The sequence below is a fragment of the Streptomyces pseudoechinosporeus genome, from assembly GCF_054783935.1.
This window is the reverse complement of record NZ_BAAGPS010000009.1, coordinates 167877-211293: the sequence shown is the minus strand read 5'-3', so window position 1 is coordinate 211293 and position 43417 is coordinate 167877. Positions and strand designations below refer to the sequence as shown.

At 69.0% G+C, this 43417-nt stretch carries 36 protein-coding genes (1 of these 36 running past the window's edge); 22 read left to right on the top strand and 14 right to left on the bottom strand.

The window, feature by feature from the left end:
- Positions 1-20 precede the first annotated feature (20 nt).
- Positions 21-896, bottom strand: coding sequence for a glycerophosphodiester phosphodiesterase (locus tag ACYVO6_RS12525; RefSeq protein WP_461060401.1), 876 nt, complete (start codon positions 894-896; stop codon positions 21-23).
- A gap of 278 nt (positions 897-1174) precedes the next feature.
- Here ACYVO6_RS12525 and ACYVO6_RS12520 point away from each other — a divergent pair, with 278 nt between their 5' ends.
- The 5 genes from ACYVO6_RS12520 to ACYVO6_RS12500 all read left to right on the top strand — a co-directional run bounded on the left by ACYVO6_RS12520 (position 1175) and on the right by ACYVO6_RS12500 (position 8486).
- Positions 1175-2035, top strand: a complete 861-nt coding sequence (locus ACYVO6_RS12520; RefSeq protein WP_461060399.1) for an MHYT domain-containing protein — start codon at positions 1175-1177, stop codon at positions 2033-2035.
- A gap of 265 nt (positions 2036-2300) precedes the next feature.
- Complete coding sequence (gene uvrB, locus ACYVO6_RS12515; protein WP_461060397.1) at positions 2301-4439, top strand: excinuclease ABC subunit UvrB; 2139 nt, start codon at positions 2301-2303, stop codon at positions 4437-4439.
- A gap of 140 nt (positions 4440-4579) precedes the next feature.
- Positions 4580-5158, top strand: coding sequence for a TerD family protein (locus tag ACYVO6_RS12510; RefSeq protein WP_055615261.1), 579 nt, complete (start codon positions 4580-4582; stop codon positions 5156-5158).
- Between the two features lie 37 nt (positions 5159-5195).
- Positions 5196-7175: a TerD family protein gene (locus tag ACYVO6_RS12505; RefSeq protein ID WP_461060395.1), complete on the top strand. Its 1980-nt coding sequence runs from the start codon at positions 5196-5198 to the stop codon at positions 7173-7175.
- Positions 7176-7484: 309 nt separating this feature from the next.
- Positions 7485-8486, top strand: a complete 1002-nt coding sequence (locus ACYVO6_RS12500) for a TerC/Alx family metal homeostasis membrane protein (RefSeq protein ID WP_461060393.1) — start codon at positions 7485-7487, stop codon at positions 8484-8486.
- Between the two features lie 87 nt (positions 8487-8573).
- Here the strand turns inward: ACYVO6_RS12500 and ACYVO6_RS12495 are convergent, their stop codons facing one another.
- Positions 8574-9875: an MFS transporter gene (locus ACYVO6_RS12495; RefSeq protein ID WP_461060391.1), complete on the bottom strand. Its 1302-nt coding sequence runs from the start codon at positions 9873-9875 to the stop codon at positions 8574-8576.
- Positions 9876-9935: 60 nt separating this feature from the next.
- Entirely contained in the window at positions 9936-10982 is a 1047-nt protein-coding gene (locus tag ACYVO6_RS12490) for a S66 family peptidase (protein WP_461060389.1), read from the bottom strand.
- A gap of 113 nt (positions 10983-11095) precedes the next feature.
- Here ACYVO6_RS12490 and aroQ point away from each other — a divergent pair, with 113 nt between their 5' ends.
- Complete coding sequence (aroQ, locus tag ACYVO6_RS12485; RefSeq protein ID WP_461060387.1) at positions 11096-11569, top strand: type II 3-dehydroquinate dehydratase; 474 nt, start codon at positions 11096-11098, stop codon at positions 11567-11569.
- 341 nt (positions 11570-11910) lie between these two features.
- On the opposite strand, the gene ACYVO6_RS12480 is transcribed toward aroQ, so the two are convergent.
- Both ACYVO6_RS12480 and ACYVO6_RS12475 read right to left on the bottom strand, forming a co-directional pair.
- Complete coding sequence (locus ACYVO6_RS12480) at positions 11911-12567, bottom strand: MBL fold metallo-hydrolase (protein ID WP_461060385.1); 657 nt, start codon at positions 12565-12567, stop codon at positions 11911-11913.
- Positions 12568-12577: 10 nt separating this feature from the next.
- The gene (locus ACYVO6_RS12475; RefSeq protein ID WP_461060383.1) at positions 12578-13264 is read right to left on the bottom strand and encodes a maleylpyruvate isomerase family mycothiol-dependent enzyme; all 687 of its coding nucleotides are present in this window, start codon (positions 13262-13264) and stop codon (positions 12578-12580) included.
- A 222-nt stretch (positions 13265-13486) separates the two neighbouring features.
- On the opposite strand from ACYVO6_RS12475, the gene uvrA reads away from it, so the two are divergent.
- Positions 13487-16516, top strand: a complete 3030-nt coding sequence (gene uvrA / locus ACYVO6_RS12470; RefSeq protein WP_461060381.1) for an excinuclease ABC subunit UvrA — start codon at positions 13487-13489, stop codon at positions 16514-16516.
- Positions 16517-16609: 93 nt separating this feature from the next.
- On the opposite strand, the gene ACYVO6_RS12465 is transcribed toward uvrA, so the two are convergent.
- Positions 16610-17173: a YceI family protein gene (locus tag ACYVO6_RS12465; protein ID WP_461060379.1), complete on the bottom strand. Its 564-nt coding sequence runs from the start codon at positions 17171-17173 to the stop codon at positions 16610-16612.
- A gap of 100 nt (positions 17174-17273) precedes the next feature.
- On the opposite strand from ACYVO6_RS12465, the gene ACYVO6_RS12460 reads away from it, so the two are divergent.
- On the top strand, positions 17274-18128 hold the full coding sequence (locus tag ACYVO6_RS12460; protein ID WP_461060377.1) for a helix-turn-helix domain-containing protein: 855 nt from the start codon (positions 17274-17276) through the stop codon (positions 18126-18128).
- Positions 18129-18156: 28 nt separating this feature from the next.
- On the opposite strand, the gene ACYVO6_RS12455 is transcribed toward ACYVO6_RS12460, so the two are convergent.
- From ACYVO6_RS12455 to ACYVO6_RS12445, 3 genes are all read right to left on the bottom strand, one after another.
- Entirely contained in the window at positions 18157-19068 is a 912-nt protein-coding gene (locus ACYVO6_RS12455) for a carbohydrate kinase family protein (protein WP_461060375.1), read from the bottom strand.
- A complete protein-coding gene (locus ACYVO6_RS12450) occupies positions 19065-20096 on the bottom strand; it encodes a LacI family DNA-binding transcriptional regulator (protein WP_461060373.1) in 1032 nt (343 codons plus the stop codon). The genes ACYVO6_RS12455 and ACYVO6_RS12450 overlap by 4 nt, the downstream gene beginning before the upstream one ends.
- Before the next feature lie 170 nt (positions 20097-20266).
- The gene (locus ACYVO6_RS12445) at positions 20267-21214 is read right to left on the bottom strand and encodes a hypothetical protein (protein ID WP_461060371.1); all 948 of its coding nucleotides are present in this window, start codon (positions 21212-21214) and stop codon (positions 20267-20269) included.
- Between the two features lie 186 nt (positions 21215-21400).
- Between ACYVO6_RS12445 and uvrC the strand changes: the two genes are divergently transcribed.
- The 11 genes from uvrC to ACYVO6_RS12390 all read left to right on the top strand — a co-directional run bounded on the left by uvrC (position 21401) and on the right by ACYVO6_RS12390 (position 33485).
- Positions 21401-23446 (top strand): excinuclease ABC subunit UvrC, encoded by a 2046-nt coding sequence (gene uvrC, locus ACYVO6_RS12440; RefSeq protein WP_461060369.1) that lies wholly within the window; start codon positions 21401-21403, stop codon positions 23444-23446.
- Complete coding sequence (gene rapZ / locus ACYVO6_RS12435) at positions 23443-24501, top strand: RNase adapter RapZ (protein ID WP_461060367.1); 1059 nt, start codon at positions 23443-23445, stop codon at positions 24499-24501. Before uvrC ends, rapZ begins: the two co-directional genes overlap by 4 nt.
- A complete protein-coding gene (locus ACYVO6_RS12430; RefSeq protein WP_461060365.1) occupies positions 24498-25565 on the top strand; it encodes a gluconeogenesis factor YvcK family protein in 1068 nt (355 codons plus the stop codon). Before rapZ ends, ACYVO6_RS12430 begins: the two co-directional genes overlap by 4 nt.
- On the top strand, positions 25556-26545 hold the full coding sequence (gene whiA / locus ACYVO6_RS12425) for a DNA-binding protein WhiA (protein ID WP_461060363.1): 990 nt from the start codon (positions 25556-25558) through the stop codon (positions 26543-26545). Before ACYVO6_RS12430 ends, whiA begins: the two co-directional genes overlap by 10 nt.
- A gap of 200 nt (positions 26546-26745) precedes the next feature.
- Positions 26746-27756 (top strand): type I glyceraldehyde-3-phosphate dehydrogenase, encoded by a 1011-nt coding sequence (gap, locus tag ACYVO6_RS12420; RefSeq protein WP_461060361.1) that lies wholly within the window; start codon positions 26746-26748, stop codon positions 27754-27756.
- Positions 27757-27945: 189 nt separating this feature from the next.
- Positions 27946-29157, top strand: a complete 1212-nt coding sequence (locus tag ACYVO6_RS12415; protein ID WP_461060359.1) for a phosphoglycerate kinase — start codon at positions 27946-27948, stop codon at positions 29155-29157.
- 6 nt (positions 29158-29163) lie between these two features.
- A complete protein-coding gene (gene tpiA, locus ACYVO6_RS12410) occupies positions 29164-29940 on the top strand; it encodes a triose-phosphate isomerase (RefSeq protein WP_461060357.1) in 777 nt (258 codons plus the stop codon).
- Positions 29941-30161: 221 nt separating this feature from the next.
- Positions 30162-30392 (top strand): preprotein translocase subunit SecG, encoded by a 231-nt coding sequence (gene secG, locus ACYVO6_RS12405; RefSeq protein WP_033317921.1) that lies wholly within the window; start codon positions 30162-30164, stop codon positions 30390-30392.
- 214 nt (positions 30393-30606) lie between these two features.
- Positions 30607-30942, top strand: a complete 336-nt coding sequence (locus tag ACYVO6_RS12400; protein ID WP_461060355.1) for an RNA polymerase-binding protein RbpA — start codon at positions 30607-30609, stop codon at positions 30940-30942.
- 230 nt (positions 30943-31172) lie between these two features.
- Positions 31173-32825, top strand: coding sequence for a glucose-6-phosphate isomerase (gene pgi / locus ACYVO6_RS12395; protein WP_461060353.1), 1653 nt, complete (start codon positions 31173-31175; stop codon positions 32823-32825).
- Positions 32826-33059: 234 nt separating this feature from the next.
- The gene (locus tag ACYVO6_RS12390) at positions 33060-33485 is read left to right on the top strand and encodes a DUF2087 domain-containing protein (RefSeq protein ID WP_461060351.1); all 426 of its coding nucleotides are present in this window, start codon (positions 33060-33062) and stop codon (positions 33483-33485) included.
- A gap of 483 nt (positions 33486-33968) precedes the next feature.
- Here ACYVO6_RS12390 and pgl read toward each other — a convergent pair whose 3' ends face one another.
- The 5 genes from pgl to tkt are packed head-to-tail and all read right to left on the bottom strand — an operon-like array spanning position 33969 to position 40778.
- Positions 33969-34754, bottom strand: coding sequence for a 6-phosphogluconolactonase (pgl, locus tag ACYVO6_RS12385; RefSeq protein ID WP_461060349.1), 786 nt, complete (start codon positions 34752-34754; stop codon positions 33969-33971).
- Complete coding sequence (gene opcA, locus ACYVO6_RS12380) at positions 34751-35998, bottom strand: glucose-6-phosphate dehydrogenase assembly protein OpcA (RefSeq protein WP_461060347.1); 1248 nt, start codon at positions 35996-35998, stop codon at positions 34751-34753. The genes pgl and opcA overlap by 4 nt, the downstream gene beginning before the upstream one ends.
- A complete protein-coding gene (gene zwf, locus ACYVO6_RS12375; protein ID WP_461060345.1) occupies positions 35995-37533 on the bottom strand; it encodes a glucose-6-phosphate dehydrogenase in 1539 nt (512 codons plus the stop codon). Before zwf ends, opcA begins: the two co-directional genes overlap by 4 nt.
- Positions 37534-37537: 4 nt before the next feature.
- Positions 37538-38656, bottom strand: coding sequence for a transaldolase (gene tal, locus ACYVO6_RS12370; RefSeq protein WP_461060343.1), 1119 nt, complete (start codon positions 38654-38656; stop codon positions 37538-37540).
- Between the two features lie 34 nt (positions 38657-38690).
- The gene (gene tkt, locus ACYVO6_RS12365) at positions 38691-40778 is read right to left on the bottom strand and encodes a transketolase (protein ID WP_461060341.1); all 2088 of its coding nucleotides are present in this window, start codon (positions 40776-40778) and stop codon (positions 38691-38693) included.
- 366 nt (positions 40779-41144) lie between these two features.
- Between tkt and ACYVO6_RS12360 the strand changes: the two genes are divergently transcribed.
- The 3 genes from ACYVO6_RS12360 to ACYVO6_RS12350 all read left to right on the top strand — a co-directional run.
- The gene (locus ACYVO6_RS12360; RefSeq protein WP_461060339.1) at positions 41145-42098 is read left to right on the top strand and encodes a heme o synthase; all 954 of its coding nucleotides are present in this window, start codon (positions 41145-41147) and stop codon (positions 42096-42098) included.
- Positions 42099-42191: 93 nt separating this feature from the next.
- The gene (locus tag ACYVO6_RS12355) at positions 42192-42563 is read left to right on the top strand and encodes a hypothetical protein (RefSeq protein ID WP_461060337.1); all 372 of its coding nucleotides are present in this window, start codon (positions 42192-42194) and stop codon (positions 42561-42563) included.
- 109 nt (positions 42564-42672) lie between these two features.
- A protein-coding gene (locus tag ACYVO6_RS12350) for an amidohydrolase family protein (protein ID WP_461060336.1) crosses the window boundary here: on the top strand, positions 42673-43417 show its 5' portion. 362 nt of this gene lie beyond the right edge of the window; 745 of the gene's 1107 nt are visible here — the first part of the coding sequence; the start codon lies at positions 42673-42675; its stop codon lies beyond the right edge, outside the window.

Sequence of the window (43417 nt, the reverse complement as noted above, 5' to 3'; positions counted from 1 at the left end):
GAGCGCTCCGGTCGAGAACCTCAGAGCTCGTTCAGTGCCGCCCGGACCACGTCCGGCTTGTTCGTGATGATGCCGTCCACCCCGAAGTCCGCGACGCGTCGCGCGCCGTCCGCGGTGTCGACGGTCCATGTGAAGATCTCCAGCTGCCTGCCGTGCGGTCCCTCGAGCGCGTGGATCGAGGCGACGTAGTCGGCCGAGATGGACGTGTGCGTCGAGTTGATCTGATCGGCGAACTTCGCGTACGCGGGCAGCTCCGCGACCGCCGGCGTGCCCAGGAAGCCCGTCTTGATGTCGGGCCGCAGCTCGTGCACGGTCCGTACGCTGTCCGCGCTGAAACTCTGGATGACCAGCTTGCTCCGTACGGCTTGCGGACCCAGCCAGCCCTCGTTGCTGAGGACCTTGAGGGTCTCCTTCTCGATGCCCGGGTAGAGCTCGGGCTTCTTGATCTCCAGCACGAGCTTCTGATGGTTGCGGGAGACCCGGTTCATGTACTGCTTCAGCGTCGGCACGCGCGCGCCCGCGTACTCGGGGCTGAACCAGCTGCCCGCGTCCAGGCGTGCGATCTCCGCCGCGGTGAAGTCCTTGACCATCCACGGGGCCCGGTTGGGGAAGACCTCCTCGACATTGGTCGTACGCGCCAGGTTGTCGTCGTGGATCACCACGAGCTCGCCGTCCTTGGTGCGCTGGACGTCGTTCTCGACCCAGCGGAAACCCAGCTCCGCCGCCTTGTCGATGGCGGCCAGGGTGTTCTCGGGGGCGTAGGCGGAAGCACCGCGGTGGGCGACGACCAGCGGCTGATCATCTCCCACTGCGGCGTGAGCGGGGGAGAGAGGCAGAACAAGGGCGGCGGCTCCCAGGAGTGCTGTGGTCGTGCCGGCGGCAGCGCGCGCGTGCATGCGTACTCCTTGCGTCTGTGGTCACGGACCGCTCCAGGGTGACAGCGGGGTGTCAACAGGAGGGAGGTACAGGATGGCCACAGATTGAACGGAGTTGCCCGACGGCGATCACCAGTGCCGCACAACTGAGGTAAGGGCGTGTTTCTTTGCCGGAAAATCGTTCGAGCGCTCTGGTGGGAGTCATACTCTCTGCGTCAACCCTGGCCGCCATGGCGGTCCTGGGACGGGGGGCATTACAGGAAATTCCGGGATGCAACAGGGTGGAAGGGCAACCGCGCATGCAGGGCACGGTCGACGGATTCAGCTACGGACTCGTCACACCGCTGGTGGCGTACCTCATGGCCTGCCTCGGTGGCGCGCTCGGCCTGCGCTGCACCACCAGATCGATGCTGGTCGCCCACTCATGGAGGCCCGGCTGGCTCGCGCTGGGCTCCGCGGCGATCGGCTCCGGCATCTGGACCATGCACTTCATCGCGATGATGGGTTTCTCCGTCCAGGAGACTCCGATCCGCTACGACAAACCGATCACGTTCGCGAGCCTCGGCGTCGCGATCCTCATGGTCGGCATCGGGATCTTCATCGTCGGCTACAAGGGGGCTTCCGGAACGGCCCTGTTCACCGGAGGCACCATCACCGGCCTGGGCATCGCCTCGATGCACTACCTGGGCATGGCCGGAATGCAGCTCAACGGAAAGCTCGAGTACAACACCTTCACCGTTGCCGCCTCAGTCGTCATAGCCGTCGCAGCCGCGACGGCGGCGCTCTGGGCGGCGGGCCAGGTCCGCGGCTTCCTGTGGAGCGTGGGCGCGAGCCTCGTCATGGGCCTCGCCGTCAGCGGCATGCACTACACGGGCATGGCCGCGCTCAGCGTCCATCTGCACGGCACCACCGATGTCACCTCCGGTGACTCGCCCGCGGCCCTGCTGGCCCCCATGCTGATCGGTCCCCTCGCGTTCCTGTTCCTGGCCGGCGTCGTCGTGATGTTCGACCCGCTGATGGTCATGGGCAAAGCCGACTGGAGCCCGGCCCAGCAGAAGCCCGGCATCCCGGCCCACATGGTCCGCCACACCAGCCGTCGGCCCACGTCCCGCCCGCGCCGCCGCCCCGACCGCCCTGGCTCCCGGACCCCGCAGAGGTAGTGATCTAGGGTCTGTCCGGCGGATCATGCCGGAGACGCGGGCCCTGGCACGCACATCTGCCGCGTTGTCGTCGGTCGCCGACTCCCCCACGCTCGAATCGAGCTCGCGCGGGGGACCCCCATCGCGTCGACTCCCTCCTCCGCCTTGCAGCTGCACGCACCAGACCCCGCTCACCTCTGCTCGCCAGGCACCCTGGCTCTCCTCCGACCTGATCCGCCGGACAGACCCTAGCCCCGTTGTCAGTGGGGAGTCGTACGGTTGATTCATGCGGCCCGTATCCAAGATCGAACGCACGGTGGCGCCCTTCGAGGTCGTCAGTCCCTATTCGCCCAGTGGCGACCAGCCCGCTGCCATCGCCGAGCTCGAACGGCGCGTCCGCGCAGGTGAGAAGGACGTCGTCCTCCTCGGCGCGACCGGCACCGGCAAGTCCGCGACCACCGCGTGGATGATCGAGAAGCTCCAGCGCCCCACCCTCGTGATGGCGCCGAACAAGACCCTGGCCGCCCAGCTGGCCAACGAGTTCCGTGAGCTGCTGCCGAACAACGCGGTCGAATACTTCGTCTCGTACTACGACTACTACCAGCCCGAGGCGTACGTCCCACAGTCGGACACCTACATCGAGAAGGATTCCTCGATCAACGAGGAGGTCGAGCGACTGCGCCACTCCGCGACCAACTCGCTGCTCACCCGCCGTGACGTCGTCGTGGTCGCCTCGGTCTCCTGCATCTACGGCCTCGGCACACCGCAGGAGTACGTGGACCGGATGGTCGCCCTCAAGGTCGGCGACGAGATCGACCGGGACGACCTGCTGCGCCGCTTCGTCGACATCCAGTACACGCGTAACGACATGGCCTTCGCACGGGGCACCTTCCGGGTCCGCGGCGACACCATCGAGATCTTCCCGGTCTACGAGGAGCTGGCCGTTCGCATCGAGATGTTCGGCGACGAGATCGAGGCCCTCTCCACGCTGCACCCGCTCACCGGCGAGGTCATCAGCGACGACGAGCAGTTGTACGTCTTCCCGGCATCGCACTACGTGGCGGGCCCGGAGCGCATGGAGAAGGCCGTCAACGGCATCGAGAAGGAGCTCGAGGAGCGCCTCGCCGAGCTGGAGAAACAGGGCAAGCTCCTGGAGGCCCAGCGGCTGCGCATGCGCACCACGTACGACCTGGAGATGCTCCGCCAGATCGGCTCCTGCTCCGGCGTCGAGAACTACTCGATGCACTTCGACGACCGCGACCCCGGCTCCCCGCCCAACACCCTCCTCGACTACTTCCCGGACGACTTCCTGCTGGTCATCGACGAGTCGCACGTCACGGTGCCGCAGATCGGGGCCATGTACGAAGGCGACGCCTCCCGAAAGCGCACGCTCGTCGACCACGGCTTCCGGCTGCCCTCCGCCCTGGACAACCGCCCCCTGAAGTGGGAGGAGTTCCAGGAGCGCATCGGCCAGGCCGTCTACCTGTCGGCGACCCCTGGCAAGTACGAGCTCTCGCGCGCGGACGGCTTCGTCGAGCAGATCATCCGCCCCACCGGCCTCGTCGACCCGGAGGTCGTGGTCAAGCCGACCGAGGGGCAGATCGACGACCTGGTGCACGAGATCCGCAAGCGCACCGAGAAGGACGAGCGCGTCCTGGTCACCACGCTCACCAAGAAGATGGCCGAGGATCTCACCGACTACTTCCTCGAACTCGGCATCCAGGTGCGCTACTTGCACAGCGACGTCGACACGCTGCGCCGCGTCGAGCTGCTGCGGGAACTCCGTGCCGGAGAGTTCGACGTCCTGGTCGGCATCAACCTCCTGAGGGAGGGGCTCGACCTGCCCGAGGTCTCCCTGGTGTCGATCCTCGACGCCGACAAGGAGGGCTTCCTGCGCTCCGGCACCTCACTGATCCAGACCATCGGCCGCGCGGCGCGCAACGTCTCCGGCCAGGTCCACATGTACGCCGACAAGATCACCCCGGCGATGGAGAAGGCCATCGAGGAGACCAACCGCCGCCGGGAGAAGCAGGTCGCGTACAACAAGGAGAAGGGCCTCGACCCGCAGCCCCTCCGGAAGAAGATCAACGACATCGTGGCGCAGATCGCCCGCGAGGACGTCGACACGGAGCAACTGCTCGGAACGGGCTATCGCAACCTGAAGGACGGCAAGGGCGCCAAGGCCCCGGTGCCCGCGCTCGGCTCGCAGGCCGCCAAGGGAGCCAAGCCGGCCAAGGGCAAGGCCAAGGAGATCGTGCCCACCGACCGCCCTGCGGCCGAACTCGCCGGACAGATCGAGGAGATGACGGAGCGGATGCGCGCGGCGGCCGCCGACCTGCAGTTCGAGATCGCCGCCCGGCTGCGCGACGAGGTCTCGGAGATGAAGAAGGAACTACGCCAGATGAAGGAGGCGGGCATCGCCTGACCACCGCGAATGGCGCGCTGTGTTGCAAGACCGACACAAAGTGTGGGCCAGGCTTCGGCACTGTCAGTGCCCCTGCGTAGGGTTGCTGGTCAACCGCAGGCTTCTGCGGCAACAGGGGACGTTCGAGAGGGGAACAGCGCGTGACGGTCAACATGACCAAGGGTCAGGCCATCAGTCTGCAGAAGAACGACGGAGGCACCCTGACCGCGGTGCGCATGGGGCTCGGCTGGCAGGCGGCCCCGCGCCGCGGCCTGTTCGGCTCGCGCACCCGGGAGATCGACCTCGACGCCTCGGCCGTGCTCTTCGCGGACAAGCAGCCGGTCGACGTGGTGTTCTTCCGTCACCTCGTCAGCGACGACGGCTCCGTGCGGCACACCGGAGACAACCTCGTCGGCGGTGTCGGCCAGGGCGGCGACGACGAGGCGATCCTCGTCGACCTCGCGCGCATCCCGGTCCACATCGACCAGATCGTCTTCACCGTGAACTCCTTCACGGGCCAGACGTTCCAGGAGGTGCAGGACGCGTTCTGCCGCCTGGTCGACGAGACCAACGGCCAGGAACTCGCCCGCTACACACTTGCGGGCGGCGGCCAGTACACGGCGCAGATCATGGCGAAGGTGCACCGTGCGGGCGCGGGTTGGCAGATGACCGCTCTCGGTACGCCGGCCAACGGCCGTACGTTCCAGGACCTGATGCCCGCGATCCTGCCGCACCTGTAGGCAGCTCGGCGCAGACGACAACGAGGGGGAGAAGGCGATGACGGCCGAGCTGGTGCGGGGACAGAACCATCCGCTGCCCCAAGCCCGACTCGAGATCCGGGTGTCGGCCGGCAAGCCGATCGTGGCGGGAGCCACGCTCAGCGACGAGAACGGCAAGGTGCAGGGCGTCGAGTGGGTGGCCCACCCGGGATCGCCCACTCTGCCCGGCCTCGAGGTCTCCAAGCAGGCGGCGGCCGACCACCGTCTCGCCTTCGACCTGGACGCCCTGACAGAGGCCGTGCACAGGGTCAGTGTGCTGCTCGCACTGCCGTCCGGAGTCGGGGGCCCGGTTCAGTTCGGCTCCGTCGCCGCTCCTTTCGTGGCGGTCACCGGACTCGACGGTTCCGAGATCGCCAGCTACACGATCACGGGTCTCGACGCCGAGGCGGCCGTCGTCGCTCTCGAGCTGTACCGCAGGCAGGGTGCCTGGAAGGTACGCGCGGTCGGTCAGGGGTACGCGGGCGGCCTCGCCGAACTCCTCGCCGACCAGGGCTTGGTCCAGGCACCCCAGCTCGCGCACGACATCAACGAGGCGGTGGTTCAGGGCCTGGCACGTTCGGTGGCCGCGCCTCCGCCGCGCACGGCCGACGGCGACCGCTCCCGGCACGCTGCGGCATCGGCACTGGGTTCCGACCAGGGTGGGCCCACCCCTCAGGGCGCCACCGGTCACGTACCGCCGCAGGCCGGCTATCCCGAAGGCCCCGCTCAGGCAGATCCGTCCGCCACCACGCAGCCTTCCATGCCGGGAGCCGGTGGTCCGGTCAACTACAGTCACCCCGGCCGGCAGGCCGCCGCGCCCCCGTCGCCCCCGCCGACGGCGCCACCGGCCCAGCCCGGACAGCCCGCGCAGCCCGTCGCGGGCGACGCGACTGGTTGGTCCATGGAGGAGCGGCTCTACAACCAGGTGTGGGGCATGTTCGAGGATCTGGCCCGCACCATGGCCGCCTATCGCAGCGCCGTCGACTTCGCCGACTCGCGTATGGAACAGGAGCTCGACAAGGTCTTGTCCGACCCGCGCAGCCGCATAGGCGGACAGGCGGATGCCGCGCGTGAGGCGGCCCGGGCCAAGCACTCCCAGCTCGTCGACCAGGCCAGGGCCGCGCTCGACCGCGACCTTGCCCAGCTCACTGCCGAGGCCGAGGTCGTCGAGCCCGCGCTGCCCACGGCGTTCGCGCGCTGGGACAGCCCTGTCTGGCAGGGCTACCGCGTGCCGATGGAGATCCCCATGGCCCTGCGCCTCGGCGATCTCCAGCTGCCCGAGAGCTCCGGCCTGAGCATCCCGATGCTGGTACGGCTGCCGCTGGAGCGTGGCCTGTGGATCGACAGCGGCCGCGCCGGATCCCTCGACGGCTCGCTCGCCGACTCCGACGAGCTGCACCGCCTCGCCATGGACACAGCAGTTGCGCATGCCGCCCGACTGCTCGCCGTCTACCCGGCGGGTGAGTACACGGTGCACGTCATCGACCCGGCGGGTTCCGGCGCTTCGGCGCTCGCGCCGCTCGTGCAGACCGGTGTGCTCCACACTCCGCCCGCCGTCGGCGCCGCGGGCGTGAACGACGTCCTGGCCAGGCTCACCCAGCGCGTCGACCTGGTGCAGATGGCGATCCGCGGAGGCGCGGCCGACTCGCTCCCGCCCGACCTCGACACGGCCGAGCAGCTGCTGATCGTCAATGACTTCCCGCACGGTTTCGACGACCGCGCGGTGACCCAGCTGCGCTACCTCGCGGACGAAGGCCCGGCTGTCGGCGTCCACCTCATGATGGTCGCCGACCGGGAGGACGCCGCCGCCTACGGACCGCTGCTCGACCCGCTCTGGCGCTCCCTCCTGCGCCTCACCCCCGTGCCCGACGACCACCTCGCCGACCCCTGGGTCGGGCACGCGTGGACGTACGAGCCCTCGCTCGTACCGCCCGGCAGCCAGGTGCTCCAACACGTCCTCACTCAGGTCGCGGCAGCCCGCCGCGCCTGGAAGCGCTGACGCTCCGCGGAGTCCGCCGCTTGCCCGTCGCGCGCGTCGTCCCAAGACTTCGTCAACCCATCTGACCAGGGTATTTGGCCTTTCCTTTGCCAATCTCTTTACCAATCCTTGGTGATTGGGGTACCGTAGTTCGTGCGGAGGGGAGTACTCCCTACCTACTGCGGCGTACCCGTCAATACGGATCTGGCCAGATCCCGGGGCGTCGGCCCGAAGGCACCAGGCGTCTCATGCGCCCCAGGGGTCTCGGGTGGAAGAGACCTCCGGCAGCGACGACGCTGACATTTGCCGTTACGTACTGCCGGAGGCGCAGTGGATGTTTCGACGACCCTTTGGGTCCTGACCATCGTGGGTCTTGCCGCCCTCATCGCGGTCGACTTCTTCATCGGCCGCAAACCCCACGACGTATCGATCAAGGAAGCCGGAATCTGGACCATCGTCTGGATCGTCCTGGCCGCACTGTTCGGACTCGGACTGCTCGTCTTCTCCGGCGGACAGCCCGCCGGAGAGTTCTTCGCGGGCTTCATCACCGAGAAATCGCTGAGCGTCGACAACCTCTTCGTCTTCGTCCTGATCATGGCGAAGTTCTCGGTGCCCTCGCAGTACCAGCAGCGGGTCCTGCTCATCGGCGTACTGATAGCCCTCGTGCTCCGTGCGATCTTCATCGCCGCGGGCGCCGCGATCATCGCGAGCTTCTCGTGGGTGTTCTACATATTCGGCGCCTTCCTCATCTACACCGCCTGGAAGCTGATCCAGGAGGCCAGGGCCGACGAGCCCGAGGAGGAGTACGAGGAGAACAGGCTGCTCAAGGCCGTCGAGAAGCGCTTCGGTGTGGCCGACCGCTACCACGGCACCAAGCTGTGGATCCAGCAGAACGGCAAGCGGGTCATGACGCCGATGCTCGTCGTCATGCTCGCGATCGGCACCACGGACGTCCTCTTCGCGCTCGACTCGATCCCCGCGATCTTCGGTCTGACGCAGGACCCGTACATCGTCTTCACGGCCAACGCGTTCGCGCTGATGGGTCTGCGGCAGCTGTACTTCCTCATCGGCGGTCTGCTCAAGAAGCTGGTCCACCTCAGCTACGGCCTGTCGGTCATCCTCGGCTTCATCGGCGTCAAGCTGGTGCTGCACGCGCTGCACGAGTCCGGGGTCCACGTACCGGAGATCTCCATCCCGGTCTCCCTCGGTGTGATCTGCGCGGTCCTGATCGTCACCACGATCACCAGCCTGATGGCCTCCAAGAAGCAGGCGGCGGCCGAGGCGGCGCAGAAGGGGACCGAAGGCACTCCGAAGGACAGCATCGAGGCCTGACAGCCGCGGACGCAGGAACAACCAGCACCGGGAGCGGCGTTCGGCGAATTGCCGACCACCGCTCCCGGTGTTGTCATCCCGCGGCTTTCAGCCCGCGGTGGCCTCGGCCGCGACCACACGCACCGGTCGTGTCTCCGGCAGCAGTGCGAAGCACCCCAGGCTCAGCAGTGCGATCCCCGTCAGATACGCGGCCACGCCCCAGGGAACACGTTCGCCCTGGGCCACCGCCGTCGCCACGATCGGCGTGAGCGCGCCGCCGAGCACCCCGCCGAGGTTGTAGCCCACGGCGGCGCCCGTGCAGCGCACGCGGGGCTCGTACAACTCCGGGAGATACGCGGCGATCACCGCGAACATGGTGATGAATGCGAGCATCGCCACCAGGAAGCCGAGGAACATCAGCAGAGGTTCGCCGGTCGACAGGAGCGCGACCATCGGGAACATCCAGAGTGCGGCGGCCGCGCAGCCGATCAGGCACAGCGGCCGTCGGCCATAACGGTCGCCGAGGAGCGCGGCCACGGGCGTCAGCGCGCCCTTCACGACCACGGCGGCCATGATGCAGGCGAGCATGACGGTACGGCTCACCCCGAGCCGTTCGGTCGCGTAAGCGAGGGACCAGGTCGTCACCGCGTAGAAAACGGCGTACCCGATGGCGAGCGCCCCCGCCGTCAGCAGCAACAACCGCCAGTGACCGCGCAGCACTTCAGCGAGTGGCACGCGCGCGTGGTCGTCGATACCGAGGAACTGAGGGCTCTCGGCAAGCGAGGAGCGCAGCCACAGCCCCGCCACGGCCAGCATCCCCGCCGCCCAGAACGGCACTCGCCACCCCCAGGCTGCGAACTGCGCGTCCGACAGCGTCGCCGACAGCACCAGCACCACCCCGTTGGCCAGCACGAACCCCACCGCCGGGCCGATCTGCGGGAAACTCGACCACAGCCCGCGCCGCTCGGCGGGCGCGTGCTCCGCAGTCAGCAGCACCGCTCCACCCCATTCCCCACCGAGCCCGAGCCCTTGCAAAAAGCGCAGCACAAGAAGGAGCACCGGAGCGGTCACACCGATCGTGTCGTATGTCGGTACGCAGCCGACCGCGACGGTCGCGGCGCCCGTCAGCAACAAGGAGACGACGAGAACGGGCCGCCGTCCGTGCCGGTCCCCGATGTGCCCGAACAGCACCGATCCCAGGGGCCGCGCCACGAAGCCGACGCCGAAGGTCGCGAAGGCCGCGAGCGTGCCCGCCACCGGCGAGAACGTCGGGAAGAACAGAGGGCCCAGGACGAGCGCGGCCGCCGTCCCGTAGATGAAGAAGTCGTAGAACTCGATCGCCGTCCCGGCGAGCGAGGCGGCCGCGAGCCGCAGCATGGAGGGTGCCCTTACGGAGCGTACTTCGCGCATGCCGCGTCAACTACCCACCGTGACAGGTGGTTACGGGGGCGTGCGGGGGCTCATGCAGCGTCAATAGACCACAGTGATACGCCGAGCCGGGCCATCTACGCGGATCACGCCCCCATAGGGAATGACCAGTTGCGGATCGGTGTGACCGAAGTCCACATCGAGGACGACCATCATGTCCTGGGCGTACATGTCCACCGCCCGGAGCACCGCCTCGCGCTGCTCACGCGCGTAACGAGCCTTCGCCTCCGGGGCGTTGGGCTTCTCAAAGGACCACGTCTTGGGGCGGCCCATCAGGAGTGCGGGAAAGCGGCCGAGCAGTCCGCGCTCGCCCATGCTCCGCAGGATCCAGAAGACGTCGTTGGCGCTCGGCATGTCCTCGGAGGTCTCCAGAAGCAGCACACAGCCGTCGTACACGGAGGGATCGCGGGCGATCTCACGGTCCGCCATCAGCAGCCAGGACAGGATCTCGATGTTGCCGCCCCAGGAGCGGGCCTCGACCACCCGCTCCGGGCGGTGCCAGATCCAGCCGCCACCGGGCTCGGTCGGCGGTTCGGAGGCGAAGGTCTCCGGGGAGTCCCATGGCAGGTCGATGTCACGGAAACGCTCGGCGGGCTTGAGGTCGTACTCGCCGGAGGTGAAGAGCGCGGCCCGCAGCGACTCCGCGGTCAGCGGGTGCATGGCGCCAGGGCGGCCCAGTTCGCACATGACGGATCCGCCGTGGTAGCCGACGATGCCGGTGTTCCACAGGTACGCGAGCAGGTTGGTGTTGTCGCTGTAGCCGAAGAAGGGCTTCAAGTTCGCGCGGATCAACTCCCGGTCCAGCAGCGGCAGCACGGTGATCTGGTCGTCGCCGCCGATCGACGCGATGACCGCCTTGATCGTCGGATCGGCGAACGCCGCATGAATGTCGTCGGCCCGCGCCTGAGGTGTCGCGCCCATCGTGCGGGTGGCCGGGTACTCGACCGGTTCGAGGCCGTACTCCTTGCGCAGCCGCTCCAGGCCCAGCTCGTAGGGGAGTGGGAAGAGGCCCGGGAGTCCCGCGGACGGCGAGATGACGGCGATCCGGTCGCCGGGCGACGGCTTGGGCGGATACGTAGGGGACGTCATGACCGGAGCGTACGAGCCGTCCCCGCCCCGGCGCACCGTGATAAACCGAGTCTGAGCAGCAGATCTGAACGGCGCCCTCGGGCGACGGCTCAGCCCACAGGACCGGAGGAACAGTGCCCCGCACCCTCGCCAACGCCCCGATCATGATCCTCAACGGCCCCAACCTGAACCTCCTGGGTCAGCGCCAGCCGGAGATCTACGGCTCCGACACGCTCGCCGACGTCGAGGCGATGTGCGCCAAGGCGGCAGCCACGTACGGCGGCACCGTGGACTTCCGCCAGTCCAACCACGAGGGCGAGCTGGTCGACTGGATCCACGTGGCACGCCGGAACCATGTCGGCATTGTGATCAACCCCGGTGCCTACTCGCACACCTCCGTCGCGATCCTGGACGCCCTCAACACCTGTGACGGTATGCCCGTGTTGGAGGTCCACATCTCCAACATCCACCAGCGTGAGGAGTTTCGGCACCACTCGTACGTCTCGCTCCGTGCCGACGGGGTCATCGCGGGCTGCGGCGTGCAGGGATACGTGTTCGGGGTGGAGCGGGTCGCGGCGCTGGCGGGCGCGGGGCAAGCGGACGCGTGACCTCCGGACCTGCCAGGCATCGGAGTCGGCGGACCCCACGGTGGTGGCCGGCCGCCGGACGTCGGCCGGNCGGCCACCACCGTGGTGGGCCGCCGGCCCGAGGGCGGGGATCGGTTGGCCGGCGGCCCCTCCGCTCAGGAGCCGTCTTCCTGCGCGGGCTGCTTCCAGTGGACCGCGCGGCCCCGTGCGCCGGGAGCGCGTGCGTGACACCGGCGCGTGCGTTCGGTTCACACGGGGCGCGCGACGGCGCGCGCCCGCGAAACACGCGTCCCTGTCCACCAAGCCACCAACGCGCGCCCGGCGTCAGACGGTTCACCAACTCACGCCTGGCGCTGAGCAGTTCACCAGCCCCGCGCGTGCCACTCCGGCAGATGCGGCCGCTCCGCGCCCAGCGTCGTGTCGTTGCCGTGTCCCGGGTAGACCCACGTCTCGTCCGGGAGCACATCGAAGATCTTCGTCTCGACATCGTGGATCAGGCTGGCGAACGCCTTTGGATCCTTACGGGTATTGCCGACACCACCTGGGAAAAGGCAGTCACCCGTGAACACATGAGGATGCCCGTGCGGATCGTCGTAGACGAGCGCGATCGAGCCGGGCGTGTGCCCCACCAGATGGCGTGCGGTCAGCTCCACGCGCCCCACCCGGATCGTGTCGCCGTCGTCGACCAGGACGTCGGTCGGTACGGGAATGCCCTCGGCGTCGTCCCGACCCGTGTACGTACGCGCGCCCGTGGCCGCCACGACCTCCGCGAGCGCCTGCCAGTGGTCGCCGTGCTGATGAGTGGTGACCACGGACGCGATGCCGTCAGCGCCGATCAGCGTGAGCAGCGTCCCGGCGTCGTTGGCCGCGTCGATCAGCAGCTGCTCGTCCGTGGCCCGGCAGCGCAGCAGATAGGCGTTGTTGTCCATCGGACCGACCGCGACCTTGGAGATCATCAGGTCCTGCAACTCATGCACATCCGCAGGGCCGCCGACCTTCACTGCTCCGCTGTACGTCATGTTCCTCAGCCTATAGCGGGGGCAGTGGGGGGAGCGGTCCGCAGTCGGTGCTCAGTGCGGATCCGTCGCGGCGGCCGGCAAGCCAGCCGAGCAGGTCGGCCTGGCGCCCCGTGACGGTGATCTCCGGCTCGGTGGCCGCTCGTCCCGTGCTCCACGCGCGCGTGCCGTCCGTGATGCGCGTGGGTGGCACATCGGGGTGCCCGGCGAAGCGCTCGGCGAGGAAGTCGATCTCCTGCTCCGTGAACTCCTCCGGCAGGTCCTCCAGCTCGTACCCGATCCCCAGATCCACGTGATGCAGCTCCACCTCGACCCACCGCCGAAACGGCACCCGGGATGCCACGTCGGTAACCCCGTTGCGCAGCTCCACCGTGCGGGACCAGTCCGCGGGCGCGGCTCCCGTCGCCTGGAAGCGGGCCGCGCTCTCGCGTACGTCGGCGAGCTGGATATCCAGCGGTCGTGGCGCGTCCCGCTCGATCTCGGTGTCGCGGGCGTCCGCGGAGGCGTACATGGGGCGCCCTTCGAGGACGTTCACGAGAGCGTCCGCGTTGCGGGCTAGGTGGGCCAGGACATGGCCGCGGCTCCAGCCGGGCAGGCGTGACGGCTCGGCCACGGAGGCGTTGTCGAGTTTGGCCGCTGCGGTGAGCAGCCGTTCGGTCGCGTCACGTACTGACGCCAGGTCGCGCACATGATCGTTCATGGCAACGACCCTAGCCCCGCGACACGTTCGGGTGAAGGTGGCAGACCACCCCTGCAAATCGAATGCGCGTGCTATAGGCTCAGGCGCGGCGTCGGGCATGCTGGATGGCCCGGGATTGTTACCAACCAGGGAAACCAACCGGCGCTGTCAGTGGCTCCCCCTAGTCTGAAAAAGACGGGGGCCCCGCCCCTGTCACTTCTCTCAAGAAAGGTGCGGACCGGCGTGGCCGACCGTCTCATCGTCCGTGGGGCACGTGAGCACAACCTCAAGAACGTCTCGCTCGACCTCCCGCGCGACTCGCTCATCGTCTTCACGGGTCTGTCCGGGTCGGGCAAGTCCTCGCTCGCGTTCGACACGATCTTCGCCGAGGGACAGCGGAGGTACGTCGAGTCGCTGTCCTCGTACGCCCGGCAGTTCCTCGGGCAGATGGACAAGCCGGACGTCGATTTCATCGAGGGCCTGTCGCCGGCTGTCTCCATCGACCAGAAGTCGACCTCGCGCAACCCGCGCTCGACGGTCGGCACCATCACCGAGGTCTACGACTACCTGCGGCTGCTCTTCGCGCGCATCGGCAAGCCGCACTGCCCCGAGTGCGGCCGCCCCATCTCGCGTCAGTCACCCCAGGCGATCGTCGACAAGGTCCTGGAGCTGCCCGAGGGGAGCCGCTTCCAGGTCCTGTCGCCGCTGGTGCGTGAGCGCAAGGGCGAGTTCGTCGACCTCTTCGGTGATCTCCAGACCAAGGGGTACAGCCGGGCCCGGGTCGACGGGGAGACGATCCAGCTCACCGACCCGCCGAAGCTGAAGAAGCAGGAGAAGCACACCATCGAGGTGGTCGTCGACCGCCTCACGGTGAAGGAGGGCGCCAAGCGCCGCCTCACGGACTCCGTGGAGACCGCGCTCGGCCTGTCCGGCGGCATGGTCGTCCTTGACTTCGTCGACCTCCCCCAGGACGACCCCGAGCGCGAGCGCATGTACTCGGAGCACCTCTACTGCCCGTACGACGACCTGTCCTTCGAAGAGCTGGAGCCCCGCTCCTTCTCCTTCAACTCGCCCTTCGGCGCCTGCCCGGAGTGCACGGGTATCGGTACGCGCATGGAGGTCGACCCCGAGCTGATCGTCCCCGACGAGGAGAAGTCCCTCGACGAGGGCGCCATCCACCCCTGGTCGCACGGGCACACCAAGGACTACTTCGGGCGCCTCATCGGAGCCCTCGCGGACGCGTTGGGATTCCGGACCGACATCCCCTTCGCGGGCCTCCCGCAGCGCGCCAGGAAGGCCCTCCTGTACGGGCACAAGACGCAGATCGAGGTGCGGTACAGAAACCGCTACGGGCGCGAGCGCGTCTACACCACGCCCTTCGAAGGGGCCGTCCCCTTCGTGAAGCGGCGGCACAGCGAGGCCGAGAGCGACGCGAGCCGCGAGCGCTTCGAGGGTTATATGCGCGAGGTGCACTGCCCCACCTGTGAGGGCACACGCCTGAAGCCCCTCATCCTCGCGGTCACCATCCTGGGGAAGTCGATCGCCGAAGTTTCCGCGATGTCCATCAGCGACTGCGCGGAGTTCCTGGGCGAGATGAAGCTCAACGCGCGCGACAAGAAGATCGCCGAGCGCGTCCTGAAGGAGGTCAACGAACGCCTGCGGTTCCTCGTCGACGTCGGCCTCGACTATCTGTCGCTGAACCGCGCGGCGGGCACCCTCTCCGGCGGTGAGGCCCAGCGCATCCGCCTGGCCACCCAGATCGGCTCCGGCCTCGTGGGCGTCCTGTACGTCCTGGACGAGCCCTCCATCGGCCTGCACCAGCGCGACAACCACCGCCTCATCGAGACCCTGGTCCGGCTGCGCGACATGGGCAACACGCTCATCGTCGTCGAGCACGACGAGGACACCATCAAGGTCGCCGACTGGATCGTGGACATCGGCCCCGGCGCGGGCGAGCACGGCGGCAAGGTCGTGCACAGCGGCCCCCTGAAGGAGCTGCTGGCCAACCCCGAGTCGATCACCGGGCAGTATCTGGCGGGCAAGAAGGAGATCGCGCTCCCGGAGATCCGCCGCCCCGCCGACCCGATCCGCAAGCTCACCGTGCACGGCGCCCGCGAGAACAACCTCCAGGACATCGACGTGTCCTTCCCCCTGGGCGTCCTCACAGCCGTCACAGGCGTCTCGGGCTCCGGCAAGTCGACGCTCGTCAACGACATCCTCTACACCCACCTGGCCCGCGAGCTGAACGGCGCCCGGAACGTTCCCGGGCGGCACACGCGCGTGGACGGCGACGACCTCGTCGACAAGGTCGTACACGTCGACCAGTCGCCCATCGGCCGCACACCCCGGTCGAACCCGGCGACGTACACCGGAGTCTTCGACCACGTCCGCAAGCTGTTCGCCGAGACGACCGAGGCGAAGGTCCGCGGCTACATGCCGGGGCGCTTCTCCTTCAACGTCAAGGGCGGCCGCTGCGAGAACTGCTCCGGCGACGGCACCATCAAGATCGAGATGAACTTCCTGCCGGACGTGTACGTCCCCTGCGAGGTCTGCCACGGGGCGCGCTACAACCGGGAGACCCTGGAGGTCCACTACAAGGGCAAGTCCATCTCCGAGGTCCTGGACATGCCCATCGAGGAGGCCCACGGCTTCTTCGAGGCCGTGCCCGCGATCGCCCGCCACCTGAAGACCCTCAACGACGTCGGTCTCGGCTATGTGCGGCTCGGCCAGCCCGCGCCGACCCTCTCCGGCGGTGAGGCCCAGCGCGTGAAGCTGGCCTCCGAACTCCAGAAGCGGTCGACGGGACGAACGGTCTACGTACTCGACGAGCCGACCACCGGTCTGCACTTCGAGGACATCAGCAAGCTGATCTCGGTCCTCTCGGACCTGGTCGACAAGGGCAACACGGTCATCGTCATCGAGCACAACCTCGACGTCATCAAGACCGCGGACTGGGTCGTCGACATGGGCCCCGAGGGCGGCAGCGGCGGCGGCCTCGTCATCGCAGAGGGCACGCCCGAGCAGGTAGCGGGGGTGCCGGCCAGCCACACCGGCAAATTCTTGCGCGAGGTTCTGGGCGCCGAGCGCATCAGCGACGCCGAACCGGTGAAGGCCCTGCGCAGGGCGGCGGCCAGGAAGACGGTGGCCGCCAAGTCGACAACGAGGACGGCGGCGACGGCCAGGACCGCCAACAGCACTGCCACCAAGAAGGCGGACGCGGCCACCAAGAAGGCGACTCCGGCGAAGAAGCCGGCGGGGGCCCGGAAGGCCTGAGCCTGGTTCGTACGCGTGCATCCGGCTCACACGAACGCGCCGCGCCCCACGGGAACTCCCCGTGGGGCGCGGCGCGTTGCACAGTCAGTCGCCCTACCCCTGCGGCTCGACGAACTGCATGTCCAACTGAATCTTGACCACATCGCCGAGCACCCCGGGGGCGAAGTCCAGGCCGAAGTCGCTGCGCCGGATCTCGCCGGTCGCCTCGAAGCCGGCGTGCCTACGGTTGTCGATGACGGAGTCCACCACGCCCCCGAACTCCACGGCGAACGTCACCGGACGGGTCACCCCGCCGATCGTCAACTCGCCCTCCATCGACCACTCCTCGCCCTTTCCGGACACGCGAGTGGATCGGTACGTCATCGTCGGGCGGCTCGCCACGTCGAGCAGTTCGGGGGAGCGGGTGTGCGCGTCACGGTCGGCGTTGCCGGTGTCGATGGAGGCCAGCGCGATCTCGGCGCTCACCTTGATGCCGTCGGCCGACTCACCCACGTACAGCTCGGCCTTCACCTCGCTGAAGCGGCCCCGCACCTTGGCGATGCCGAGGTGGCGGATGGTGAAGTTCACGGCGGAGTGGAAGGGGTCGAGCTCCCAGTCGCCGGGGAGCAGCGGGAGAGCGGAAGCGGTCACAGCGGTCGGGGAGTTGTCGTTAGCCATGCGGCCACTCTGCGGGAGGTGCCGGACGGGAGGGAGACCGGGCTGAGGATGGTAGTGACAGGGCCACCCTCCGGTGCTCGTGCGTTGATACGTTCTTTGGGTGAGCGACAACGAGCTGGGCACCTTCTTGCGCACGCGCCGTGAGGCGGTCACACCCGCCGAGGTGGGGCTGCCCACCGGACCCCGTCGCCGCACGCCGGGACTGCGCCGCAGCGAGCTGGCCACGCTCGCCGGCATCAGCGTCGAGTACCTGACCAGGCTCGAACAGGGCCGTGACCAGAATCCGTCGTCCCAGGTGCTCGGCGCCCTGGCGGACGCGCTGCGGCTGCCTGTGCACGACCGCATCCTGCTGCGCCGCCTGGCGAAGGAGTCGAGCGACGGCGCCATGCTCTGCAGCGGCGGGATGACTCCGACCCGCACGGTGCGCCCCACCGCGCGGGCCCTGCTGGACCGGCTGGAGCCCACCCCCGCCGTCCTGCTGAACTGGCTCGGCGAAATCCTCGCATACACCACCGGTTATCAGCGGCTCGCGGCCCCCTTGGGGCTGCTCGACGGCGCGCACCCCAGCATCCTCCGCTACGTGTTCACCGACGAGAGGGCCCGCACCTCCTACCCGGACTGGGACCGCGTGGCCGACGAGCAGGTCGCCGTCTTCCGGCACGAGGCGCCGTCCAGCGATCCCCATGTGGCCGCGCTGATCGACGAGTTGACCATCACGGCCGGAGCCCCGTTCGCCGACCGCATGGCCGCCGTGCCCGTCATGCCCCGGCCGGCCGGGGCCGACCTCGTCGCCCATCCCGAAGTCGGCCCTCTGCGCCTCGCCCACGAGACGCTCGCCCTGCCGAACGACGGTCAGCGCCTGATCGTGCACCTGCCCGCCGACGACGCCACGGCCGATGCGCTCGACCGGCTCAACGGCCGCCGGCCCGGCGGGCTGCGCGCCGTCAACAACTGACGCCCGCAGACAGCCACAGAGATCGCCTCTAGAAATCGCCCACCTCATAGGCGTACGGCGGCTCCGCGCCCGCCCGTGAGCAGGTGACCGCCGCCGCGCGTGCCGCGAAGCGCAACAGGTCGCCCCAGCCGTCGGCGCCCAGGTCGGCCAGTGCCGCCGTGGACAGGGCGTCGCGGGCGGCGAGGCCGTGCAGCAGCGCCGCGTTCACCGTGTCGCCGGCGCCGATCGTGTCCACCACGTCGACCCGTTCGCCCGGCACGGCGTATTCCGCGCCGTCGCGGGTGAAGACGGTCAGGCCGTCGCCGCCGCGCGTGATCACGACGGCCGCCGGGCCCGACGCCAGCCACTCGCGCGGGGTGCCGCCGAGCCAGTCCGCATCTTCCTCGGACAGCTTGAGCAGCGACACCGACGGTAGCCAGCTCTTGAACCGGGCCCGGTACGCGTCCGCGTCGGAGATCAGCACCGAGCGGATGTTCGGGTCGAGCGCGGTGAACACGCCCCGCGCGGACGCGACCCGCATCAGCTCCTCGTACGCACTCGCGCCCGGCTCCAGCACCAGCGAACAGGTACCGAAGGACACCGCCCTTGCCTCGGACGGGAGTTGGTCGGGAGCCGAGAATAGCCGGTCCGCCGTGCCTTCGACGTAGAACGAGTAACGGGCCGAGCCGTCCGTGCCGATCGACGCGACCGCGAGGGTCGTCGGCTCCGCGCCCCGCTGCACGGACGACACATCGACATTCGCCTCGCGCAGCCCGTCGAGCAGGGCCTCGCCGAAGGCGTCGGACGACACCCGGGAGCAGAAGGCGGCCGGGGAGCCGAGGCGGCCCAGCGCCACCGCCGTGTTGTACGGGCCGCCGCCGCGGCGCGGATCGAGTCCCGCGAGCGCGCCCGCCTCCTGCGGCACCAGGTCGATCAGGGCCTCACCGGCGACGACGATCACGAGTCGGGTCCTTTCTCGGGGCAGCCGCACGAGGTGCGGTGAACGAAGGCGGAGGGCAGCCGGAGCGTACGGGCCGGACGGCCGGGGGAGGCCAGCCGTTCCAGGAGCAGCTGTACGGCCTGGGCCCCGATCTCCTTGCTGGGCTGGGAGATCGCGGTGAGCCGGGGCGAGAAGAGGTCTGCCCAGAAGAAGTCGTCGAAACAGCACAGGGCCACGTCACCGGGCACGGACAGACCCCGCTCACGCAGGGCTCGCAGCGCACCGATGGTCATGGCGTTGTTCGCGGTGACGAGCGCCGTCGGCGGCGCCGGGAGGGACAGTAGGTCGCCGGTCGCGCGCTCGGCTCCCTCCGCCTCTGAGCTGCCGGAGACCACGAGGCGTTCATCGTACGGAAGCCCCGCGTACGCGAGCCCGTGCCGGTAACCCGAGAGCCGCTCGCTCGTGGTGCTGAGGCCCGGCAGGCCGCCGACCAGGCCGATCCTCTTGTGGCCCAGCTCGGCGAGGTGGGTGACCAGTCGCCTGACGGGCTCAGCGTTCTCCGCGCAGACCTGGTCGAACGCGAAACCGGGCGCCGCGCCCTCGTCGACCAGCCGGTCCAGGAACACCGTCGGTACGTCATGCCGCCCGAGGTAGCCGATGAGCTCGCCCGGACGCACCGACGGCGCGACGATCATGCCGTCCACCCGCCGCTCGTGCAGCAGTTGGACCACCTTGCGCTCGTGCACCGGATCGTCATGGGGGTCCGCGATCAGCAGGCTGTAACCGTGCTCGAGGGCACCGGCCTCCACTCCCTGCAGGATCTCCGTGAAGTACGGATTGCTGATCGCCGACACCGCGAGCCCGATGGACCGGGTACGCGCGGTGACCAGGGATCTCGCCAGCGAGTTGGGTGTGTAGCCGAGCTCGTCTATGGCGTCGAGCACGGCCTGGCGGGTGGCCGGCCGCACCGGGCGGGTGTCGTTGAGGACGTGCGAGACCGTCGCAACGGAGACGCCCGCGCTGCGAGCCACGTCGGCCATCGTCGCCATGCGGTGCCCCTCTCCGACCCTCTCCCACCTCGCCCGGCCGACCAGCCGGGCGCTGTCTGGACGGGACCGTACCCCATGGAGTGGCTGACGTAAACGATTGCGTAAGCGTTTACGCAATCGCTTACGTCAGCGTTTACGTCATCCCCACGCCCAAGCGCCGCCTCAGCCGCTCACTCCCAGTCCCAGCCGATCCCCACGATCCCCGACCGCACCCGCGGCTCGACCATGTGCACCGACCGATGGCGCCCGCTCAGCGTCAGTTCCTGACGGCCGCTGCGCGGCGCCGCCGCCGAGTGCTGGGTGAACCGGTGGCAGCGCACGGGCAGCGCGTCCTCGGCGAACCGCACCTCGAGGGCGTACTGCCCACCCGGGGAGCCGAAGTCGCGGACGTACTCCCTGGACACGCCGGCCGTGCCGTCCTCGATGCTGTAGCGGAACAGGTAGGTGTCGCCGATCCGCAGCCGTGTGTCGAAGAGCAGCTCCGCCACGAGCACCCCGGTGTCGTGGTGCCAACGCACGCGCCCCGTACGGCAGTTCTCCAGGGCGAGCACCGTCATGCGCTCCGGTGCGCACCCCGGGTCGCCATGGTGGACGGCCACATAACGGTCGATGCCGTCCTTGTGGGCGCGCACGATGTGCTGCGAGTCGCGACCCGACAGCTCCCGGCGCGAGCCGATCCGCACCCGCTCGTGGTGGCCGAGCGTGTGCAGTCCGCTGTCGAGCGACGCTCCCAGCTCGGCGAGCAGCTTCTCCAGAACGCCGGAAGCCTCCACCAGGGAGCGGTACGAACGGGCCGCGGGGCGTGCCGGATCAGAGCGCTCCTCGGCCTGGGCGAGCAGGCGTATCAGCGATTCGTCGGGCAGCTGGAGGATCTCCTCCAGGGCGCGTACGGCCCGCAGCGACTCGGGGCGCTGTGGGCGGCGGGCGCCCTGCTGCCAGTAGCTCAGGCTCGTCACGCCGACTTTGACCCCGTACCGCGACAGGTGGTGCTGGACGCGCTGCAGTGGCAGTCCCCGGGCGGTGATCGCGGCGCGGAGGGCGACATGGAAGGGGCCGTCCCGCAGGGCAGTCTCCAGTTCGGCCGTGGCGACGTCCGCGTGCTGTATGCCGTGCCGCATGCAGGAGCCTTTCTGTGAATGCCGAGGTTTACGGCCCCAAGTCACCCCGCATTGAAGCGTGTTGATCACGGCCCGACAACACTTGGCGCCCAGCGATCAAAACTCCAGCGGTCCTGTCCACAGGGTCGTAGAGGCCCTGTCCACAGGGCAGCCGCGGTGTCACACCGCGCCAGTAGGGTGTGAGACATGGCCGATCCCTCCAGCTACCGCCCCAAGCCGGGGCAGATCCCCGACTCGCCGGGGGTCTACAGGTTCCGCGACGAGCACCGCCGGGTGATCTACGTCGGAAAGGCGAAGAGCCTGCGCCAGCGCCTGGCCAACTACTTCCAGGACCTGGCGGGCCTCCATCCGCGTACGCGCACCATGGTGACGACGGCCGCTTCGGTGGAGTGGACGGTGGTGTCCACGGAGGTCGAGGCGCTGCAGCTGGAGTACTCCTGGATCAAGGAGTACGACCCCCGGTTCAACGTCAAGTACCGCGACGACAAGAGCTACCCGTACCTCGCGGTGACGATGAACGAGCAGTTCCCGCGCGTGCAGGTGATGCGCGGCCAGAAGCGCAAGGGCGTGCGCTACTTCGGCCCGTACGGGCACGCGTGGGCGATCCGCGACACCGTGGACCTCCTGCTGCGCGTCTTCCCCGTCCGCACCTGCTCCGCCGGCGTCTTCAAGAACGCCGAGCGCACCGGCCGCCCCTGCCTCCTCGGCTACATCGGCAAGTGCTCGGCCCCCTGCGTCGAGCGGATCTCCGCCGAGGACCATCGTCAACTCGCCGAGGATTTCTGCGACTTCATGGCCGGCCGCACAGGGACGTACATCCGTCGTCTGGAGCGGCAGATGACGGACGCGGCCGAGGAGATGGAGTACGAGCGGGCGGCCCGCCTCCGCGACGACATCGAGGCCCTCAAGAAGGCCATGGAGAAGAACGCGGTCGTGCTCGCCGACGCGACGGACGCCGATCTGATGGCGGTCGCCGAGGACGAGCTGGAAGCGGCCGTGCAGATCTTCCACGTACGGGGCGGACGGGTGCGCGGCCAGCGCGGCTGGGTGACGGACAAGGTGGAGGCCGTCACCACCGGGGACCTCGTCGAGCACGCCCTCCAGCAGCTGTACGGCGAGGAGACCGGCGACTCCGTGCCCAAGGAGGTGCTCGTCCCGGCGCTGCCCGAACTCGTCGAGCCCGTCCAGGAGTGGCTCACCACGCGCCGGGGCTCCAATGTCTCGTTGCGCATCCCGCAGCGCGGCGACAAGAAGGCCCTCATGGAGACCGTGGAGCGCAACGCCCAGCAGGCGCTCGTGCTGCACAAGACCAAGCGCGCCTCCGACCTGACCACGCGCTCGCGCGCCCTGGAGGAGATCGTCGAGGCCCTCGACCTGGACAGCGCGCCCCTGCGGATCGAGTGCTACGACATCTCGCACCTCCAGGGGGACGACGTCGTGGCCTCCATGGTGGTCTTCGAGGACGGCCTTCAGCGCAAGAGCGAGTACCGCCGCTTCCAGATCAAGGGCTTCGCCGGCCAGGACGACGTCCGCTCCATGCACGAGGTGATCACCCGCCGCTTCAAGCGCTACCTCGCCGAGAAGGAGAAGACCGGCGAGTGGGCGGACGGGGAGAACACGTTCACCGAGGACGACGGGCGGCCCAAGCGGTTCGCGTACCCGCCGCAGCTGGTCGTCGTCGACGGCGGACAGCCTCAGGTCGCGGCCGCGCAGAGGGCTCTGGACGAGCTCGGTATCGACGACATCGCCGTCTGCGGCCTCGCCAAGCGCCTCGAAGAGGTCTGGCTGCCCGGCGAGGACGACCCGGTGGTGCTCCCGCGCACGAGCGAAGGGCTCTATCTTCTTCAGCGTGTACGCGACGAGGCGCACCGCTTCGCGATCACCTACCAGCGCACCAAGCGGGCCAGGCGTTTCAGGTCGAGCCCGCTGGACGATGTGCCGGGCCTGGGCGAGACGCGCAAGCAGGCGCTGATCAAGCACTTCGGTTCGGTGAAGAAACTGCGGTCCGCGACCATCGAGCAGATCTGTGAGGTCCCCGGCATAGGCCGCAAGACGGCCGAGGTGATCGCTGTGGCCCTCGCCCAGGCGACCCCGGCCGCACCCGCCGTGAACACGGCGACTGGAGAGATCATGGAAGACGAGGAAGAAGCGGCGCCCGAGACGACGGCGGGTTCCACGGAGGAGCCCGTATCCGCGGGCGCCTCGAACGAGCGACGGGGGCAGGAACCATGAACGAGCAGGACGGGCAAGACACCGAGCGCACAGCCGAACAGGAAGCCGGGCGCACGGCGGAACACGAGAAACAGCCGAAGACGGCGAGCGAAGATCAGTCGCCGCCCGCAGCGGGCGAGCAAGTGCCCGAAGCGGGCCGGCAAGACGGAGCAGAAGTGAGTACGGGCATCGAAACAGCCGGGGTCTCCGAGGCGGCCATCCCCGAGCTGGTGATCATCTCCGGTATGTCCGGCGCGGGCCGGTCGACCGCCGCCAAGTGCCTGGAGGATCTCGGCTGGTTCGTCGTCGACAACCTCCCGCCCGCCCTGATCCCCACCATGGTGGAGCTCGGCGCCCGCTCCCAGGGCAACGTCGCCAGGATCGCGGTCGTCGTCGACGTACGGGGCCGCCGCTTCTTCGACAACCTCCGCGAGTCCCTCGCCGACCTGGAGGCCAGGCACGTCACCCGGCGGATCGTCTTCCTGGAGTCCTCCGACGACGCCCTGGTGCGCCGCTTCGAGTCCGTACGACGCCCGCACCCCCTCCAGGGCGACGGCCGCATCGTCGACGGCATCGCCGCCGAGCGCGAGCTGCTGCGTGAACTGCGCGGCGACGCCGACCTGGTGATAGACACCTCCAGCCTGAACGTGCACGAGCTGCGCGCCAAGATGGACGCCCAGTTCGCCGGCGAGGAGGAGCCCGAGCTGCGGGCCACCGTGATGTCCTTCGGCTTCAAGTACGGCCTGCCGGTCGACGCCGACCTGGTCGTGGACATGCGGTTCCTGCCCAATCCGCACTGGGTCCCGGAGCTGCGCCAGTACACCGGCCTCAACGAGGAGGTCGCGGCGTACGTCTTCAACCAGCCCGGCGCCAAGGAGTTCCTCGACCGGTACGCCGAGCTGCTCCGCCTCGTCCAGGCCGGCTACCGCCGCGAGGGCAAGCGCTATGTGACCATCGCCGTCGGCTGCACCGGAGGCAAGCACCGCTCCGTCGCGATGTCGGAGAAGCTCGCCGCCCGTCTGGTGTCCGAGGGAGTGGAGACGGTCGTCGTCCACCGGGACATGGGCCGCGAATGACGGGTCGTACGCTGCGACTGAGCAGGCTGCGCCGGGTCGGTACCGAAGGCCAGGGCGGCAGGCCCGCCGAGGCGCGCGGCGGCAAGCCGCGCCGCCGCGGCACGCAGCCCAAGGTCGTCGCGCTCGGCGGCGGCATGGGTCTGTCCGCCTCGCTCGCCGCTCTGCGCCGTATCACCGGTGACCTCACCGCGGTCGTCACGGTCGCCGACGACGGCGGCTCCAGTGGCCGTCTCCGGGACGAGCTGGGCGTGCTCCCGCCCGGCGACCTGCGCAAGGCCCTCGCCGCGCTGTGCGGCGACGACGACTGGGGCCAGACCTGGGCCCGCGTCATCCAGCACCGCTTCCAGTCCCAGGGCGAACTGCACGAGCACGCGGTCGGCAATCTGCTGATCGTCGCCCTCTGGGAGCAGCTCGGCGACCATGTCCAGGCCCTTGACCTGGTCGGCAAGCTCCTGGGCGCGCACGGACGCGTGCTGCCCATGTCCGCCGTACCCCTGGAGCTCCAGGCCCTCGTCAAGGGCCACGATCCGGAGCGGCCCGAGGGCATCGAAACGGTGCGTGGCCAGGCCACCGTCGCCCTCACGCGCGGCGAGGTGCAGTCGGTGCACCTCGTGCCGCACGATCCGCCCGCCGTCCCCGAGGCCGTGGCAGCGGTCCTCGACGCGGACTGGGTGGTCCTCGGTCCCGGCTCCTGGTTCTCCTCGGTGATCCCGCATCTCCTCGTACCCGAGCTGCTCGACGCCCTCACGGAGACGAAGGCGCGCCGGGTGCTCTCCCTGAACCTCGCCCCGCAGCCGGGAGAAACCGAGGGCTTCTCCCCGCAGCGTCATTTGGAGGTTTTGGGGCGACACGCCCCTAAACTCGCCCTGGACGTGGTACTGGCCGACGAGGCCGCCGTGCCCGACCGTGATTTGCTCACCGAAGCCGCCCAGCGGTTCGGGGCCGCGGTCGAGCTGGCGCCGGTGGCCCGCACCGACGGAACTCCGAGGCACGATCCGGAGCTGTTGGCTGCCGCGTACGACCGTATTTTTCGGATGCATGGAAGGATCGGCCCATGGCGATGACGGCAGCGGTGAAGGATGAGATCTCCCGGCTCCCCGTCACCCGGACCTGCTGCAGAAAGGCGGAGGTCTCCTCCCTTCTGCGGTTCGCCGGCGGCCTCCACCTGGTGAGCGGCCGCATCGTGATCGAGGCGGAGCTGGACACGGCGATGGCGGCGCGCCGCCTCAAGCGGGACATCCTGGAGATCTTCGGCCACAGCTCCGAGCTGATCGTGATGGCTCCCGGGGGCTTGCGCCGCGGCTCCCGCTATGTCGTCCGTGTGGTCGCGGGCGGCGACCAGCTGGCCCGTCAGACGGGGCTCGTCGACGGCCGGGGCCGACCGATTCGCGGGCTGCCCCCGCAAGTGGTCTCGGGCGCCACCTGTGACGCCGAGGCGGCCTGGCGCGGGGCGTTCCTGGCGCACGGCTCGCTGACCGAGCCGGGCCGCTCGTCCTCGCTGGAGGTGACCTGCCCGGGACCCGAGGCGGCGCTCGCGCTGGTCGGCGCGGCCCGGCGGCTCCAGATCGCCAGCAAGGCCCGTGAGGCGCGGGGCGTGGACAAGGTGGTCGTCCGTGACGGTGACGCGATCAGCGCCCTGTTGACCCGCCTCGGCGCCCACGAGGCCGTGCTGGCCTGGGAGGAACGCCGGATGCGGCGCGAGGTGCGCGCCACCGCCAACCGTCTCGCCAACTTCGACGATGCCAACCTGCGCCGCTCCGCCCGCGCCGCCGTCGCCGCCGGGGCCCGCGTGCAGCGCGCCCTGGAGATCCTCGGCGGCGAGGTCCCCGAGCACCTCGCCGCCGCCGGACGGCTGCGCATGGAGCACAAGCAGGCCTCCCTGGAGGAGTTGGGCGCGCTCGCCGACCCGCCGCTGACCAAGGACGCCGTCGCGGGCCGTATCCGCCGGCTGCTCGCCATGGCCGACAAGCGGGCCCAGGACCTGGGCATCCCGGGAACGGAGTCCAGCCTCTCCGAGGAACTGGCCGACAACCTCGTCGGCTGACCGCGCCGCCCACCACACCCCTCCGGACCTCGGTGCCCGGGCGGTCCGTACCCCTACCGGTGGGTACGGACCGCGGTGCCGTGTATGGGCCCTCGGATGTCACTCTGGGGGCCTCAGGGAGGTAGGGTCGTAGGCGGTCGGGGACATCCCATACAACTCGCCGGCGTCCAAAGCCGGCGTACCAACGAGGAGATCGGTTCGTGACGATCCGCGTAGGCATCAACGGCTTTGGCCGCATCGGTCGTAACTACTTCCGCGCGCTGCTGGAGCAGGGTGCAGACATCGAGATCGTGGCTGTCAACGACCTGGGTGACACCGCGACCACCGCTCACCTGCTGAAATACGACACCATCCTGGGCCGCCTCAAGGCCGAGGTGTCCCACACGGAGAACACCATCACCGTGGACGGCCGCACCATCAAGGTGCTGTCCGAGCGCAACCCCGCCGACATCCCCTGGGGCGAGCTGGGCGTCGACATCGTCATCGAGTCGACCGGCATCTTCACGAAGAAGGCCGACGCCGAGAAGCACATCGCCGGCGGCGCCAAGAAGGTCCTCATCTCGGCTCCGGCCAAGGACGAGGACATCACCATCGTGATGGGCGTCAACCAGGACAAGTACGACGCGGCCAACCACCACGTCATCTCGAACGCCTCCTGCACCACCAACTGTGTCGCCCCGATGGCCAAGGTTCTCGACGAGAACTTCGGCATCGTCAAGGGCCTGATGACGACGGTGCACGCGTACACGAACGACCAGCGCATCCTGGACTTCCCGCACAAGGACCTGCGTCGCGCCCGTGCCGCCGCCGAAAACATCATTCCGACGACCACCGGTGCCGCGAAGGCCACCGCGCTGGTCCTCCCGCAGCTCAAGGGCAAGCTCGACGGCATCGCGATGCGCGTCCCGGTCCCGACGGGCTCGGCCACCGACCTGGTCGTGGAACTCCAGCGCGAGGTCACCAAGGACGAGGTCAACGCCGCGTTCAAGAAGGCCGCCGACGACGGCGAGCTCAAGGGCTACCTGTTCTACACCGAGGACCAGATCGTGTCCTCGGACATCGTCGGCGACCCCGCCTCCTGCACCTTCGACGCCTCCCTGACCATGGTCCAGGAAGGCAAGTCGGTGAAGATCCTCGGCTGGTACGACAACGAGTGGGGCTACTCCAACCGCCTCGTGGACCTCACGGTCTTCGTCGGCGGCCAGCTCTAAGTCCCAGAGCAAGCACGTTGATGTGAGCACAGGGCCCGGGCAGCGCACCGCCGCGCTGCCCGGGCCCCCTCTTTTGCGCCTAAACCGGCGCCGCTCTCGCGGACCTGGTTGCTCGCCATCGTGGTTCCTCAATTGATGGCTGATCTATTCGCGGGGAAATACTTCAGAGTCCCACTCAGGAGTCACTCAATGAAAACGATCGACGAACTCCTCTCCGAAGGAGTGGACGGCAAGCGGGTCTTCGTGCGCGCCGACCTGAATGTGCCGCTGGCCGACGGCCGTATCACCGACGACGGTCGCATCCGCGCCGTCCTGCCCACCGTCAAGGCCCTCGCGGAGGCGGGCGCCAAGGTGGTCGTCGCCTCGCATCTGGGCCGCCCCAAGGGTGCCCCGGACCCGGCGTTCTCGCTGCTGCCCGCCGCCGAGCGGCTCGGTGAACTCCTCGGCGCGCCTGTCGCGTTCGCCCAGGACACCGTCGGCCCCGCCGCCCACGACGCCGTGAACGGCCTGCAGCCCGGCCAGGTCGCGGTCATCGAGAACCTGCGCTTCAACGCCGGTGAGACGTCGAAGGACGACACCGAGCGCGGCGAGTTCGCGGACCAGCTCGCGGCCCTGGCCGATGTCTACGTAGGCGACGGTTTCGGCGCGGTGCACCGTAAGCACGCCTCCGTGTACGACCTTCCGGCACGCCTTCCGCACTACGCGGGCCACCTCATCGCCACCGAAGTCGGTGTCCTGAAGAAGCTCACCGAGGACGTACAGCGCCCCTATGTCGTCGCGCTCGGCGGCGCCAAGGTCTCCGACAAGCTGGCTGTCATCGACCAGCTCCTGGGGAAAGCCGATCGACTGCTGATCGGCGGTGGCATGGCGTACACCTTCCTCAAGGCCAAGGGGTACGAGATCGGCAGTTCCCTCCTCCAGGAGGACCAGATCCCGGCCGTCATCGAGTACATCGAGCGCGCGGAGAAGTCCGGCGTCGAGCTGGTCCTGCCCGTCGACGCACTGGTCGGGTCCGAGTTCCCGGACCTGAAGACCAAGGCCCCGGCCAATCCCACCACCGTCGCCGCGGACGCCATCCCGGCCGACCAGATGGGCCTGGACATCGGTCCGGAGTCCCGCAAGCTGTACGCCTCGAAGCTCGCCGACGCGGCCACCGTCTTCTGGAACGGTCCCATGGGCGTCTTCGAGCACCCCGACTACGCCGAGGGCACCAAGGCGGTCGCCCAGGCCCTTCTCGACTCCCCGGCCTTCACGGTCGTCGGCGGTGGCGACTCCGCCGCGGCCGTTCGCATCCTGGGCTTCGACGAGACGGCATTCGGCCACATTTCGACCGGTGGCGGCGCCTCCCTCGAATACCTCGAGGGCAAGACGCTCCCCGGCCTCGCCGCACTGGAGGACTGACCCCTTATGAGCACGCGTACGCCGCTGATGGCGGGCAACTGGAAGATGAACCTCAACCACCTCGAGGCCATCGCCCACGTCCAGAAGCTCGCCTTCGCCCTGGCCGACAAGGACTACGAGGCCGTCGAGGTCGCCGTCCTGGCGCCCTTCACCGACCTGCGCTCCGTACAGACCCTGGTCGACGGCGACAAGCTCAAGATCAAGTACGGCGCCCAGGACGTCTCGGCGCACGACTCCGGTGCCTACACCGGCGAGATCTCCGCCCCGATGCTGGCCAAGCTGAAGTGCACCTACGTGGCGGTGGGCCACTCCGAGCGCCGGCAGTACCACAAGGAGAGCGACGAGCTCTGCAACGCCAAGGTCAAGGCCGCCTTCAAGCACGGCCTCACGCCGATCCTGTGCGTCGGTGAGGAACTGGAGGTCCGCGAGGCGGGCAACCACGTCACGCACACGCTCGCCCAGGTCGAGGGTGGCCTCAAGGACGTTCCGGCCGAGCAGGTCGAGTCCATCGTGATCGCGTACGAGCCGGTCTGGGCCATCGGCACCGGCAAGGTCTGCGGCGCCGACGACGCCCAGGAGGTCTGCGCGGCGATCCGCGGCAAGCTCGCCGAGCTGTACTCGCAGGACGTGGCCGACAAGATCCGCATCCAGTACGGCGGCTCCGTGAAGGCCGGGAACGTCGCCGAGATCATGGCGAAGCCCGACATCGACGGCGCCCTGGTCGGCGGTGCCTCGCTGGACGCCGACGAGTTCGTCAAGATCGTCCGGTTCCGCGACCAGTGAGCCGTAGGGGCGCTGCCGGTGTCGAGAGGACGAGCGCGCGGAGGCCCGAAGGGGTGAGCACGGTCGGCCTCTCGACACCGGCTTAGAGCGCCCCGGAGGCGAACCGAAGATGCTGCAAGTATGCGGTAGCAGCAATACGTCGTACCCTTGCGGGGGTTTAGCGGATACCCGCTGAACCCCCGTCGTCATCCAGATCCGAGGAAGTTGGTCCAGCCGTGGTTATGGGGTTCTCGATCGCCCTGATCGTCTTCAGCCTGCTGATGATGCTGCTGGTGCTGATGCACAAGGGCAAGGGCGGCGGCCTCTCCGACATGTTCGGTGGCGGCATGCAGTCGTCCGTCGGCGGCTCCTCGGTCGCCGAGCGCAACCTCGACCGCATCACCGTCGTGGTCGGTCTGCTGTGGTTCGCGTGCATTGTCGTGCTCGGCATCCTGATGAAGGTCACCAACTGATCAGCGGCTGACATCGGTACGACAGCGCATCTCACGCATAAAGCCCCATGTCCGGTACACGCCCGCGGGCGCGGCCTATCATGGGGCTTGCGTCTTTGGGTGGGGTGTAACTCCAATCACTGGACGCGCGTTGGGCCTTACGTAGACTGAGGCGCTCGCAGCGAAGCGTCACGCAGACTCGCTTCGCGGCACCATTACGCAGGGAGTTACGACCGTGGCAAGTGGCAACGCGATCCGTGGAAGCCGGGTCGGGGCGGGGCCGATGGGTGAGGCCGAGCGCGGCGAGTCCGCGCCGCGGCTGCGCGTCTCCTTCTGGTGCTCCAACGGGCACGAGACGCAGCCGAGCTTCGCCAGCGACGCGCAGGTTCCCGAAACCTGGGACTGCCCGCGCTGCGGCTTTCCGGCCGGACAGAACCGGGACAACCCGCCGGACCCGCCGCGCACCGAACCGTACAAAACGCACCTCGCGTACGTACGGGAGCGGCGCAGCGACGAGGACGGCGAGGCGATCCTCGCCGAGGCGCTCGCCAAACTGCGAGGCGAAATCTAGGACTTGAGAACCGGCCGGGCACCCACAGGTGCGCGGCCGGAGCTGTTTCGTATGCTTCGTGGCCTTTCGAGCTGCGGGACCTGATACCTGCGCGCAAGTCGGACGTATCTGTTGTTGAGCCGGATGACGGTGGGACGACAGCTCACGTCGAGCCCTGATCAATTAAGTTGGGACCGGCAGCGGGGCAACGTACGCAGCAGGACAGGTACGAAAGAAGGCTGAAGTCCGAGATGAATGCAGATAGCAGTACGCGGCTCAACCAGAAGCCCGAGTGGACCGCTCTGGCCAAGCACCGCGAGGAACTCGGCGAGGTGCGGCTGCGTGAGCTGTTCGCCGCGGACCCGGGGCGCGGCGCCGGATACACACTTCAGGTCGGCGATCTGCACGTCGACTACTCCAAGCATCTGGTCACCGACGAGACACTGCGGCTGCTGCGTGAACTGGCCGCCGCGGCCGATGTGTTCGGCCTGCGGGACGCCATGTTCCGCGGCGAGAAGATCAACACGACCGAGGACCGCGCCGTGCTGCACACCGCGCTGCGCGCTCCGCGCGACGCGGTCATCGAGGTCGACGGCGAGAACGCCGTACCGGGTGTGCACGCAGTGCTCGACAAGATGGCCGGCTTCGCCGACCGCGTCCGCTCGGGCGAGTGGACGGGGCACACCGGCAAGCGCATCCGCAATGTGGTCAACATCGGCATCGGCGGCTCGGACCTGGGCCCGGCGATGGCGTACGAAGCGCTGCGGTCCTTCACCGACCGAGAGCTGACCGTCCGCTTCGTGTCGAACGTGGACGGGGCCGATCTGCACGAGGCGGTACGGGACCTGGACCCGGCCGAGACACTGTTCATCATCGCCTCGAAGACCTTCACCACCATCGAGACGATCACCAACGCGACCTCGGCGCGCAACTGGCTGCTGACCGAGCTGAAGGCGGACCAGGAGGCGGTCGCCAAGCACTTTGTGGCTTTGTCGACGAACGCCGAGAAGGTGTCGGACTTCGGCATCGACACGGCCAACATGTTCGAGTTCTGGGACTGGGTCGGCGGCCGGTACTCGTACGACTCGGCGATCGGCCTTTCGCTGATGATCGCGATCGGTCCGGACCGGTTCCGCGAGATGCTGGACGGCTTCCGGCTGGTCGACGAGCATTTCCGTACCGCGCCCGCCGAATCCAATGTGCCGCTGCTGCTCGGCCTGTTGGGCATCTGGTACGGCAACTTCCATGATGCGCAGTCGCACGCCGTGCTGCCGTACTCGCACTACCTCTCCAAGTTCACGGCGTACCTGCAGCAGCTGGACATGGAGTCCAACGGCAAGTCCGTGGGGCGGGACGGCGAGCCCGTTCAGTGGCAGACCGGGCCCGTCGTGTGGGGCACGCCGGGGACCAACGGGCAGCACGCGTACTACCAACTCATCCACCAGGGCACGAAGTTGATCCCGGCCGACTTCATCGGGTTCGCCGAGCCGGTCGCGGATCTGCTGCCGGGTCTTGTGGGCCAGCACGATCTGCTGATGGCCAACTTCTTCGCGCAGACACAGGCGCTGGCCTTCGGGAAGACGCCGGACGAGGTGCGCGCGGAGGGGGTGGCCGAGGAACTGGTGCCGCACAAGACGTTCCAGGGCAACCATCCGACGACCACGATCCTCGCCCGTGAGCTCACTCCGTCGGTGCTCGGCCAGTTGATCGCGCTCTACGAGCACAAGGTGTTCGTACAGGGCGCCGTCTGGAACATCGACTCCTTCGACCAGTGGGGCGTCGAGCTCGGCAAGGTGCTCGCCAAGCGCGTCGAGCCGGCGCTCACCGAAGGCGCCGAGGTGTCGGGTCTTGACGAGTCCACGAAGGCGCTGGTCGCCAAGTACCGGGAGCTGCGCGGGCGTTGATTAGCGTTACGTAGCGATCATATGGCAGAGTGTCACGCGCATGCCCGGCGCCCAGGCGACGTCGGGCACCCTCCTCGGTCGAGCCGTGCGGCTTGGCCGACCAGCGTCCGGAGGGACGTGCCACGCGGGCTGACGGCTTCTGTCGCTCAGTACCAGGGCACGAAGGCGATTGGCTTGCGCCGCGAGCAACGCTCAGGATCCCTAGGCCAATCAGAGACGCTGTACGCCCGCATCGTGCTGGCCCAGATGCCCCCGCGTGAGCAGGACTCCGCTCCGGTGCGGGGGCACCTCGGGCGCCTGATCGCCGCGAGGTTCGTCGAACGGATGGCGGACGGCTCCCTGCGGGCCGATCCCGCCGTGTTCCGGCGCGCTCTACCCGCAGAGGAGGCGCATCCCGGTGTTCCTCGCCGTCTCGTGGGGTTCTTCGCGCAAGGGCGGCTGACCACGATTCCGGTGCGCCCTGCCGTACGCCGTGAGCTGCTCACCCATCTCACCGGCACCCTCTTCGAGACCGAGCGCAGCTACTCCGAGCGCGAGGTCAACGAGGCGTTCCGCACCGTGCACGACGACACGTCGGCGCTGCGCCGCTACTGCGTGGAGAACGGGCTGCTCGTGCGTGAGCGCGACGGCAGCAGTTACCGGCGTGTGGCGGCCGCCTGAGCGCTCCGCTGGGGGCGCGGTTCGTAGCTGCGGGTGCGTTGTGGTTGGTCGCGCCGTTCCCCGCGGGGTGCCTCCGGCGGTTGAGCAGGGCGCCTACCGGGTGGGTTCGGTTTGTTGGCGACTGCCGGTTCGTTGTGGCTGGTCGCGCCGTTCCCCGCGGGGTGCCTCCGGCGGTTTGGCGGGTACGGGTTGGTTTGTGGCTGGTCGCGCCGTTCCCCGCGCCCCTGGGTGGGTGGTGGGTGCGGGGCCGTGGGCCGGTGCGTCAGCCCGTCGCAGGCCGGGCGTACGGCCCTTTGCTGGTACAGGGTGCGGGTTTCCTGAGACAGAACCTAAGCGACGGGCATACGACGCACCGGCCCACGGCCCCTCCCGCCGGTGGGAGGATGCCGACGTGTGGGGGTGCGGGCTTCTCTAAGCCGTGGACAGTTGTAGGCCCCGCCGGATGTCATCCGGTGGGGCCTACGACGTGCGCGGAACGGGTGCTCAGGGCGACGCCGGTGGGTACAGCGAGCGGGGCAGTTGGGATGCCGCCGGTGCGTCCAGGAGCCACAGTGTGCGTGAGCGGCCGTATGCGCCCGCCGCCGGGGCCTGGATCTCGCCCGCGCCCGAGAGGGCGATGGCCGCGGCCTTCGCTTTGTCCTCGCCCGCGGCCAGGAGCCACACCTCGCGAGCCGCCCGGATCGCGGGCAGGGTCAGCGAGATACGGGTTGGCGGGGGCTTGGGCGCGCCGTGTACGCCGACCACCATGCGCTCGGTTTCCCGTACGGCGGGCAGCTCAGGGAAGAGCGACGCCACGTGCGTGTCCGGGCCGACGCCCAGCATCAGGACGTCGAAGGTGGGGACGGGGCCATGGTTCTCGGGGCCCGAGGCCTTGGCCAGCTCGGCGGCGTACGCTTCCGCCGCCGCGTCGGCGTCCTTGCCGTACGGGCCGTCCGACGCGGGCATGGCGTGCACGCGGTGCGGATCCAGCGGTACCGAGTCCAGGAGCGCCTCGCGGGCCTGGGTGACATTGCGGTCCGGGTCGTCCTCGGGCAGGAACCGCTCGTCACCCCACCACAGGTCCAGGCGGCCCCAGTCGATGGCATCCCGCGCGGGGGCCGAACTCAGCGCCGCGAGGAGGCCGTTGCCGTTGCGCCCGCCCGTGAGCACCACCGAGGCGTAGCCCCGGGAAGCCTGCGCGTCCACGATCTTCGTGATGAGCCGGGCAGCGGCGGCCTGGGCCATCAGTTCCTTGTCGCGGTGGACGACGAGCTGCGGCGCCGTGCTCACTTGGACGCCACCCTCTTGGCCAGGTCGGCAGGGGTGGCCGGAGCCTTGTCGGTCTCCTTCGCCGGCTCCTTGGCGGACGCCTCGGCCGGTGCCTCGGCGGCGGAAGCCCCAGCCTCGGAACCTCCGGCTTCGGAAGCCCTCGCCGCAGAACTCGCAGAATCCGCGGTCCCGGAAGCGTAGGCCTCGGAAGCGCCGACTCCGGAGACCCCGGCCCTGAAGGCCGCGGCTCGGGAACCCGCCGCCGTAGAGGCCGCGCCCCCGGAGCCCTCGGCCCATCCGCCCGCGGAACCCCCCGCGGGCGAAGCGGACTTGAAGCCCCCGCTGCCCAGCCGTTCCACGCCGAACCGCAGTGCCGACGCGTACGTGTCGTCCGGGTCCAGTCGCCGCAGTTCTTCTGCTATCAGCTCGGCCGTGTCGCGGCGGTTCAGCGCCACCGCCCGGTCGGGCTGGCCCTGGATGGACAGCGTCGCCAGGGAACCGTCGGCGCGGTCCAGGACGATCGGTCCGGAGCTCGTGGCCATCCGGACGGAGGTGAGACCCGGCCCGGAGGACAGCGAGCGCTTGACCGGGACGTCGAGCCGGTCCGCGAGCCACATGGCGAGCAGCTCGCAGCTCGGGTTGAACTCCTCGCCCTCCACCTCGACCGAGGTGACCTCGCAGGTGACCTGGTCCAGGGCCGCGGCCAGCATCGAACGCCAGGGCGTGATGCGGGTCCACGACAGGTCCGTGTCGCCGGGGGTGTAGGCGTCGGCGCGGGCGCCGAGTTCCCGTACGGGCTGCTCGGCGGCGTATGTGTCGGTGACGCGGCGCTGCGCCAGGGCGCCCAGCGGGTCCTGGGCCGGGTCGAGCGGCGCGTTCACCGGCCACCAGACGACGACCGGCGCGTCCGGCAGCAGCAGGGGGAGGACCACCGACTGGGCGTGGTCGACCACCTCGCCGTACAGCCGCAGAACCACCGTCTCGCCGGTGCCCGCGTCCGCGCCGACCCGTACCTCGGCGTCGAGCCGCGAGGTGGTGCGGTCGCGGGGTGAGCGGGAGATGCGCTTGATGACCACGAGGGTGCGCGAGGGATGCTCGCGGGACGCGTCGGAGGCGGCCTTCAGCGCGTCGTAGGCGTTCTCCTCGTCGGTGACGATGACGAGGGTGAGGACCATGCCGACGGCGGGGGTGCCGATGGCCCGGCGGCCCTGCACCAGCGCCTTGTTGATCTTGCTGGCCGTGGTGTCCGTAAGGTCGATTTTCATGGCCGGCGCCAGCTCCGTCCATCTCGTTCGAGCATGTGGTCCGCCTCGGCCGGGCCCCAGGTGCCCGACGGGTACTGCGCGGGCTTGCCGTGCTTGTCCCAGTACTCCTCGATCGGGTCGAGGATCTTCCAGGACAGCTCGACCTCCTCGGTGCGCGGGAAGAGGTTGGCGTCGCCGAGCAGGACGTCGAGGATCAACCGCTCGTACGCCTCCGGACTGGACTCCGTGAAGGACTCGCCGTACGCGAAGTCCATCGACACGTCCCGGACCTCCATGGAGGTGCCGGGCACCTTGGAGCCGAAGCGGACCGTGATGCCCTCGTCCGGCTGGACGCGGATGACCAGCGCGTTCTGGCCCAGTTCCTCCGTCGCCGTGTGGTCGAAGGGGGAGTGCGGGGCGCGCTGGAAGACGACCGCGATCTCCGTGACGCGGCGGCCCAGGCGCTTGCCGGTGCGCAGATAGAAGGGGACGCCCGCCCAACGCCGGTTGTCCACCTCCAGCTTGACGGCCGCGTACGTGTCGGTCTTCGACTTGGGGTCGATGCCGTCCTCTTCGAGGTAGCCGATGACCTTCTCGCCGCCCTGCCAGCCTGCCGCGTACTGCGCGAACACCGTGTCGCGGCCGAGGTCCTTGGGCAGCTTCACCGCGCCCAGCACCTTGGTCTTCTCGGCAGCCAGCGCGTCCGCGTCGAAGGAGGCGGGCTCCTCCATCGCGGTCAGCGCGAGCAGCTGGAGCAGATGGTTCTGGATGACGTCGCGGGCGGCGCCGATGCCGTCGTAGTAGCCGGCGCGGCCACCGATGCCGATGTCCTCGGCCATCGTGATCTGGACGTGGTCGACGAACGAACGGGTCCAGATCGGCTCGAACATCTGGTTCGCGAAGCGCAGCGCCAGGATGTTCTGGACGGTCTCCTTGCCCAGGTAGTGGTCGATACGGAAGACCTGGTCCGGGGCGAAGACCTCCTCGACGGTCGCGTTGAGCTCCTCGGCGGACTTGAGGTCGTGGCCGAAGGGCTTCTCGATGACCGCGCGCCGCCAGGAACCGCTCGACTGGTCGGCCAGACCGTGCTTCTTCAGCTGCTGGATGACCACAGGGAAGGCGGACGGCGGTACGGAGAGGTAGAAGGCGAAGTTGCCGCCCGTGCCCTGCGCCTTGTCCAGTTCCCCGATCGTCTCGCGCAGCCGCTCGAACGCGTCGTCGTCGTCGAAGGTGCCCTGGACGAAGCGCATCCCCTGGATGAGCTGCTGCCAGACCTCCTCACGGAAGGGGGTACGGGCGTGCTCCTTGACGGCGTCGTGGACCTCCTGAGCGAAGTCCTCGTTCGCCCACTCGCGGCGGGCGAAGCCGACGAGTGAGAAACCCGGCGGCAGCAGGCCGCGGTTGGCGAGGTCGTAGACAGCGGGCATCAGCTTCTTACGTGACAAGTCGCCCGTGACGCCGAAGATGACGAGGCCCGACGGCCCCGCGATACGCGGGAGCCGTCGGTCTGCGGCGTCACGAAGCGGATTCGCTCCGGTGCCGGGAAACGGTGTCAAGGTGTCAGCCCTCCGAGGGGGCGAGGCGCTTGAGCTCCGCCTCGGTCGACTTGAGCAGGTCGTTCCAGGACGCCTCGAACTTCTCGACGCCCTCGTCCTCCAGGAGCTGGACCACGTCGTCGTACGAGATCCCGAGCTTCTCGACCGCGTCGAGCTCGGCACGGGCCTGCTCGTACGTACCGGCGATGGTGTTGCCGGTGATCTGTCCGTGGTCCTCGGCGGCGAAGAGGGTCGCCTCCGGCATGGTGTTCACCGTGTTCGGCGCGACCAGGTCGTCGACGTACAGGGTGTCCTTGTAGGCCGGGTCCTTGACGCCGGTCGAGGCCCACAGCGGACGCTGCTTGTTGGCCTGCGCCTTGTCGAGGGCGGCCCAACGGTCCGAGGAGAAGACCTCCTCGTACGCCTGGTAGGCGAGCCGGGCGTTGGCGACGCCCGCCTTGCCGCGGGCGGCCTTGGCCTCGTCGGTGCCCAGGGCGTCGATCCGCTTGTCGATCTCGGTGTCCACGCGGGACACGAAGAAGGACGCCACGGAGTGGATCTTGGACAGATCCAGGCCCTTGGCCTTGGCCTTCTCCAGGCCGCTCAGGTACGCGTCCATGACCTCGCGGTAGCGCTCCAGCGAGAAGATCAGCGTGACGTTCACGCTGATGCCGTTGCCGATCGTCTCGGTGATCGCCGGAAGGCCCGCCCGGGTGGCAGGGATCTTGATGAGCGTGTTCGGGCGGTCCACCAGCCAGGCGAGCTGCTTGGCCTCGGCGACCGTCGCCCGCGTGTTGTGCGCGAGGCGCGGGTCGACCTCGATCGAGACCCGGCCGTCCTGGCCGCCGGTGGCATCGAAGACCGGGCGCAGGATGTCGGCGGCGTCCCGGACGTCCGCCGTCGTGATCATGCGAATGGCCTCTTCGACGGTGACCTCACGGGCGGCGAGGTCGGCGACCTGCTGCTCGTAACCGTCACCGCTCGAGATCGCCTTCTGGAAGATCGACGGATTGGTCGTGACGCCCACTACGTGCTGCTGGTCGATCAGTTCAGCGAGGTTGCCGGACGTGATCCGCTTGCGCGACAGGTCGTCCAGCCAGATCGCGACGCCTTCTTCGGAGAGGCGCTTCAGTGCGTCTGTCATGGAAAATGCAACTCCTACGTGTCGTATGTCAGCGTCAGCGCTGGGCTGCGGCGATCGATTCCCGGGCGGCGGATGCGACGTTCTCGGCAGTGAAGCCGAACTCGCGGAAGAGGACCTTGCCGTCGGCCGAAGCACCGAAGTGCTCCAGGGAAACGATGCGTCCGGCGTCCCCCACGTACTTGTGCCAGGTCAGACCGATCCCGGCCTCGACCGCGACACGCGCCTTGACGGACGGCGGCAGGACGCTGTCCCGGTACCCCTGGTCCTGCTCCTCGAACCACTCCACGGACGGCATGGACACCACCCGCGTCGGCACCCCGGCGGCCTGCAACTGCTCGCGCGCCTCGACGGCGACGTGCACCTCGGAACCGGTCGCGATGAGAACGACCTGCGGCTCGCCACCCTCAGCGTCGAAGAGCACGTAACCGCCCTTCGCCGCATCCTCGTTGGGCTCGTACGTCGGCACACCCTGACGGGTCAGCGCGAGGCCGTGCGGGGCGCCCTTGCCGAACTCCTTGGTGTAGCGCTTGAGGATCTCGCGCCAGGCGATCGCGGTCTCGTTCGCGTCCGCGGGACGGACGACGTTCAGACCCGGGATCGCGCGCAGCGAGGCCAGGTGCTCGATGGGCTGGTGGGTGGGGCCGTCCTCGCCGAGACCGATGGAGTCGTGCGTCCATACGTACGTCACCGGCAGGTGCATCAGGGCCGACAGGCGCACGGCGTTGCGCATGTAGTCGGAGAACACCAGGAACGTACCGCCGTAGATACGGGTGTTGCCGTGCAGCGCGATGCCGTTCATCTCCGCGGCCATGGCGTGCTCGCGGATGCCGAAGTGGATCGTGCGGCCGTACGGGTCGGCCTCCGGCAGCGGGTTGCCCGTCGGCAGGAACGAACTCGTCTTGTCGATCGTGGTGTTGTTGGAGCCCGCCAAGTCGGCGGAGCCGCCCCACAGTTCGGGGATGACCGCGCCCAGCGCCTGGAGCACCTTGCCGGAGGCGGCACGCGTGGCGACGCCCTTGCCCGGCTCGAAGACGGGGAGGTGCGACTCCCAGCCCTCGGGCAGCTCGCCCGCGTTGACGCGATCGAACTCTGCGGCCCGCTGCGGATTGGCGGTACGCCAGGCGGCGAGTGACTTCTCCCACTCGGCGCGGGCTTCACGGCCGCGGTCGCCCAGCGCGCGGGTGTGCGTGATGACCTCGTCGGCGACCTCGAAGGACTGCTCCGGGTCGAAGCCGAGGACGCGCTTGGTGGCCGCGACCTCGTCGTCACCGAGCGCCGAGCCGTGCGCGGCCTCGGTGTTCTGCGCGTTCGGAGCCGGCCAGGCGATGATCGAGCGCATCGCGATGAAGGACGGCCGGTCGGTGACCTGCTTGGCGGCCTCGATCGCGTCGTAGAGGGCGTGCGGGTCCAGGTCGCCGTCCGGCTTCGGGGCGACGCGCTGCACATGCCAGCCGTACGCCTCGTACCTCTTGGCGGTGTCCTCGGAGACGGCCGTCTCGGTGTCGCCCTCGATCGAGATGTGGTTGTCGTCCCACAGCAGGACCAGGTTGCCCAGCTTCTGGTGGCCTGCCAGCGACGACGCTTCGGCGGAGATGCCCTCCTGGAGGCAGCCGTCACCGGCGATCGCGTAGATGTAGTGGTCGAAGGGGGAGGTGCCGGGGGCGGCCTCCGGGTCGAACAGACCGCGCTCGTAGCGGGCGGCCATCGCCATGCCCACCGCGTTGGCGACGCCCTGGCCGAGCGGGCCCGTCGTCGTCTCGACGCCCGCCGTGTGCCCGTACTCGGGGTGGCCCGGGGTCTTCGACCCCCACGTCCTGAAGGCCTTCAGATCGTCCAGCTCCAGGCCGAAGCCGGCGAGGTACAGCTGGGTGTAGAGGGTCAGGGAGGAATGGCCGGCGGAGAGGACGAAACGGTCCCGTCCCGTCCAGTCCGGGTCCGCCGGGTCATGCCGCATCACCTTCTGGAAGAGGGTGTACGCGGCAGGCGCCAGGCTCATCGCCGTACCCGGATGGCCGTTGCCGACCTTCTGTACGGCATCGGCGGCCAGGACGCGGGCCGTGTCGACGGCTCGCTGGTCCAGTTCGGTCCACTCGAGGTCTGTGGTGGTCGGCTTGGTGCTCACCCTGAGTCAGGGCTCCTCTCCACATGTTCCACATGTCGAATGCCGGTGCACACGCGCGCCCACCGGCCGTTGTCGAGCCTACCCCCGTAAGAACGCGTATTTTTTCGAGTCATTCCACAGTTCCGGGAGTGTCCCGTCACTGCCCTCCTGACCGGCGCGTTCCGCATTCGGGCGGTGAATGAACGTGAATACGCAACCGGCGATCCGACTGCTCAATCGAGCGGTGCTGAACCCCTCGCGGGGCCCTGTCCAACACGATCCGACCCCCGCGAAGAGCGAGGTCTGGGCAACGTCTACAGTGGCGTGGTACGCGCGAGCCTTTACCCGGAGTTCACACTCGGGGCTCGCTGGAATGTCTCTGTAGGGGTGTACGTGACGGCCGTTGAATCCCGTCCTGCGGGTGTGCTCGGGACGAGTCAGAGCACGAAACACCGGCCGTTCGGGGCCCGGGTCAAGGCGTTCATCGCTCTCACCAAGCCACGGATCATCGAGCTGCTGCTGATCACCACCGTGCCGGTGATGTTCCTCGCCCAGCAGGGCGTGCCCGACCTCAAGCTGGTCCTCCTAACCTGCGTCGGCGGCTACCTCTCCGCGGGCGGCGCCAACGCGCTGAACATGTACATCGACCGTGACATCGACGCGCTCATGGCGCGCACCTCGCAGCGTCCACTGGTCACCGGCATGGTCAGCCCCGGCGAGTGCCTGGTCTTCGGCATCACGCTCGCCGTCGTCTCGACCCTGCTGTTCGGCCTGACCGTCAACTGGCTGTCCGCCTGGCTTTCGCTGGGAGCACTCCTCTTCTATGTCGTCGTCTACACGATGATCCTCAAGAGGCGTACGTCGCAGAACATCGTCTGGGGCGGCATCGCCGGCTGCCTGCCCGTTCTCATCGGCTGGTCCTCCGTCACCAACTCCCTGTCGTGGGCCCCGGTCATCCTCTTCCTCGTCATGTTCTTCTGGACGCCGCCGCACTACTGGCCGCTGTCGATGAGGGTGCGTGACGACTACGCGCGCGTGGGCGTGCCGATGCTGCCGGTCATCGCCTCCAACAGGGTCGTCGCACGGCAGATCGTCCTCTACAGCTGGGCGATGGTCGGCGTCTCCCTGCTGCTGACGCCGCTCGGCTACACCGGCTGGTTCTACACGGCCGTCGCCCTGGTGACCGGGGGCTTCTGGCTCTGGGAGGCGCACGGGCTGCAGGCCCGCGCCAAGGACGGGGCCGTGGGCGCGAAGCTCAAGGAGATGCGCCTCTTCCACTGGTCGATCACGTACGTCTCGCTGCTGTTCGTGGCGGTGGCTGTGGATCCCTTCCTGCGGTAATCGCTTTTCGTCCCTCCGACGGGCGGGGTGCGTGGTCAAGGCCACGCACCCCGCCCGTCGCCGTTTGATCTACCCGTCGGTAGCATCCTGACCATGGCAGACACCGCAGACACCCAGCAGGTCGACGAGGCCGAGGCCGCGGACCGTAAGCAGGCCGCCAAGGCGGAGCGTCGTGTGGCGCGCCTCGCCAAGCAGATCGCCTCCTTCGCCAAGGCGCACGGCGGCGCCGAGGGCCAGATCGCGTACCTGGGGCAGCGCGGCGCCCGCATCGTCCTCGTCGGCGAGGACGGCGAATGGGGCGACCTCGTGGCGCCGAGCCACGCGATGGCCGAGCAGGCGGTCCAGAAGTCCGGCATCACCGTCCACGAGTCCTTCGACGGCGACTTCGCGGCGAAGGTGAAGACGGGGCCGTACGAGTGGACGCGGATGGCAGGGATCCAGCTGGGCGGTCCCAGTAACGCCTGACGGCAACCAACCGGCAGTTTTCGTACTTCCCGCGTCCTTAACCAGCACCCGACACCCGGCTCCTCCGTTAGGACCTGTAAAGGCAGGGCCCACTGGCTGGGGAGTCCCGATGATCGAAACGCCGTCGCTGGTGGACCAGTACTGCCATGGCGTGGTGCGCACGGAGTTGGGCCTGGGCACCTTCGAGGCGCACCTCGCCCGGGGTGAGGGTTGGCCCGCGGCGGGCACGACCTTCTTCGACACCCAGACCGGTTTCGCCGTACGCCGCTGGTGCCCGCCCCTCCTCGGTCTGGAACCGCACTGTCCGCCCGCCCGCTATCTCGCGCGACGCCGTGAGCTGGGCGTACTGGAGGCGGGGCGCAGGCTGCTGCGGGGCAGCGGAATCACGACCTATCTGGTCGACACCGGGTTGCCGGGCGACCTGACAGGACCCGGTGAGATGGCCTCGGCCGGGGGCGCCGACGCCCACGAGATCGTCCGCCTGGAACCGCTCGCCGAGCAGGTCGCCGACACCTCTGGAACCGTCGAGTCGTTCCTCGCCAACCTCGCCGAGTCGGTGCACGCGGCGGCGGCGAACGCCGTGGCGTTCACGTCGGTGGCGGGCGCACGGCACGGTCTGGCGCTCGCGCCCGAACCGCCGGGCCCGGGCGAGGTCCGGGGCGCCGCGGGCCGCTGGCTGACCGGACGCCGGGTCGGCGGCACCCTGTCCGACCCGGTGCTGCTGCGGCACCTCCTCTGGATCGCCGTCGCCTCGGGCCGCCCGCTCCAACTGCACGTGGGACTCGGTGAAGGGGGCCTGCGCATCGACCGCGCCGACCCCGCCCTGCTCATCGACTTCGCCCGCGCCACGGCCG

Excerpts from the sequence above, each read along its gene's own strand:
- ACYVO6_RS12525 (WP_461060401.1), bottom strand. The coding sequence starts at position 896 with ATGCACGCGCGCGCTGCCGCCGGCACGACCACAGCACTCCTGGGAGCC.
- ACYVO6_RS12520 (WP_461060399.1), top strand. The coding sequence starts at position 1,175 with ATGCAGGGCACGGTCGACGGATTCAGCTACGGACTCGTCACACCGCTG.
- uvrB (WP_461060397.1), top strand. The coding sequence starts at position 2,301 with ATGCGGCCCGTATCCAAGATCGAACGCACGGTGGCGCCCTTCGAGGTC.
- ACYVO6_RS12505 (WP_461060395.1), top strand. The coding sequence starts at position 5,196 with ATGACGGCCGAGCTGGTGCGGGGACAGAACCATCCGCTGCCCCAAGCC.
- ACYVO6_RS12495 (WP_461060391.1), bottom strand. The coding sequence starts at position 9,875 with ATGCGCGAAGTACGCTCCGTAAGGGCACCCTCCATGCTGCGGCTCGCG.
- ACYVO6_RS12490 (WP_461060389.1), bottom strand. The coding sequence starts at position 10,982 with ATGACGTCCCCTACGTATCCGCCCAAGCCGTCGCCCGGCGACCGGATC.
- ACYVO6_RS12480 (WP_461060385.1), bottom strand. The coding sequence starts at position 12,567 with ATGACGTACAGCGGAGCAGTGAAGGTCGGCGGCCCTGCGGATGTGCAT.
- ACYVO6_RS12475 (WP_461060383.1), bottom strand. The coding sequence starts at position 13,264 with ATGAACGATCATGTGCGCGACCTGGCGTCAGTACGTGACGCGACCGAA.
- ACYVO6_RS12465 (WP_461060379.1), bottom strand. The coding sequence starts at position 17,173 with ATGGCTAACGACAACTCCCCGACCGCTGTGACCGCTTCCGCTCTCCCG.
- ACYVO6_RS12450 (WP_461060373.1), bottom strand. The coding sequence starts at position 20,096 with ATGGCGACGATGGCCGACGTGGCTCGCAGCGCGGGCGTCTCCGTTGCG.
- ACYVO6_RS12445 (WP_461060371.1), bottom strand. The coding sequence starts at position 21,214 with ATGCGGCACGGCATACAGCACGCGGACGTCGCCACGGCCGAACTGGAG.
- uvrC (WP_461060369.1), top strand. The coding sequence starts at position 21,401 with ATGGCCGATCCCTCCAGCTACCGCCCCAAGCCGGGGCAGATCCCCGAC.
- rapZ (WP_461060367.1), top strand. The coding sequence starts at position 23,443 with ATGAACGAGCAGGACGGGCAAGACACCGAGCGCACAGCCGAACAGGAA.
- ACYVO6_RS12430 (WP_461060365.1), top strand. The coding sequence starts at position 24,498 with ATGACGGGTCGTACGCTGCGACTGAGCAGGCTGCGCCGGGTCGGTACC.
- whiA (WP_461060363.1), top strand. The coding sequence starts at position 25,556 with ATGGCGATGACGGCAGCGGTGAAGGATGAGATCTCCCGGCTCCCCGTC.
- ACYVO6_RS12415 (WP_461060359.1), top strand. The coding sequence starts at position 27,946 with ATGAAAACGATCGACGAACTCCTCTCCGAAGGAGTGGACGGCAAGCGG.
- tpiA (WP_461060357.1), top strand. The coding sequence starts at position 29,164 with ATGAGCACGCGTACGCCGCTGATGGCGGGCAACTGGAAGATGAACCTC.
- secG (WP_033317921.1), top strand. The coding sequence starts at position 30,162 with ATGGGGTTCTCGATCGCCCTGATCGTCTTCAGCCTGCTGATGATGCTG.
- pgi (WP_461060353.1), top strand. The coding sequence starts at position 31,173 with ATGAATGCAGATAGCAGTACGCGGCTCAACCAGAAGCCCGAGTGGACC.
- opcA (WP_461060347.1), bottom strand. The coding sequence starts at position 35,998 with ATGAAAATCGACCTTACGGACACCACGGCCAGCAAGATCAACAAGGCG.
- tal (WP_461060343.1), bottom strand. The coding sequence starts at position 38,656 with ATGACAGACGCACTGAAGCGCCTCTCCGAAGAAGGCGTCGCGATCTGG.
- ACYVO6_RS12355 (WP_461060337.1), top strand. The coding sequence starts at position 42,192 with ATGGCAGACACCGCAGACACCCAGCAGGTCGACGAGGCCGAGGCCGCG.